This is a genomic window from Brevundimonas terrae (assembly GCF_011761985.1).
GTDB lineage: Bacteria > Pseudomonadota > Alphaproteobacteria > Caulobacterales > Caulobacteraceae > Brevundimonas > Brevundimonas terrae.
The window spans coordinates 57,672-113,990 of the sequence record NZ_JAASQT010000006.1 but is presented as its reverse complement, the minus strand read 5'-3'; the positions used below and the strand labels follow the sequence as shown (position 1 = coordinate 113,990).

Below are 56,319 nucleotides of genomic sequence, written 5' to 3'. Positions count from 1 at the left end.
GGTGAAGCTGGCGGCGGAAATCGACGAGGCCGAACTGCGGGCGCAACTGGATCATGCCCGCACCTTGCGGTTCACCAATCGCGAGTTGATCTGGTTGGGCGGCAATACGTTTTACGGTGTGAAGCAGATTTTCACGCCCGATTTTCTGGCCTGGCTTTCGACCTATCAACTGCCCGAATACGAACTGGCGAGAACCGAAGATGGCCAGTATCGCCTGACCTTTAGCGGGTCATGGGCCGATGTGACCTTGTGGGAAATCCCCGCCCTGTCGATCATTAACGAGCTTCGGGCGCGGGGCGCTCTGGCTCGTCTGGGGCGGTTCGAACTGGATATTCTCTATTCGCGCGCCAAGACCAAGCTGTGGGAAAAGATCGAGCGCCTCCGTAAGCTGGAAAACCTGTCGATCTCGGATTTCGGCACCCGCCGCCGTCACGGTTTCCTGTGGCAGGGATGGTGTGTCGAGGCGATGAAAGCGGGGCTGGGCGATGCCTTTATCGGCACGTCCAATGTGCTGTTGGCCATGAATAACGACATGGAGGCCGTCGGCACCAATGGCCACGAACTGCCGATGGTGGTGGCAGCCTTGGCGGGCGATGACGATAACGCCCTGCGCGATGCGCCCTATCGGGTGCTGGAAGAATGGCGCCAGACCTATCACGGCAATCTGCTGGTGGTGCTGCCCGATGCGTTTGGCACAGAGGCGTTTTTGGCCGATGCGCCCTCATGGCTGGCCGAGTGGAAGGGCTTTAGGCCCGACAGCGCCCCGCCCATCGAGGGCGGCGAGATCATTATGGACTGGTGGAAGTCCAAGGGCGTGGACCCCAAGGACAAGTTGCTGGTTCTGGCCGATGGTCTGGATGTCGATACGATTGAAACCGCCCATGCCCATTTCAAAGGCCGTGTGCGGACCAGCTTTGGCTGGGGCACCAATCTGACCAACGACTTCCGAGACTGTGCGCCGGTTGAAACGCCGGAACTGTCGCCGATTTCGCTGGTGTGCAAGGTCACGCAGGCGGCGGGGCGTCCGGTGGTCAAGCTGTCGGACAACCGTGCCAAGGCCACCGGCGATGCCGCCGAAATCGAACGCTATCAGCGGGTGTTTGGCGAGGCGGGCCGCGACCGTCGCGAGGTGCGCGTCTAGATTGTCATAGCGCGGGTTTTCGGAACGGCTTGGGTGTGCAGGCATTGATAGGCTGCATATCCATTTCAACCGGAGCCCGCTTATGACTGCGATCAAGGTCGGTATTATTATCGGCAGCCTCGCCAAGGCGTCCATCAACCGTAAACTGGCCGGTGCGCTGGAAAAGCTTGCCCCCGAGGGGGTGAGTTTCAGCGAGATCGCGATCGGTAATCTGCCGCTCTATTCCTATGACTATGATGCGGACTATCCGGCCGAGGGACGTGCCCTGAAGACCGCGATTGAAGCGGCAGATGCCATTTTGATCGTGACGCCGGAATATAACCGCTCCATCCCCGGCGGTCTGAAAAATGCCCTCGACTGGGCCAGCCGTCCGTGGGGCACCAACAGTTTCGCGGGCAAGCCGGTGGCGGTCATCGGCACCTCGCCGGGAGCTATCGGTACGGCGGTGGCGCAGGCGGCGCTGCGTCCTGTGCTGGGCTTTCTGAATGTGATCCAGATGAACCAGACAGAAGTCTATCTGCAGTTCAAGCCGGACCTCATTGGCGAGGATGGGGCCATTGCCAATGCGGATACCGCCAAATTCCTCGGCGATTATCTGAAGGCGTTCCACGATTTTGCGATCAAGCACAAAGGCTGAGGCCCCCACGGCCCATGGCGCATGAAAAAAGGCCCGCCTGTGAAGGCGGGCCTTTTGACATACCGGAGAACCGGATCAGTCGTTGCTGTTGCTGGCGGCCAGTGTGCGATTCCACCACAGAACCAGCAGGGTCACAACGGCACCCGACAGCAGGTAAAGACCACCCGCACCGACACCGAAGGTCGAGGACAGCCACAGCGCAGCCAGCGGCGCGAAACCGGCACCGAACAGCCAGGCAAAGTCCGAGGTCAGGGCCGAGGCGGTGTAACGGTTACGCGGGTTGAAGCTGTTGGCGATGACGCCCGAAGCCTGACCAAAGGCCAGACCCAGAAGGATAAAGCCGACGATCATATAGGTCAGCTCGCCAGCCACACCGCCGTCCAGCAGTTGCGGCGCAAAGCCCGAGAAGGCAGCGATCGCCGCAGCCGAGCCACCCACCAGCTTGCGACGGCCATAACGGTCGGCCAACCAGCCCGAGGCCACGATAGCGGCCACACCGAAACAGGCACCGATTAGTTCGATCATCAGGAAGCGGGCCGGATTTTCCTCGGTATAGAGGTAAACCCACGACAGCGGATACACCGTCACCATGTGGAACATGGCAAAGGTGGCCAGCGGTGCAAAAATACCGATCAGCATCTTGGTGTGCTCTTCGCGCACGGTCGAGATGATGGGGGTCGGCTTCAACTCGGTGGAGAGGAAGGCGGCCTGGAAGGTCGGGGTCACCACGATACGCAGGCGGGCAAACAGGGCCACCACGTTGATGGCGAAGGCCACGAAGAACGGATAGCGCCAGCCCCAGCTATAGAAGTCTTGCGGTGCCAGCTTGGCCACCAGATAGGCGAACAGGGCGCTGGCCACGATCAGGCCCAGCGGTGCGCCCAGTTGCGGCACCATGGCGTACCAGCCCTTTTTGTTGGCCGGCGCCGACACAGCCAGCAGCGACGGCATGCCGTCCCATGTGCCGCCCAGAGCCACGCCCTGACCGATACGCAGTACGATCAGCATGACCGCGGCCCAGTGACCGGCGGTCTGGAAGCTGGGCAGGAAGCCGAGGCAGACCGTCGACGCGCCCAGAAGCAGCAGGGCGATGGTCAGCTTGGTGCCGCGACCGAATTTGCGGTCAATGGCAATAAACAGGGCCGAGCCGAGCGGGCGGGCCAAAAAGGCCACCGCGAAGACGGCGAAGGACAGCAAGGTGCCGCCCAGCGGACCCGCATAGGGGAAGATCAGGGCCGGAAAAACGACGACCGAGGCGATGGCATAGACGAAAAAGTCGAAAAACTCGGAAGTTCGACCCAAAATTACGCCGACTGCAATTTCGCCTGCGTCGATTTTGCCATGCCGCGCGTTGATCTGGCTGGCGTCCCGTTCAAGGGACTCGGAAGAAGGCGCGCCCGAAGCGTTCATGACAAATGCCGTTCTCTGAGACGGGGCGTCTAAGCGCCCATACTGTTAGAATGAATGAACCGCTCCTTTGCTCCGACAAAAGGAATGAGGGGATAGGGCGGATTGTCCAATGTCGCGCATTAGGCAGTGGAGCTACGGGGCGGGTGCAATGACCGAAACTGTGCCCGATCACCCCGTTAGTCTGGCCCGGCGCGTGATGACATCACGCCGCCTTAGGCCGCTCGCCCTTGCGCCAATCATGGCGGCCCTCGCTGGCTGTGAAGCCGTCGTGCTGGCCCCTGCCGGTGACATCGCCATCCAGCAACGCGACCTTCTGGTCTTCTCGGTGCTGTTGATGCTGATCGTCATCGTGCCTGTTATGGTGCTGACCGTCTGGTTCGCGTGGAAATACCGCGCCTCGAACAAGGCCGTTGAAAAAGAACATGATCCGGACTGGGATCACTCGACCCACCTCGAACTGGTGATCTGGGCGGTTCCGCTGCTGATCATCATTTGTCTGGGCGCTGTGACCTGGACGGGGACCCACCTTCTGGACCCCTATCGTCCGCTGGACCGGATCGATGAAAATCAGGCCGTGACCGAAGACCACAAGACCCTGCAGGTCGAAGTGGTGGCGATGGACTGGAAATGGCTGTTCATCTATCCGGAATACGGCATTGCCACGGTCAATGAGCTGGTTGCGCCGGTCGATCGTCCGATCCGCTTCCACATCACCGCTACGGGCGTGATGAACTCGTTCTATATTCCGGCCATGGCGGGCCAGATCTATGCCATGCCGGGCATGGAGACCAAGCTGCACGCGGTCATCAACCGTCCGGGCGACTATGTCGGCTTCTCGGCCAACTATTCGGGCGACGGCTTCTCGAACATGCGCTTTGCCGCGCGTGGCGTGGATGATGCCGGTTTTGACCAGTGGGTCGCCAAGGTACGCGCCGCCGGTCAGGCTCTGGATCGCGACACCTATCTGGAACTGGAAAAGCCGTCCGAGAAGGTTCCGGTCACCTATTATAACAGTGTCGATGCGATGCTGTTCAACGCCGTGGTCAATATGTGCGTCACGCCGGGCAAGATGTGCATGGGCGAGATGATGGATATCGACCGCAAGGGCGGTCTGGGTCTGGCGGCTGTCAGCAATACCTGGCCGCTGGTCTATGACAAGTTCGCCCGTCGCGGCGATGCCGTGTTCGGTAGCGGCGAAAGCTATGTGATGCAGGTCTGCACCCCGCTGGAGGCCGAACGCGCCGCCATCGAGGCCAATCTGCGCCGCCAGCAAAATGCGCGGACCCTGGAGCGCGCCGACCCGTTCAATCGCCTCACCGGCGCTGCGCTTGCGGCCCCGGGCAAGGTTCCTGAAGCGGTTGCGGTCAATGCCGCACAGGCCGGTCCGCAAACCCTTCCTGCCGTGGCAGCGTCGCTGACGCCTGCCTCGCAATCCTGAGTCCCGTCATGGCTTCTGAAGCAATCGTAGAAACTACGCCCTTGTTGGGGCGTCTGAGCTGGGCAGCCATCCCTGCCGACCCGATCGTCCACGTCACCTTTGCCGTGGTTGTTCTGGGCGGTCTGGCCGTGCTGGCCCTGCTGACCAAATACAAGATGTGGGGCTATCTCTGGAAAGAGTGGTTCACGACCGTCGATCACAAGAAGATCGGCATCATGTACATGATCCTTGGTTTGATCATGTTCCTGCGCGGCTTTGCCGATGCCCTGATGATGCGCCTGCAACAGGCCATGGCCTTTGGCGGGTCCGAGGGCTATCTGAACGCACACCACTATGACCAGATCTTCACCGCCCACGGCGTGATCATGATCTTCTTTGTGGCCATGCCGATGATTACGGGCCTGATGAACTATCTGGTCCCGCTACAGATCGGCGCGCGTGACGTTTCCTTCCCGTTCCTAAACAATTTCTCGTTCTGGATGACAACGGTGGGCGGCGTCATGGTGATGGCTTCGCTGTTTGTGGGCGAATTCGCCCGCACCGGCTGGCTGGCCTATCCGCCGCTGTCGGGCATTGGTTACAGCCCCGGCGTCGGCATGGACTATTATATCTGGTCGCTGCAGATCGCCGGTGTCGGCACCACCTTGTCGGGGATCAACCTGATCGCCACCATCGTGAAGATGCGCGCGCCGGGTATGGGTATCATGAAGATGCCGGTCTTCACCTGGACCTCGCTGTGCGCCAACGTCCTGATCGTGGCATCCTTCCCGATCCTGACCGCCACGCTGGCCCTGCTGTCGGCTGACCGTTACATCGGCACCAACTTCTTCACGAACGACTTCGGCGGCAACCCGATGATGTACGTGAACCTGATCTGGATCTGGGGTCACCCCGAGGTCTACATCCTGATCCTGCCGCTGTTCGGCGTGTTCTCGGAAGTCGCCTCGACCTTCTCCAGCAAGCGCCTGTTCGGCTATACCTCGATGGTTTACGCCACCGTGTGTATCACTGTGCTGTCCTATCTGGTGTGGCTGCACCACTTCTTCACCATGGGCTCGGGCGCGTCGGTGAACTCGTTCTTCGGCATCACCACGATGATTATCTCCATCCCGACAGGGGCGAAGATATTCAACTGGTTGTTCACCATGTATCGCGGCCGCATCCGTTTCGAGCTGCCGATGATGTGGCTGATCGCCTTCATGCTGACCTTCGTTCTGGGCGGTATGACGGGTGTCATGCTGGCGGTTCCGCCGGCTGACTTCGTGCTGCACAACTCGCTGTTCCTGATCGCCCACTTCCACAACGTCATCATCGGTGGCGTGCTGTTCGGCCTGTTTGCGGCCATCAACTACTGGTGGCCCAAGGCCTTCGGCTTCAAGCTGGACCGCAAATGGGGTCTGGTCAGCTTCTGGTGCTGGGTTGTCGGCTTCTGGGTCGCCTTTGCCCCGCTCTATGTGCTGGGCTTTATGGGCGTAACCCGCCGCATGCGCGTGTTCGATGATCCGGCCTACCATATCTGGTTCGTTATCGCCGCTGTCGGTGTCGTCATCATCGCGGTCGGTATTCTGGCCATGCTGATCCAGTTCGCTGTCTCGATCATCAACCGCGACAAGCTGCGTGACGAGACGGGTGACCCGTGGGATGGCCGTACGCTGGAATGGGCGACCTCTTCGCCGCCGCCAGCCTACAATTTCGCCAAGACCCCGATCATCCACGACACGGATTCTTGGGCCGACATGAAGAAGCGTGGCTATGAGCGTCCGACCAAGGGCTTCGAAGCCATCCACATGCCGTCCAATACGGGTGCTGGCCTGATCATTTCGGTTCTGGCCGGTATCTGCGGCATGGCGCTGATCTGGTACATCTGGTGGTTGGCGGCTGCCAGCTTCGTGGCTGTCATTGCCGTGGCGATCGCCCATACATTCAACTACCGCCGCGATTACTACATCCCGGTGGAAGAGGTTGTGGCGACCGAGGATGCTCGCACCCACGCCCTTGCCCAACTGAAAGCGGAGGGCTGATCCGATGAGCGCTGCACACGCCCCCATCAACCCTGACTATGTGGATGCACAGGGTAAGCCCCTGTGGCATCCGGTCCATGAACCGCACCTTCCCGAAGGCCACAGCACCTCGCTAGGCTTCTGGATGTATCTGATGAGCGACTGCCTCATCTTTGCGATTCTGTTTGCGGTCTATGCCGTGATCGGTGGCAACTATGCCGCCGGTCCGGCACCTAAGGATCTGTTCGATCTGAACCTGATCGCTGTGAATACGGCCATGCTGCTGTTCTCGTCGATCACCTATGGCTTTGCGATGCTGGCCATGATGAAGGGCAAGATCGGACAGACCCTGAGCTGGCTGGCTGTGACCGGCCTGTTCGGTCTGGCCTTCCTCGGGATCGAGCTCTACGAGTTCGCGCACCTGATCCATCTGGACGCGACGCCGCAACGCAGCGGCTTCCTGTCGGCCTTCTTCTTCCTGGTCGGCACCCACGGTCTTCACGTCACCTTTGGCGTCATCTGGCTGGTGACGCTGATGGTACAGGTGAAGATGAAGGGTCTGATCCCGGCCAACCGCCGACGCCTGATGTGCCTGTCGATGTTCTGGCACTTCCTTGACGTGATCTGGATCGGCGTCTTCACCTTTGTCTATCTGATGGGGATGCTGCGATGAGCGGACACAACACCCACGACGCCCACCTTGATGACCACCATGATGACAGCGGTTATCATGGTTCCTATCGGGACTATCTGATCGGCTTCATCGCCTCGGTTGTGCTGACGGCTATTCCGTTTGCACTGGTGATGACGGGCGTTCTGCCGGTTCAGGCCACGGCCATCATCATTGTGGCCTTTGCGGCCATCCAGATGGTGGTCCACATGGTCTACTTCCTGCACATGAACTCCAAGTCGGAAGGCGGCTGGAACATGCTGGCCCTGATCTTCACGCTGATTATCGTGGTGATCGCGGTGGCTGGTTCGATCTGGGTCATGTGGCACCTGAACACCAATATGATGCCGGTCCACACCATGCAGGGTATGGGCTGAGGATCATGACATGACGGAAGGGCCAAACATCCCGTCCGCGCAAGTTGAAGGCGGTCATCCGAAAGGTGGCCGCCTTTGGCGCATTATGGTGGTGACGGTTTTCCTGTTCCTGTTTGCCGGCTTTATGGGGCTGGGCATCTGGCAGGTGCAGAGACTGGCGTGGAAAACCGCGCTGATCGAACGGGTGGATAACCGTATCCATGCGGCCCCCGTCGATGCGCCCGCACCCGATGTCACCATCACCCGTAATGACCACGAATACCTGCGCGTAAAGGCCACGGGCCGGTTCCGGCACGATCTGGAAACCCCCGTAAAGGCCGTCACTGATCTGGGGCCGGGCTGGTGGATCATGACGCCGCTGGAAACCGATCGAGGCTTTACGGTGCTGGTCAATCGCGGTTTTGTGCCCGCGGAAATGAAGTTACCGGAGAGCCGCCCCGCCGCGCCGGAACAGGCAGCGGTTACGGGCCTGTTGCGTCTTGACGAAGGCCATAGCGGTTTCATGCGCGACAATGATCCGGCGGCTAACAACTGGTATGCCCGCGAGGTCAAAGCCATTCTGGATGCACGCGGCGTGACGGGTGAAACCGCGTCCTATTTCATTGACGCCCAGCCAACAGCGGACACCCCCGCCGACAGCTATCCGAGAGCGGGCCTGACGGTTGTACGCTTTGCCAACAGCCATCTGGTATATGCGTTGACGTGGTTTGGCCTTGCAGGTGGCAGCCTGTTCGGCATGGTGCTTGTGCTGCGCGAGCGCCGTCGCCACCGACAGAACGTGTAAGAAGGCTGACCGTAGGAATGAGTTCAGGATCGCTGTTTGACCTGCTGACGGGGCAGGCCGACGAAAACACCCTTGCCCCCGGTGCGGCAGGGCGGCGCAATATGCTGCTGCTCATCCAGTTGCGCTGGCTGGCTGTGGTGGGGCAGGCCCTGACCATTGCCATTATCCACTGGGGGTTCGGCATCGCGCTGCCGCTGGGCTGGCTGTTGCTGGCCCCGCTGGCGCTGGTGATCCTCAATCTTATCAGCCTGCCTCTGGTGCTGCGTCGTCGCTCGGTAACGGACGGCGAGATCTTCATCTCGCTGTGCAGCGATGCGGCGGCTCTGGCGTGGCTGCTATATTTCAGCGGCGGGGCAACCAATCCGTTCTCGGCCCTGTTCGTCATGCAGATCGTGCTGGCCGCTGTTCTACTCAAGCGCCGCTATGTGTGGGCTTTTGTGTTGGGGACCAGCGCCGTTCTGGCCTTGCTGACCCTGTTCCATCGCCCGCTCCCCTTGCCCGAAGAGGCCGATGCCCGCCTCGGCCTACTGGCGCAGGGTTCGCTGATTAATTTCGTGCTGATCGCGGTGCTGCTGGCCGCGTTTGTCAGCCGCACGATCCGCAACGTGCAGGCGCGCGATGCGTGGCTGGCCGACAGCCGCCAGCAAGCCGCCGAGCACGAGCATATTGTCCGCATGGGGCTTTTGGCCTCGGGGGCGGCGCACGAATTGGGCACGCCGCTAGCCTCGCTCAGCGTCATTCTGGGCGACTGGAAGCGTGATAAAACCATCAGTGCCGATAGCGATCTTGTCGAAGATGTCGAGCAGATGCAGGCCGAGGTCGAGCGCTGTAAAACCATCGTCACCAACATCCTGATGGCAGCCGGTGCGGCGCGCGGCGAGTCGCCTGTGATCCGTCGTCTGTCCGACTTCCTGCACGAGGTGGTGGACGAATGGCGTGAACGTGTGGGCCATGATTTCAGCATCCATTTGCACGGCCCGTCGCCGCTGAACCCGTCCATCATTGCCGATCCAGCCCTGAAACAGGTGCTGAGCGCCCTGATGGACAATGCTGCCGAGGCGGGCGCGACCGAGGTGGTGCTGGACGCTGTGGCCGATCAGGAGGTGCTGATCCTGACCTGCACCGATAACGGGCCGGGTATGCCCGAGGACATTCTGAAACATCTGGGCCAGCCCTATCAGTCCACCAAGGGCAAGGCCGGATCGGGTCTCGGACTTTTTCTGCTGGTCAATGTAATGCGGACCCTCGGCGGCGAGGTTCAGGCCCAGAACCTGAAACAGGGCGGCACACAGATACGTTTACGCTTGCCGAGAGAGGCTTTGGCACCGAAATGACAGATATGGTCGAAGCTTCCCCCACGCTGCTGATAGTCGAGGATGACGAATCCTTTGCCCGCACCCTACGCCGGTCGTTCGAGCGACGCGGCTATCAGGTTCTGTCGGCGCGCTCCCCTGAAGACATGGCCTTGGTGCTGGAGCATCACCGTCCGCAATATGCGGTGGTGGATTTGAAACTGGGCACGTCCTCGGGCCTGACCTGCGTTCAGGCTCTGCACGCTTTTGATGCCGATATGGTCATTGTGGTGCTGACCGGATTTGCCAGCATCGCCACGGCGGTCGAGGCGATCAAGCTGGGCGCGCGGCACTATCTGGCCAAGCCCGCAGGCACCGACGAAATCGAGGCCGCCTTCCACAAAGGTGACGGCGATCCCGATGCACCCCTGTCGGCGCGTCCGACCTCGATCAAGACGCTGGAGTGGGAACGTATCCACGAGACGCTGGCCGAAACCGACTTCAACATCTCCGAAGCGGCGCGACGCCTCGGCATGCACAGGCGCACACTGGCCCGCAAACTGGAAAAGCGCCGCGTCACCTGATCAGGCAACCATCGGTTGACAAAGGGCGCGGCCCATCCCAAGACCAAGGTCTCACCAGGGGGGTCCCGCAAGGGGCTGAGATTCTGCTAGGCCGCAAGCCAGCGCAGTGACCCTATGAACCTGATCCAGTTCACACTGGCGTAGGGACGGTGCGGTTGCCTTTGCGCGTCACCCTTGCGGGTGGACTCCGTCTGGCCACCATTCCCCTTACCCTTCGTGCTGGGTCTCCAACGCCTTCGGGCAAGGAGCCTGTCATGTCTGCGACTCCCAAACTCACCGTCACCACGGGGCCGCTTCCGGCGTCCGAAAAAGTGTTCAAGGCGGGGGTGATCCACCCGCATATCCGCGTGCCGATGCGTGAAATCTCGGTCCACCCCACCGCCAACGAGCCGCCTGTCACGGTCTATGACGCCTCCGGTCCCTATTCTGACCCGAGCGTGGATATCTCCATCGAGCGTGGCCTGCCGCGTCTTCGTGAAGGCTGGGTTGAGGCCCGTGGCGATACCGAACTGTATAAAGGCCGCGAGGTTCAGCCCGCCGATAACGGTTTCGTCTCGCCCGCTAAAATGACGCCGGAGTTTCCGGTCAAGAACACCCCGCGCCGCGCCATCGGCGGCAAGGCCGTCAGCCAACTGGCTTATGCCCGCGCCGGTATCATCACGCCGGAAATGGAGTTCGTGGCCATCCGTGAAAACCTGGGTCGCCAGCAGGCGCACGAGGCACTGGTGCGTGATGGTGAAAGCTTTGGGGCTTCGGTGCCAGACTATGTGACGCCTGAGTTTGTGCGCGATGAAGTCGCCCGTGGCCGCGCCATTATTCCGGCCAACATCAACCACCCCGAACTGGAGCCGATGGCCATCGGCCGTAACTTCCTCGTCAAGATCAACGCCAATATCGGCAACTCGGCGGTCACCTCGACCATGGCCGAAGAGGTCGAGAAACTGGTCTGGTCCACACGCTGGGGTGCGGACACGGTGATGGACCTGTCCACGGGCCGTAACATCCACAATATCCGCGAATGGATCATCCGCAACGCGGCGGTGCCGATTGGAACGGTGCCGCTTTATCAGGCGCTGGAAAAGGTCAACGGCATTGCCGAGGACCTGACGTGGGAGGTGTTCCGCGACACCCTGATCGAACAGGCCGAACAGGGCGTGGACTATTTCACCATCCATGCGGGCGTGCGCCTGAAGCACATCCACCTGACCGCCAATCGCGTCACGGGCATTGTTTCGCGCGGCGGCTCCATCATGGCCAAGTGGTGCCTGCACCATCACCGCGAGAGCTTCCTCTATGAGCATTTCGAGGAAATCTGCGAGATCATGCGCGCCTATGATGTGTCCTTCTCGCTGGGAGACGGCCTGCGCCCCGGCTCGATTGCCGATGCCAATGACGCGGCCCAATTTGCCGAGCTGGAAACGCTGGGCGAGCTGACGCAAATCGCGTGGAAGCACGACTGTCAGGTGATGATCGAAGGGCCGGGCCATGTGCCCATGCACAAGATCAAGGAGAACATGGACAAGCAGTTGGAGGTTTGCGGCGAAGCCCCCTTCTATACGCTTGGCCCACTGACGACCGATATCGCGCCGGGCTATGACCACATCACCTCGGGGATCGGCGCGGCCATGATCGGCTGGTTTGGCACGGCCATGCTTTGCTATGTCACGCCCAAGGAACACCTCGGTCTGCCGGACCGTGACGACGTGAAGGTCGGTGTCATCACCTACAAGATCGCCGCCCACGCCGCTGACCTTGCCAAGGGGCACCCAGCGGCCAAGGTGCGCGACGATGCCTTGTCGCGTGCCCGCTTCGAGTTCCGTTGGGAGGACCAGTTCAACCTGTCGCTGGACCCTGAAACGGCGCGTTCCTATCACGACCAGACCCTGCCCAAGGAGGCGCACAAGGTGGCGCATTTCTGCTCGATGTGCGGGCCGAAATTCTGCTCGATGAAGATCAGCCACGACATCCGCGACGCCGCCAAGGCCAAGGACGGTATGGCCGAAATGTCGGCCAAATATCGTGATGGCGGTGATCTCTATGTGCCGGTGAAAGCCCCCGCCCCCACTGTGGGCTAAGGGCCTACTAGGCTATGGCGGCCCTGTCGCGTATAGGGTCGCCGTAACCTTTTGCTTTTGCCCGAGCCTGATGAAACATCCCCGTCACAGACTGTCCGTTGCCCCGATGATGGACTGGACCGACCGACACTGCCGTGCGTTTCACCGCACCCTGTCGCGCCGGACATTGCTGTACACCGAGATGGTGACGGCTCCGGCTGTGCTGCATGGCGATCAGGACTATCTGCTCGGCTTTTCGGATGTCGAGCATCCGATCTCGTTGCAACTGGGCGGCTCTGATCCCGAACAATTGGCGCAGGCCGCCAAGGTTGGCGAACGCTATGGCTATGACGAGATCAACCTGAATGTCGGTTGCCCGTCGGACCGCGTCCAGTCGGGCCGTTTCGGGGCCTGTCTGATGAAGGAGCCGGAACTGGTGGCCGAATGTATGGCCGCCATCAAGGAAGCCGTCTCGGTACCCGCCACCGTCAAATGCCGCATCGGTGTGGATGACCAAGACCCCGAGATCAGCCTGTTTGCCACGGTCGATGCCTGTGCCGCCGTGGGCATTACCGACTTTACCGTCCATGCCCGCAAGGCGTGGCTGAAGGGCCTTTCGCCCAAGGAAAACCGCGACATTCCTCCGCTGGACTATGATCTGGTCAAGCGGCTGAAAAAGGAACGTCCGCACCTGACCATCGGCATTAATGGCGGCATCGCCTCGCTGGAACAGGCGCTGGAGCTGCTGCAGCCCTATGACGGTGTGGCGCTGGATGGCGTGATGATCGGCCGTGCCGCCTATCACGAGCCATCGCTGCTGGGTCAGGCCGACCGCCTGATCTATGAGGACGACACAGCCGACACCGACATCTTCGACGCGCTGGAGGCCTATAAGCCGTATATCGCCGGTCAGTTGGAGCGCGGTATCAATCTGGCCGGTATCACCCGCCATCTGCTCGGCTCCATGCATGGTCGCCCGGGCGCGCGGGCCTTCCGCCGTATCCTGACAGTCGAGGGTGTGAAGTCGGGCGCGGGTCTGGATGTGCTGGATCGCGCCATGGATGCCGTGCGAGAGGCCGAGGCCCGCCATCAGCAGGACGCCGATCACAACGTGGACGCGGCGTGAGCGGATTGCCTGTTGCCGAACTGGTGATGATGCTGGTGGCCCTTATCGGGGCCGGAGCCATTGCCGGTTTGATCGGCGGCCTGTTCGGCGTGGGCGGCGGCACGGTTCTGGTGCCCGCCCTGTTCTATGCGTTTTCCGTGCTGGGCGTCGGCGGCGAGAGCAATCTGCACGTCGCCATCGGGACCAGTCTTCTGACCATTGTTGCGACTTCGCTGCGCTCATTGGCGACCCATCGCAAACATGGCGCTGTCGACGAGGTGGTGCTGAAAACATGGACGCCGTGGGTCGCCTTTGGCGGTCTGGTCGGGGCGTTCATCGCCGGTGGTTCGCCCATGTCGGCGCTGGCGATTGTTTACGGTGTCTGCCTTTTGTTGATCGCCGCCCAGATGGGGCTGTTGCCCGAACGGGTGACGATCCGCAAAGACCTGCCGACCGGATGGGGCAGGCGGATCACCGCCAGCATCATCGGTACGCTCAGTGCCATGATGGGCGTCGGCGGCGGCAGTTTTGGCGGCATGACCATGACCCTGTGCGGGCGTCCCATCCATCAGGCGGTGGCCACATCGTCGGGCTTTGGGCTGGCCATCGGGGCGGCGGCCTCGCTGGGCTATGTTGTGTTCGGGTTGGGCAAGACAGGCGTGCCGCCACTGACGCTCGGCTATGTCAATGTTCCGGCGGCCATCATCATGGGCTTGCTGACGGCGTGGACCGCCCCCTATGGCGCGCGTTTGGCGCACAGGCTGGATCGTAAAATGCTGCGCCGCGCCTTTGCCGTTTATTTGCTGCTGACGGCGGTGCTGGTGGTCGTGAAAGCACTGGTTTAAGGGCGTTTTGCGTAGAATTACGCAGCGCGTAGCTAAGCTTTGTAAACCCTTGCAGCGGTAAAAGCGGGCCATCGTGTTTAGGCTTGCCGAGTTCCCCCAGTGCTTCAAAATTTGTCTGTTCCCAAGAAACTGTTTTTGTCTTTTGCGGCCATCATAGCCGCCTGTGGTTCGGCAACCCTGCTGGTCTTGGTTTCCGTTTTGGCCATTCAGCGGGCAGATCACCAGGAAGCGACGACACAGGGACTGGTCGCGGCCTTGGCCGAGGTCGAATCCGCGATCCTGAACCAGCAACTCAGCTTGCGCGGTTATGTGGCTTCGCTGAATCCCGAGTTCAAACAGAGCTTTGACGAGCATGCCACGGCCTATACGGCGGCATTGACCAATCTGGCCGCTGCTGACGTCGATGCCGCCTTCCTTGAAGAGCAAAAAGGCTTTGCCCAGGCTGGTGAAGCTTTCACCACCGAAGCGCGCCAGATGATGGCCGATGCCGAAAACCCCGCGCTGAATGCCGAGGTGGTCGCCAGCGTTGCCGAAAAGGGCCGCATCAGCGCTGTTCGTCGGGTGGGCGAGCCCATGACGCAACGTCTGGACGCCATGCACACGATCAGTGTGAATGAGCGCGCCAAGGCGTTCCGTAATGTTTATATTGCTTTCGTAACGGGTGGCCTTGTGGCTCTGGCCATCGCCATGACGGCGGCGCTGTGGCTGATCGGCGCATTGTCCAAGCCGGTTGTGGCCATGACGCGCGCCATGGACCGTTTGGCGAATGGTGATCTGGACGTGGCGGTGCCTGCTATCGGTCGTGGTGACGAGATCGGGGCGATGGCCGATGCGGTCGTGACCTTCCGCGAGCAGGGCATCGCGAACAAGCGTCTGGCCGAAGAAGCGGCCACGACCCGCCGTCTGGCCGATGAGGAACGCGCCCGTAACGAGGCACAAAAAGCCAAGGCCGCCGCAGAGGATGCCGTGGCGATCGGTGCTCTGGCCGAGGGTCTGTCGGCCTTGGCCAATGGTAATCTGACGCACCGGATCACCGCAGAGTTCAGCGCGGAAGCGCAGCGCCTAAAGCATGATTTCAACCTTGCTGCCGACAAGCTGGAAACGGCTGTGGGCGTGATTATGGATCGCACTGCGGCTATCGGCGCAGCGGCCCAGCAGATCAGCGAAGCCTCGGATGATCTGTCGCGTCGCACCGAACAACAGGCCGCTTCGCTGGAAGAAACCGCAGCTGCCGTCGAGGAAATCACGGCAACCGTTGCCCGTTCGGCTGAAGGTGCCCATGAAGCGGGCTCGATGGTGCGCCTGTCGCACGATCAGGCCACCGATGGCCAAGAGGTCGTGAACCGTGCCGTCGCCGCGATGGACCAGATCGAGGCCTCGTCCAAGAAGATCGGCGATATCATCGGTGTGATCGATGAAATCGCGTTCCAGACCAACCTTCTGGCCCTGAACGCTGGTGTTGAAGCCGCGCGTGCGGGCGATGCGGGTCGCGGCTTTGCCGTGGTGGCGTCCGAGGTGCGTGCGCTGGCCCAGCGTTCGGCCGATGCGGCCAAGGAAATCAAGACGCTGATCCATACCTCCAGCCAGCAGGTGGGGCAGGGTGTCAGTCTGGTCAACCAGACCGGCTCGGCCTTGCAACGCATTGCCGACCAGATCGGCCGCCTGACCCATATTGTGGTCGAGATCGAAGCCTCGTCCAAGGAACAGGCCACAGGTCTGGCCGAGGTCAATATGGCCGTCAGCCAGATGGATCAGGTCACCCAGCAGAACGCGGCCATGGTCGAGGAATCGACCGCAGCCAGCCATTCGCTGGCGCAGGATGCTGCCGAGCTGGATCGCTTGACGCACCAGTTCGAGATCAACCAGCATCGCTTACATAATGTAGCCGCTGCGGCCTGACCGGATCGTAACCTATATAAAAAGCCCCCGTCCTTGCGGATCGGGGGCTTTTCTTATGGTTGATCTATGTCTCAGGCGGCCTGACTGACCAGAAGCGCATCCAGTGCCGGAACCAGATCGGCAATGATGTCGTCCTCGTGTTCCAGTCCGACCGAGATACGCAAAAGGCCATCGGTAATGCCTGCGGTGACGCGGGCATCCGGCGTCATGGCGGCATGGGTCATGGTGGCCGGATGCGCGATCAGGCTTTCGACCCCGCCCAGCGATTCCGCCAGCGTGAATATCTCGACATTGTTGATGATGGTGCAGACGGCATCGGTGCCACCCACCACTTCAAAGCTGAGCATGGCCCCGAAGCCGCGTTGCTGGCGGGCGGCAAGCGCATGACCGGCATGGGATTTCAGACCCGGATAGTGGACAGCCTTGACGGCGGGGTGGGCTTCCAGAATGGCGGCCAGCTTGGTGGCCGTGGCCTGCTGGCGCTCGATACGGGCAAACAGGGTCCGTAGGCCGCGCAGTGTCTGATAGGCATCGAACGGCGAGCCGGTAATGCCAAGGCAGTTGGCCCACCATGCCAGTTCCTGATGCACCTCGGCATCGGCGGCAATCACCGCGCCACCGACAACGTCCGAATGGCCGTTGATATATTTGGTGGTCGAGTGGACGACGATGTCGGCCCCCATAGCCAACGGGTTTTGCAGGGCGGGCGACAGGAAGGTGTTGTCGGCTACCACCTTGGCTCCGACCGCATGGGCGCGGCGGCTGATATCGGCAATGTCGCTGACACGAAGCAGCGGGTTGGACGGGGTTTCCACCAGTACCAGCTTGGCCCCGTCGGCAAGGGCGGCATCAAGGGCGGCACCATCGTTCTGGTCGACGAACGCCACGCGGAAATGGCCTTTGCGGGCGCGGGCGCTCAACAGGCGGTGCGTGCCTCCATAACAGTCGTGCGGGGCAATCAGCAGATCGTCGGGCGACAACAGGCTGAGGGGCAGATCCACCGCTGCCATGCCGGTGGCGGTGATAACGGCCCCTGCGCCGCCTTCCAGTTCGGCAAGGGTTTCGGCCAGCACGTCGCGGGTCGGGTTGCCCGAGCGCGAATAGTCATACTGGCGCTTCTGGTCAAAGCCCGCGAACGAGTAGTTGGAGGACAGATAGAGCGGCGGCATGACCGAGCCGTGCGCCGTGTCCGTATCGACGCCGTGGCGGGCGGCGATGGTGCGGGGATCAGCAGAGCGGGCGCGGGTCATTGTTCAACGTCCTTGAGAACCGAGGTCAGGATATCGCCCACGAACTTGTCTTCCTTCAGGAAGGCGTCGTGGCCGTAAAGGGAATCGGCTTGTACGAACCGCCAAAGGTTCGGCAGGCGCGCGGCCAGCTCCTTCATGTCCTCGATGGGACACAGGCGGTCGCTGGTGAAACCGATCAGGGTGACGGGGGCGGTGATCGCCTCCGGCTCGACGCGGTGGCGGTCGATAGAATCGGACAGGGTCAGCCAGCGTTGCGGTGTCGTGCGGTCGCGATATGCCTTGCCGCGCGACTTCAGATAGTCGCAGACCGGATAGGCCTGACCCGCATGACTGGGGGCTTCGTTGTCGAAGCGGGCATCGAATTCTTCGGGGGTGCGATATGTGGTCATGGCCAGTTCGCGGGCCAGGCCGATGGCCTGATCCACACGTCCGGTTTCCAGTCCCAGCTCCAGAATGCGGCGCTGGATACCGCGCCATGCTGTCGCTAGCGGGTGCGGGCGGTGGGCGGCGGAAACCACCACCAGTTGCTCGGCCCAGTTGGGATAGATCTCGCCAAAGGCCAGCGCGATCATGCCGCCATAGGAACAGCCGATAAAGGCGGCGACCTTCTCGACACCCAGATGGTCCAGCAACAGCGCCAGAAGGCGGGCATGGTCCTGGGTGGTGATGGTCAGAGGGGATTGGGGTTGCGGAATGCCTTCGCCAAATTCCGGAGCAAAATCAAAGGCTAAAACACGATAGCGGGTCAGATCGATCGGTGCGCGAACACCCACGGCCCCCGACCACCAGCCCAGACCCTTGGTCTCGGTGCGGTGGACATAACGGTCGGCGGAGATGCCGCCCGCCACCACAACCAGCGGGGCATTGGGCTTGCCATGCAGGCGGCCAACAACCTGTTTCTGGGTCAGTTTTCCGCCGAAATCGAGTTCGAAATCATCGGGGATGGGCACGAAAACATCATGGGCCCCTTCACGCTGTAGCAGAGCGGACGGACGACGCGCGGCACCGGTCCGACAGGACGGGTCGTTTGCAGTTTCGCCGGTAGGGATCAAAGCCAGGGTCATGGGTCTCGTCACACAATCAAAAGTTCCGGCTCATTTCCGAAACTCGTGCAGTGACAGACCTGTGGCGCGCCGCCTTATCGACGCTCCACCCATCTCTCGCGGTCCCTTTCGGAACCCCGCAGGAGTTGGCACCGTTTCGGGAGGAACCCGATGGTTGCCCCAGCGTCAAAGGGCCTAATCCCTCGGCTGGTCTTGATGAGTGAAACCAAACTGATGTTTGCAAGAGCGCGGGTCAAGTGGAAAATTTCACCTCATTTGAAAGCTTACCGATCCAGTGGCGATGAATATGATCCCTGAAAACGTCTTTTTGAAAAATTATTCGAACAGGGGGTTGACGCGGTGCAGCATCGTCGCTCACCCTAGGGACAACGTAATCAAACCTTGGACGGACGCCGTGATGCAACGCATCGACAGCACTGAACTGATCCTCGTCGCCGCAATGGCGATGGGCTTCGGCGCGTCCATGACCACCATTATCACTACCGGTACCACCACCATGCCCATCAGGGCGGGGACAGGTTGACGCGCGCCTTAACAGGCGAAAAGCAAAAAACCCGATCACCCGCCCCGGACATCCGAGGCGGGTTTTTTCATGTCCCGATCCTAGCTCCCATCCTCACCACGCACTCCCCGACCACAGGAAAATCCCATGTCTGCCTCTCTTGCCCTCGTCGCTGAAAACCAGAAACCGCAAGCCCAGTTCGATGCCGAGGTTGTGGTGTTGAAATTCGGTTCTTCGGTGCTGAAAAGCCCTGCCGATGCACCGGCTGTCGCCAGCGAAATCTACAGCCATGTGCGCCGTGGCCGTAAGGTCGTGGCGGTGGTGTCGGCCCTGGCGGGCGAGACGGACAAACTGCTGTCGGAGGCCCGCGCACTGGGGCTGGATCACGACAACGAACTGCTCCCTGCCTATGTGGTTCTGGGCGAGGAACGTGCGGCAGCTCTGGTGGCGATTGCCTGTGATCGCGTGGGTCTGGATGCTGTGGGTCTGTCGGTTCAGCAACTGGGAATTTCCGCCGAGGGGCCGTCGCAGCATGCCCGTCCTGTGGCTTTGAAAAACAACAAGTTACGTGAAGCTCTGGCGCATCACGAAGTGGTGGTGGTGCCGGGGTTCGGGGCTGTGCGTGACTGTGGTCGTGTGGCCCTGCTGGGGCGTGGTGGTTCGGACCTGTCGGCGGTGGTGCTGGCGGCAGAACTGGGTCTGGACAAGGTGCGTCTGGTGAAGGACGTGGACGGTCTTTATGACCGTGATCCGGCCTCGGCATCGGGCAATCCGCAGCGTTATCGCCGTGCCAGCTGGGAGACGGCCCGCCAGCTCGGCGGCGCTCTGGTCCAGCACGATGCCATCGATCTGGCCGAGGCGAGCAATGTCTGTATCGAGGTGGCCGCTCTGGGCCGCGCCGAGGGCACGGTCGTGGGCCATCACAATGCCCCTCCGGGACCGGTCGGTGCCGAGGCTCCGCTGAAAGTGGTGGTCGCCGGTTGCGGTGTGGTGGGCGGTGGCCTGCTCAGCCGCCTGCTGTGGGAAGACGGTTTCGAGGTGGTCGGCGTTCTGGTGCGTGATCCGTTCAAGCGCCGCGATGTCGATGCGCCGGCCGAACTGTTCAGCAATGATGTCGATGCCCTTTTGGCCAAGAAGCCCGATCTGGTGATCGAAGCCCTGTCCGAAGGCGAGGCCGGTCATGACCTGATCCGCCGCGCATTGGCACAGGGTGTGGATGTGGTCAGCGCCAATAAACAGGCGGTCGCGCTTGATCCGGCGGGTCTTCAGAAACTGGCATCGGAAAATGGTGCGCGTGTCGCATGGTCGGCCTCGGTCGGTGGCGGTTCGCCCATGATCGAGACGCTGCGTGCCGCCCGTGCCGCAGGTCCCGTGGCCGGTTTCGAGGCGGTTCTAAACGGCACGGTCAACTTCATGCTGCAACGTCTGGGCGAGGGTGCGGACTTTGCCGATGCTCTGGCCGATGCCCGCGCCGCTGGCTTTGCCGAGGAAGATCCGTCGTCCGATCTGGAAGGCCGCGATGCTGCCGCCAAGGTCAAGCTTCTGTCCTATGAAGCCTTTGGCAAGGTGCCGAACGAGGTGCCGTGCGATGCACTGTCGGCGCAAACCAAGGTCGGTGCCTCGCCGGTACGCCAGATCGGGGCCTGTTTCGACAAGGCCGGTCATCTGGATGCGTCGGTCAGCCTGAACGACGCGCTGGAAGACGCCCTGTTCCAGTCCTTGAACGGCGAGCGTAATGCGCTCAAAGTCTTTGGTGCTGACGGTCGTGTCTGGGCCTGCAAAGGCCGTGGTGCCGGACGCTGGGCCACGACGGAAAGCGTTCTGGCCGATGTCGCCGACATCGTGCGGGCACGACGCGCAGCGGTTGAACTGGTTTAAGACTTAAATGGCTGTTTTTACGCCCGTATTGGAGGTCGAGGCCAAGGCTTTTCTTAAAGCCTGGCCTCTGTCGGAAGTGGTTGAGTTCACGCCGATTGCAGAAGGTGTGCAGAACACGAACTATCGTGTTCGCACACGTGATGCGGCCTATGTCCTGACCCTTTTCGAAGGGGCGGAAGAGCAGAAGGGTTTGCCCTTCTGTCTGGGCCTGATGCAGCATCTTGGTGCCAAGGGGTTTGCCACGCCATCGCCTGTGGCCGATCTGGACGGGCGACTGTCGGGCGCGCTGAAAGGCCGTCCGGCGGCGCTGGTGGAATGGGCGGCGGGTGCATGGCGCAGAAACCCGACACTGGCCGACCAGCATCTGGCGGGTCGCACCTTGGCCGAACTTCATCTGGCCGGACAGGACTATGCGGCGCGGCGTGATAATCCGGTGGGGCCGTCGCACTGGCGTGCCCTTGCCGAGCGCAGCGCCACGCGGGCCGAGGGTTCGGATCGCAAAATGCTGGACGAGATCGAGCGTTTAATGCCCGATCTGGTGCGTCTTTTTGATCCGTCGCTTCTGCCGCAAGGGGCGATCCACGCCGACTACTTCCCCGACAATGTGCTGTTTGACGGCGACCGTATCGGCGGGGTGATCGACTTCTATTACGGATGCAACGGGGCGCTGGTTTACGATCTGGCCATTGCCCTGTCGGCATGGGGTTTCGATGCCGAAGGGCGAGCCGATCCCGAGGCGATCAAGACCTTCCGCCAAGGTTATGAATCGGTGCGTCCGTTGACGGCATCGGAAGCGAGCCTGCTGCCGCAAATGGGTATGGCAGCGGCAGTGCGCTTTACGCTGACACGCTTGCATGATCGCCTGTTCCACGATCCGGCCCATTTCGTCACGCCGAAAGATCCGGTTCCGTTCTGGCGTCGCACGGCGTGGTGGAACGCACCGGCCCTAGTCTAGGGATTGGCACTCTAGAGTAACTTACAAACCCTGCCGGTTCCCGAGGTGAACCGACAGGGTTTTTTGTCATTCAGGCGCTGAAACCGCTGACGGTTTCCAGCAGCGAGGCATAGTCGTTCTCGACCACAGTGAGCCGCTCGGGCTGATCACCGAGAGCGGCAATCACGGGCGCGGGTTCGGGCGCAACGCCCAGAACGCTTTCGACATAACCGCCGAACTTGGACGGGTGGGCCGTGGACAGGGCCACGACTGGTGCGCCGTTGCGGTCCATCTTGCGCGCGGCATGAAGGGCGACGGCGGTGTGCGGGCACACGATACGACCCCAGGCCTTATAGGCGTGGCGGATTTCTTCGGCGGTGGTGGCTTCGTCCACCGACACCGCCGAGGTTTCCTTGCGCAGCGAAGCCAAAAGGCTGTCGGGCAGGGTGACCGTGCCATTCTTGGCAAAGTCCTCGAACAGTTGGCGGGTCAGGTCGGCATCACGACCCGAGGCCTCGAACACCAGACGCTCGAAGTTCGACGGGGCCTGAACATCCATAGAGACGCTGGCGCTCTCGATGGCGGTGCGGCGGTCATAGACGCCTTCATTGATGGCGCGGGCGAGGGCATCGTTCTGGTTGACGGCGGCGGTCATACCGGCAACCGGCAGGCCCATCTTCTTGGCGGCAATACCGGCAAAGGCATCACCGAAGTTTCCGGTCGGCACTACAAAATGCGCGGCCTGACCCAGTTGGGCCGTGGCCGAAACATAATAGGGAATCTGGCCCGCCAGACGGCCCCAGTTGATCGAGTTGACCGAGGACAGGCGGCCTTTTTCGCGCAAGGATTCATCGCCCAACAGCATCTTCACCAGACGCTGGCAGTCATCGAAATCACCGCGCACAGCAAGGTTCAGCACATTATCGGCCTGAACCGTGGTCATCTGTTTGCGCTGGATCGGCGAGACGCGGTCCAGCGGGTGCAGCACGATCAGCTTGATCCGCTTGGCACCGGCAAAGGCACGCACGGCAGCGGCACCTGTATCGCCGCTGGTGGCGGTCAGCAGGGTCAGGGTTTCGCCCGATGCGGCCAGTGCCTCGTCGGACAAGGCGGCGACCAATTGCATGGCAAGGTCTTTGAACGCAGCCGTCGGGCCACGGAAAAGCTCCAGCACAAACAGGCCCGCTTCCAGCTCAACCAGAGGTGTCACCAGCGGATGGTCAAAACCCTCAACCAGACGTTTCAGGGCGCGTTCCACGGCACCGGCAGGCAGGGCGCTGCCGATATAGGGTGTCAGGACATCGCGGCCGATCTCGGCATAGGTGCGGCCTTTTTGGGTAATGTCCGCGGGCATGGTGGCCCATGCGGCGGGCATGTAGAGGCCACCATCGGGGGCAATGCCGCGCAGCAGGGCGTCGGCGAAGTTTTCATCGGCGGCGTGGCCGCGGGTCGAAACGTATCGGTCGGCGGATGCAGTCATAATGCTGCATTCCTAGACTTCGGAACGGGTCACGTCATGGAAAATGTTGCGCCGCAGAATGAAATATTCTCCATTTGGCGCAAGAAGATGCCCATTGCGGGCAAGGTGTGGATTTCGGGTCGCGAAACGTTCATGTGTGAGGGATGCGTCGTCGCTCGTTTCTTTTAAATGCTGCCGGTCTGGCGGCGGTGGTCACCGGTGGTTTGTGGCTGAAGGACAATGTCCTGTGGCGCAGGCCGCAACCGGTTTTCGACGCGCAAAGCCCGTGGATCGCGCTGGAACAACCGGCCCTGTCCCTGCCGGTTATTCGCGTTAGGGTGGCGGGGCAGCCGGTGCTGGCCCTGATCGACAGCGGCGCGCAGTATTCGGTGATCGACAAGGCGCTGGCCGAGCGACTGACCACGGCGGGCCATATCGGCAAGACCTTTGACATGCCCATGCTGGCCTATGGTGTGGGCGGTCAGGCGCAGGTCGGGCGCGGCACCACGCTGTCGCTGGAAATGGCGGGGCTTAAGGTGCCTGCCTTGCGAATAGCCATTCTGGACCTTGGCCCTCTGGCCCGCGATGCGGACGGGCCGGGTGTCGAGCTGATTATCGGTCGTGATCTTTTGCGCGAGGCGGTGGTCGAGATGGATCTGCCACGTCGTCGCGTGCGCTTTCTGGACCCGCAAATCTGGCAGGCCGAACCGGATATGCGCGCGGTCGCCACCAAACCTGTCGGTGATGCACTGGGCGTCGAGGTCAGTGTCGAGGGCGCTGTGGTGACGGCGGTTCTGGATACAGGGGCGTCATCGCTTCTGTCGCTGAGCGATGCGGTCGCCACCGAGGCCGGTATTCTGGATGGTCGCCCCGAAGAGGCCGGTCAAAGTCTGGTGCTGGGCGGTGTGGCCAAGGCCCGCTGGGTCGAGGTTGCAACCCTGACTTATGGTGACGAGATGCGCCGCAATGAGCGGGTGGCTGTGTTCGGAGATTCCCCCTTGCCCAACTACCCCGACGCCTTGTTGGGCATCGGGGCATTCAGGGGACGAAAGCTGGCGCTTGATCTGGGGCGCAAGGCCCTGTTTGTCGAAGGCCAGCTGGACCTGACGATCGGCTAGAGCCTACAGGCCCGCAAAGGTGTTGCAGGTATTGGGATCACCCGACTGATAGCCGCGTTGCAGCCACTGCATGCGCTGTTCGGACGAGCCATGGGTAAAGCTTTCGGGCGAGACGCGGCCACCGCCACGGCTTTGCAGCGCATCGTCACCGATGGCGGCGGCGGTCTTCATGCCTTCCATCAGGTCGGTGTCGGTGACGCTTACCTCGCCACCGGAAACGAGGGCGGCATTATGCGCCCAGACACCCGCATAGCAGTCGGCCTGTAGTTCAAGCGCGACCGAATAGCGGTTGCCGTCGGCGCGGCTGCGGGCGTTTTGCTGGGCGCGTTGCACCTGATCGGTGGCACCTGTCAGACGCTGGACGTGGTGGCCATATTCGTGGGCAATCACATAGGCCTTGGCGAAATCGGCACCCGAACCGCCCAGATTTTGCAGGTCACGCCAGAAGCCGAGGTCCAGATAGACCTTCTGGTCGGCGGGGCAATAGAACGGCCCCATAGCCGACTGGCCCATGCCGCACGCGGTCTGGGTGCCTTGTTCGTAAAGCACCGTCACGGGCGGGGTATAGCCCTGAAGTTTCTGCGTCCAGACGTCGTTGATATTGGCCCCGATCACATCGACGAACAGGCCCGCATCGTCGGCAGGTGTGCCGGGGCGGCCCTCGGTCTGGCCCGCATTGCCCAACTGTCCGCCAAGCTGGCCCGCAATCTGCTGGCTGGTTTGCGGATCAACGCCAAAGACGAAGTATAGAATGCCCGCGATCACCAGACCGCCGATACCGACACCGCCAGCAGCGGCCCCGCCGCCCATGCCGCGACGATCCTCGATACCGCCGCCACGACGTCCACCTTGCCACTTCATCAGCCGAGCCTTCCGGTTTGTTCAGCGATCCGGACTATTCCACATTACGACCGAAGCCAAAAGAGACGAGCTGTAAACGGACGTAAGCGTGGCCTTAATCCAGTGCCCAGACCCGCGAGCGTTTGACCTCGTTGTCTTCCAGTTCGCGCGTGGTCGGCACAGTGTATTCGGCCAAAAAGGTCAGGCCCGATTTCGGAAAGTGGTTGCGTCCCGGATCGCCGACCAGAACCCGCGTGCCATTGGCGCGCGCCGCCTTCAGCCAGCCCAACACCGCCGCAGCCATATCGCGGTCATAGAAGACATCACCGGCACAGATCAGGTCCACCTGTGGTGGCGGGCTGTCCAGCAGGTTCACATCGGTGAAGTCCAGCGACACCTTATTGGCCTTGGCATTTACGCGGACCGCGGCCTCGCAGAACGGGTCGATATCGGCGGCCAGTACGGACTTTGCGCCTGTGAGCGCGGCGGCAATGCCGACAAGGCCGGACCCTGTGGCCAGATCGACCACGCGTTTGCCGTTGGATTCCTCTGGATTGTCCAGCAGCCAGCGGGCCAGTGCCTGACCGCCCGCCCAGGCAAAGGCCCAGAAGGGCGGCGGCAGACCCATCTCGCCCAGTTCTTCCTCGGTCAACCGCCATATGGGGGTGATCTCGTCTGCTAGGTACAGCGAGATTTCCGGCGTGTGGGACACGGTTTGAAGACGGGTATTGTCGAGGATGAAAGCCTCGGGATCGTCGATGCGCGGCACTTATTCCAACTCTCGTGCGCCCTCGATGACAGCCTGATAGACCAAGGCGCGATCCGGCCCCTGTATCACATGCAGCAGCACCCATGTGGCCCCTTTTTTGGCCACGCGCACACGCATCTGGTCATTGAAAACGCCATCGGCAAAACCGGCGGGGGCGACATTTCCGTCGTTCAATATCAGCGAGCCCATGCGCGTACCGCAGGCAGTAATGCCGGCACAGCGAAACACGGTTTCATAGCCCGCATCGCGCAGGACGTTTTCGTAATGGCGGTCCACATCGGCGGCGGGGGCCAGAGGGCGGATCACATAGTCGGTGTGGGTGATGGCCCCCTGCAACTGTATGATGTTTTGGCCTTCGTCCGTGCGCGTATTGATGGCGGCAACGGGGACGACGATCTCGGCATTGTCGCGCGCCTGATAGGCACGGATGTGGGCATTTTGGAAACGCGGTAAATCCCTGAAGTCGCGCGATCCGGCAATGTCGGAAACATAGGATGCGGCCGTCGCGGCCCACAGGGGCGCGGGGGCGGCAAGACAGGCAGCAAAAACCAGAGACATACAGGACAGGCGACGGGATTTCATAAGCGTCACCTTGCCATGGATTGCCGTAATGGCAAGCCGGATCAAAGGCTTAAATATGTAATATGATCCTGACATTTTGTAAGGTTGACATTACACATCGCGGATGTCAGGTTTGCCTTACATTACAGGAGGAACAGCCATGAGTGCGACCGAGATTTTACCCGATGCCCGCTATCGTCGCGGCACCTTCATCGCCATGGCCGGTTATGTGGTGACGCTGATGGCGGCTGTCTTTCTCACCGATCGCCAAATGGTTTCGGGGCCGCTGCTGTATCTGCTCGCGGCCTTGCCGGGGGTGGCAATCATAGGCCAGCTCTGGGTGACGTTGCGCTATCTGCGTGATGCCGACGAGTTCGTGCGGGCGCTGCTGGCCAAGCGCCTGATCGTGGCCTGTCTGGCGACCTTCGGCATCATGACGGTTTGGGGATTCCTCGAAACCTTTGCCGGTGTTCCACATCTGGCCGCGTGGTGGGGATACTGCCTGATGTGGTTCCTGCTGGGTGTTTCCAGCCTGTTTATCAGGGACAGCAAATGAAGAACCGGCTGAAACTGCTGCGGACGGAGCGTGGCTGGACGCAGGAACAACTGGGCCAGCAACTGGGCGTATCGCGCCAGGCCGTGATCGCTATCGAGAGCGACAAACACGATCCGTCGCTGGATCTGGCCTACCGCATTGCCGCCCTGTTCGCGCGGCCCGTCGAAGAGGTCTTCGACAATCCGCATAGCTGAGTAATGACCCTTTGATCGCAAGGAGGCGGCCATGAAGCCCGCTCATACTATTCGACAGTTTGCGTTGCGTTTTATGGCTGTACTGGCCCTGTCTGTTGGGGCGGCGGGTTTGGTGACTCCTGCCCTTGCAAGCCCTGCCATGCAGGATGCGCCCTTTGCCTCGGACCGTCTGTCGGTCGAGGTGATAGGGCAGGGACCGGATGTGATCTTCGTGCCGGGTTATACCTCGTCGCGTGAGGTGTGGCGCGAGGCGGCCGTGCGACTTTCGACGACGCATCGTGTGCATCTGGTGCAGTTCTCGGGTTTTGCAGGTCAGCCGTGGAGCCACGCCGATGGCCCCTTCTTGGCACCCGCTCTGGACGAACTAGCCCGCTATGTCGGAACGCTGGATCGGCCTGCCCTGATCGGTCATTCCATGGGCGGTTTTGCGGGCCTGCGTCTGGCTCAGCAGCACCCCGACCTATTGTCCAAGGTCATGAGCGTGGACAGCCTGCCCTTCTTTGGCGTGTTGATGGGGCCGCAAGCGACGCCGGAAACTCTGGCTCCGATTGCCGCCCAGACCAAGGCCATGTTGTTGGCCGTATCGCCGGAAATGTTCAGCGCCCAACAGGCACAGACGGCGGTGGGCATGACGCTGACCGAAGCCAAGCGTCCTGCCATCATCGAGGACTCGATGAAGTCCGACCCCCAAGCCCGCGCCACGGCGATTGCCGAACTGATGGTGGCCGATGCCCGCCCTGATCTTGATAAGGTCAAGGTGCCGTTCTGGGCGGTCTATGCCGTGGACACTTCGGGCGGACAGGGGGCAATGGCTCCGGCGCTGTGGACGCGCGAATATGCCGCCTTGCCGGACGTGAAAATGTCGGCCGTCGAGAACAGCCGCCACTTCATTATGTATGACCAACCCGAGCGCCTGAACGCCCTGATCGATGCGTTTTTGGCGACCGACTAGCCGCGCTTATTGCGGGCGCAGGGTTTGGGTGACGTCACCCTTTGGCCCTGTGCCTGCGAACTCGCTGGCATAGGTGGGGTTGATGGCCTTACCCAGAACCTCGAATGGGATGGTCAGATAATAGGCACCCTCGACATAGGGACCGACATCATAGGCGTTGAGCAGGAAGGTGATGCCCGACGCCTTGCCCGCCGTATCGGACGGGGCCAGCAGGATGGCGACCTTGGATGCATCCGGACAGGTCCACATGCCGGTCTTGGTCAGGCTGACCGAGCCTTGGCGGCCCTTCTTGGCTTCGTTCACAGCATCGCAAAGGATGCGATCCAGCGCGGCCTTGTCGGCATCGGTGGCGAACAGGTCGGCGGCGGCCAGTGGCTTGTTCGTGGTGCGGTCCCACAACAGGCCGGTGGCGACGGTGTTGGGGTGCGCCCCGCCCGAATAGTCAAAATCCGAACGCAGCATGCTGAACAGACGGCCCGTCTCGACAGGCTGGCTGTAGAGGATGGTCTTTTCATAGGGCGGCAGATCAGAGCTGCCGAACTCGCTGCGGTCCGATTGCGCGCCCTCGGAATAATCTTTCAGCTTGCCGACTTCGGTATCGTAAAGCTGTTTGTAGAGGTCCGGATAACCCTTGATGGCTTCGGGCAGGGTCAGGCTGACCTTGGCGTAGGGGGTGGTAGATTCATAGCTCAGCGGTCCGTCAACGGCGGCAATCGCGGCGGGCTTTTCAGCATCCTTGCCCTTGTCGCGATCGCAGGCGGCCACACTCAGGGCCACGACGCTGCCCAGCAGCAGATAACGGAAAGTGCGCGATATTTTCATGTGGTCATCCACCCGAAATGAAATCAGAAACTGATCTGGCTTAACGCTATAGCGGCCAGAAGGATCAATCCGGCCTCGCGATTGGATTTGAAGAGTTTGAGGGCCAGCACCGGATTTTCAGGCCGCAGTTTCGCAATCTGCCAGACAAAATGCAGACCATAGAAACCGAGGAAAACCCAGAACAGCGGCCCTGCCTTGGCCAGCCAACCGGATATACCGGCCAGCACAAAGGCCAGCGCATAGAAAACGGCGACACCCTCGCGCACCTTGGAGCCCAGACGGCGCGCCGAGGATTTCACCCCTGCCATCACATCGTCCTCGATATCCTGAAGCGCATAGATGGTGTCATAGCCCAGCGTCCAGAACAGGCCTCCGGCATAAAGCACCAGAGCTGCAGGGCTGACAAAACCGGTCATGGCCAGCGGCGCGGCCACACTGGCCCCCGCAAAGCCCAGCACAGCGCCCCAGTTAAAGGTCAGGCCCAGCCACGCCTGCGGCCACCATGTGATGCGCTTCATAAACGGATAGGCCGCGACCAAAAACAGGCTGAGGAAGCCCAGCAGAACCGCCATCAGGTTCATGGTCAGAAGGATGGACAGGCTGACCAGACAGATGCCGATCACAAAGGCGGCGGCCTGTTTGGGGCTGATCTGGCCGGACGGAATGGGGCGGCTGGCCGTGCGGGCAACCTGTGCGTCGAAGTCGCGGTCCACGATGTCGTTTACGGCACAGCCCGCGCCGCGCATCAGGGCGGCGCCGAGCGCAAAGCCGAACACCAGCCACGCTTCGTACCAGCCAAAGCCGCGTCCGGTTTCCAAAAGCGCCAGCATGATGCCCTGCCAACCGGGCAGCAGCAAAAGCCATGTACCGATCGGGCGGTCGAACCGTCCCAGCTTCAGCCAAGGCTTCAGCTTTTGCGGGGCGTATCGGTCAACCCAGTTGTCATGGGTGGCATCGGGCAGGGGGGCAGTGGTCATGCCCTGTCTTTAACCACTCCCGCCCGATGCGACCAGATGTTCAAACCTGTGCAGTTTCGCCGCTGATCTGGCGCAGGGCATTTTCAAACACCGAAGCGGGTTGTCCTCCGGAGATCAGATACTGGTCGTTGATGACCACTGCCGGAACCGAGGTGATGCCGCGCGACTGCCACAACTGTTCGCTGGCGCGTACCTCAGTGACATAACGGCTGGAGGCCAGAACCTCGGCGGCTTCGGCGCGGTCAAAGCCGACACTTTGCGCAACCTCGGTCAGGATACCGGCATCGGAAATGTTGCGACCAAGGGTGAAGTGGGCCGTGAACAGCGCCATTTTCAGCGCCAGTTGGCGCTCGGGCGCGGTTTCGTGCGCCCAGTGCAGCAGGCGGTGGGCGTCAAACGTGTTCCACATGCGCGAATGCTCGGACATCTGCATGTCAAAGCCGACCTCTGCGGCCCGCTCGCGGATCATGGCGCGGTTGGCGGCCGACTGTTCGGGCGTCGAGCCGTATTTGCGCTGGATATGCTCGCCGAGGTTTTCGCCCTCAATGGCGATCTGCGGGTTCAGTTCGAAGGGCTGACAGGTGATGTCGGCGGAAATCCCTTCGGCCTTCAGCTTGTCCAAGGCCTGGTTAAGACCGCCCAGCCCGATCACGCACCACGGGCACATAACGTCGGATACAAAGTCGATCTTCAGGGGGGCTTTGTCGGTCATGGCGTGCGCTTCTGAAACAGATGATGTTGCAAACCATATGGACGCCCGCCTTGCCTGCGCAAGGGTCTGTGACGACAAAAAATCGTGCCACGCGCGGTTATGTAGAAAGGGGGAGGGGGCGGCCCGGTTTCTCAGTCGGGGGGCGTGTCGACCGGGCCGCCAGGAACCGACCGGATTGGGGGGTGGGGGAAAATCCGGTGGGTTCTATCTTGTAAACTGGCGTTCTTTGTTAAGGTTCCTTGGGGATGCATTGAAATATGTGTTTTTACTTAAACCTGTTCAGAGGCTCCAAAAACCTGCCCCGACATGGCTTGCCTTGTGTCGCACCAGAGGCCAGTGAAGGGGTGTGAAAACGACCCTGATAATTGATTGCGACCCGGGGGTGGATGACGCCACCGGACTATTGATGGCCTTTGCGGCCTCGAATATCGACCTGCTGGCGATTACCACGGTGGGTGGCAATGTCCCCGCCGAACGAACGGCGCGTAATGCCTGTATTCTGCGCCAGATCGCCGAACGCGAGGATGTGCCGGTCTTTGCCGGTGCGGCGCGTCCGCTGGTGCGCGAACCGGCGGGAGCGGGCGAGTTCCATGGCGAGGAAGGGCTGGGGGATATGGCCCCGTTCGTGCCCGCCAAGGGTGCCGAAGATGAGCACGCCGTCGATGCCATTATCCGTCTGGTGATGTCGCGCCCGAACGGCACGGTGGATCTGGTGGCGATGGGGCCGATGACCAATCTGGCGCTGGCCCTGCGTCGCGAGCCGCTATTGGCCGAGCGCCTGAAACAGGTCGTGGCCATGGGCGGTGCCCGCAGCGAGGGCGGCAATATTACCGCCAGCGCCGAGTTCAATATCTGGGCCGACCCCGATGCCGCGCACGAGGTGATGCAAAGCCCTGTGCCGGTGGTGATGATCGGGCTGGACGCGACCCATCAGGTGCGCGCCACCGAAGAACGTATCCGCACCATCGAGGCCATAGGCAATGCGTCGTCGAAGGCGGTCGCGGGGATGTTGCGTTTCTCGCAACGTGTCGAGCGGACCATTGTCGGCTGGGATGCGGCACCGCTGCATGACCCCTGCACGGTGGCCTATGTGATGGCCCCCGAACTGTTCCGCTTGCGCCCTGCCGAAATCCGTATCGAGGCGCAAAGCGATCTGACACGTGGCCATACGGCGGTGGAGATGCGCGGCGATGTATTGGAAGCCCGCCACCTGTGGGCTGTGAAAGCCGATGCCGAGGGCATATTCGATCTGATCGGCGAAACCCTTGCGAACGCGGGAGTAAAGGCATGAGGATCACGGTCGTAGGCTCGATCAATCTCGACTATGTGGCCACCTGTGCCAGCCTGCCGCGTGCGGGCGAGACGGTGACGGGCGCGACACTGGCCCGTCATCCGGGTGGCAAGGGTGCCAACCAAGCCTTGGCGGCGCGCAAGCTGGGGGCCGATGTCTGCATGATCGGTCGCGTGGGCGATGACGAGATGGCCCTGCCTGCAACGGCCCTGCTGGAAGCCTATGGCGTAGAGCTGGGCGGGGTGGTCACCGATGCCGATGCCCCGACCGGTGTGGCCCTTATCTCGGTCGATGCCCATGGCGAGAACCAGATCACCGTGGCCGCCGGTGCCAACCACAATGTCATGCCCGAACAGCTTCCGGCGCGGATCGAGACGCCGCTGATCGTGCAGTTGGAGCTGCCCATCGAAACCGTCGAGGCGGCGGTGGGACGGGCGACCGAGTTTGTCTGCGTGAATCTGGCCCCTGCGGCGCCGGTATCAGATGCCATGCTGCGCCGCGCCGATCTGATCGTGGTCAACGAGACCGAGGCGGCGTTTTACGGCGATGCGCTGCATCATGGCGGCGGGCGCGTTGTCGTGACCAAGGGCGCACGCGGAGCGGCCATGTATCTGCGCGGTGTCGAAATGGCGTGGGCGACCCCGCCACAGATCAGCGCGGTGGATGCGGTTGGCGCGGGCGATGCCTTTGTCGGGGCCATCACTGTGGCCCTACTGGAAGGGATGGAGCCGCAGGACGCACTGGAGTTTGCCTGTGCGGCGGGTGCTGTGGCCTGCACGCGGGCAGGGGCGCAGTCGTCGCTGGCGAGCCGTGACGAGGTCGAGGCCTTGCTGGACGCTTAAAGATGCACAATCTGGCGCACGGCCATGCCGTCTGCCAGTGCATCAAACGCCCCGTTGATCTGGTCCAGTGTCAGTGTACCTGACATCAACCGGTCAACGGGCAGGCGTCCGTCTTTGAACAGGCCGATAAAGCGCGGAATATCACGGCTGGGAACACAGGTACCGATATAGGCCCCTTTGAGCGTGCGTTCCTCGGCGACCAGACTGACAATATTGACCGCAAGGACCGCATCGGGTGGCGGCAGACCAGCTGTGACCGTGGTGCCGCCACGCCGCGTCATCTTCCATGCGGCATCAAGTGCGCGCGCCGAACCGGCCATCTCGAAGGCAAAATCGGCCCCGCCGCGTGTCAGGGCGCGAACCTGATCCACGGCATCGGGATCGGCGGCATTGACCGTGTGAACTGCGCCAAGCGTCGCCGCCAGTGCCAGCTTGTCAGGGTTGAGATCAACGGCCACCACAGGGCTGGCCCCCGCTGCCAATGCTCCCAGAACGGCCGCTAGTCCCACACCGCCAAGGCCGATAACCACAGCGGACTGACCTGCCCTGAGCTGCGCCGTGTTCACGACGGCCCCGACGCCTGTCAGCACCGCACAGCCAAACAGGGCGGCGTGCTCGAACGACAAGTCCTTGTCGATCTTCACCAGTGAGCGGCGCGAGACAACGGCATGGGTGGCAAAGGCCGAACAGCCGAGATGGTGGTTCAGTTGTGGTCCGTCCTCGCACACAAAGGCGCGTCGGCCCGACAAGAGCCGCCCCTCGAGATTGGCCGCCGCGCCTGCCTCGCACAGGGCGGGGCGTCCCTCGGCACAGGGACCACAGTGTCCGCAGGACGGCATGAACACCATCACCACATGGTCGCCAACCGTCAGATCATCGATGTCGGGACCAACCGCCTCGACAATGCCCGCCGCCTCGTGACCCAGAGCCATGGGCAGGGGGCGGGGACGGTCGCCATTGATGACCGACAGGTCCGAATGGCACAGGCCCGCGGCCTTGATGCGCACACGGACCTCGCCCGCCCCGGGATCATCCAGTGTGACCTCGCGGATTTTCAGCGGCTGGCTGTCGGCATAGGGCGTGGCATGGCCCGTCTGTTCCAGAATGGCGGCGCGGGCAGTAACGGGCATGTAGCAAGCTCCGGCTAATTTCTTGGCAAGGTCAGCATTACAGGTCTCCTCCACTGTGGCGCGAAGACCCGCGTTCAACCAAGTAAAAATCGACCGCTCGATCGCGTCCCCTGAGAGCGCCCGACCCATGCCTTTCGTTGGTGGGGCAAGCGCGGCGTGTTACGAGAAGAAATGACCCGTTCGAGACCCTACCGACCAGAGGATATGGCTGGCTGTCTGGCCCTGTTCGACAGCAACACGCCGCGCTTTTTCGACGTGAGCGAGCGCGAGAGCTTTGTCGGCTTTTTGCAGGATCAGGCGCTGCGCTGGCCCTATCAGGTGATCGAGCGAGAGGGGCAGGTTGTCGGCTGCGGCGGCCATGCGGTCGAGGCGGACGGGGTCAGCGTCGCCCTGTGCTGGGGCATGGTCGATAATGACCTGCATGGTCACGGGTTGGGTCGGATGCTGACCGAGGCGCGGATCGCGGCGGCGCAGGCGACGCCGGAGATACGCCGTATCATCTTGAACACCAGCCAGCATACGCAGGGCTTCTATGCGCGGTTTGGTTTTAAGCCGGAGAAGATCACGCCCGATGGCTTTGCGCCCGGCATAGATCGCTGGGATATGGTGCTGGCGCTGGGTTGAGAGATAGTCGAGCAAGGGGGGAATCGGGCCTATGCCATCACATCAGCGTGCCACACGGGCCGATTACAGCCGCTTTGTCACCCTGACGACGCGCTGGGCCGATAATGACGTTTATGGCCACATCAACAATGTCGCCTATTACGGCTTTATCGACACGGCGGTGAACCAACTTCTGATCGAGGCGGGGTTGTTGGAGCTCGGGGCGTCTGACCAGATCGGGATCGTGGCCGAATCAGGCTGTCGCTATCACGCACCCGCCCACTATCCGGATGTGATCCATGCAGGCGTGCGGGTCGGCAAGCTGGGAAACAGCAGTGTGCGCTATGAGGTCGGCCTGTTCCGAAATACGGAAACCGAAGCCGTGGCCGAAGGATTTTTTGTGCATGTGATGGTCGGGCGCGAGGATCGCAGGCCACAACCGTTCAGACCCGATTTGCGGGTCTTTCTGGAAAGCCTGATCCGGTAAATCCAGCCGGATCAGGTTTCGCAAATATCGGGCGCGGACCCTAGTAGTCGCGGCGCGGACGCAGCAGGGCCATGACGCCGACAGTGGTCAGAACGCCGAGCGCAAAGGCACCGATGACCGAGCCGGTGGCTGTGGCGGTCGAAACGGTCACAGGGCGTCGGGCATAACGCTCCACGATCTCGGTGGCATTCGGATCGCGCAGGCCTTCGTCGTAGGCGTCGTCCAGATAGGTGTCGTCAACAGCGACCATGATTGTCCTCCAAGCTCTCTAACGCACAATCCGTACCGTATTGGGCAGTTCCCTGAGGTGACAGGGATTGCGCCATCCGGTAAAGGGCGCGCCTTAGCATACTCAACATTTGGGGAGCGACACCATGGCCGGCCACTCAAAATTCAAAAATATCATGCACCGCAAGGGTCGCGCGGATAAGCTGCGCGCCAAGCTGTTCTCGCGTCTGTCGCGCGAAATCACGGTTGCGGCCAAGTCGGGCATGCCCGATCCGTCGATGAACCCGCGCCTGCGTCTGGCTGTGAACAACGCCAAGGCCGAGTCGATGCCGAAAGAAAACATCGAACGCGCCATCAAGAAGGCTGCGGGCGGTGAAGTCGATGCGATGGAAGAAATCCGCTATGAGGGCCGTGGCCCCGGCGGTGTCCAGATCGTTGTCGATGTTCTGACCGACAACCGTAACCGTGCGGCCTCGAACATCCGTACGGCCTTCTCCAAGAATGGCGGCGCACTGGGCGAAGCCGGTTCGGTCACCTTCATGTGGGACCGTGTCGGCCAGATCACCTATCCGGCCGAGGCAGGCACCGAAGATGCGGTGATGGAAGCGGCGATCGAAGCGGGCGCCAGCGACGTCGAGAGCGATCTGGTCAAGCCGGACATCTACGAGGATGCACCGGGCCACACCATCTGGACCGCCTTTGAAGATCTGAACGATGTGGCCGAGGCCATGTCCAAGGTTCTGGGCGATCCGAAGTCGACGGCTATTGTCTGGAAGCCACAGTCCGAGATCGAACTGACCGGCGAGAGCGTCGGAACGCTGTTTAAGCTGCTGGATGCACTGGACGCCGAGGACGATGTCCAGCAAGTGTATTCAAACGAAGACATCTCGGATGAAGACGCGGCCAAGTACGCGGGCTGAGTTCGAGTTGGGGCTGGAAAAGGGCGGCGCTGTTGTGGCGACGCCCTTTTTCTATGCCCGCAATCCTAGTTGCACTCGGTCCAGCCGCTATCATCGGCCCGCAAGCTTGCCAGCGTCATGGTCTTGCCGTCCAGCGGCGTGCTGGCCGAATAGGACGACAGTGCGGTCCCCGACGGGCCGATGCGGCTATAGGTCACCAGATCGAACGGTTCGCTATCGGTGCCGGTGACATGCCATGCCTGACCCGTCTCGCCGGCAGAAGAGCTGTTGCAAGCAATCTGCTTTAGCTGTGCGCCTTCCAGCAGCAGGGCATAGGCGACATTGACCGGAACCTCGCCCGCCGGACCTGACCAGTTAAAGGCCAGATGATGCTGGTTGTTGCGGCGGGTAATCACAGCGTCGAACGGCTCCACACGGCCACTGGCCAGCGTCGAGCCGCCGGCCTGTTCGTTGGTCCAGTTGATCTGTGGCAGGCGGGCCTTCACCTGTTCCAGCGAGGTGGCCGAGACGGCACCGTCACGGGCATGGGCCTGTATCAGGATGCGCGCGGCCTCCAGAGCCTGCAGGGCCTTTGGATAGGCCACGCCGCAGCTATCCGAAGTGGCGGGTTCGCCGCTTTCGGTCGAGACAGCGTTTTTCCGGCAGCGGGCGATGAAGGCATCGTGCCGATCATTTTGCAGGGTCATGACTTGAGCCGCCGTGGCATCGGGCGTGGTGCCTGTCGGCTCTTCGGACGTTTTGGACGAGGTTTCAGGAGAACATGCCGCCAGCACCATTGCGGCTACCGTTGCGAAAACCAGGCGCGGTGCGAAATGGCGGGATGGCATGGGCGGCTCCTTGATAGGCGGGGGACGTAACGTGAAGGATTATCGCTGCAAAGAATGAAGAAACTCAGGTGCAAAAAGCGATAGCCTGCTCCAACCAGATGGCCAGCCCCTGACGCTGCCACAAGGCCAGACCGGCCAGTGACAGCACAATAGCCCCGCCAAACAACAGGGCAGGGACCAGACGTTCTGGTTTCTGGCCTTTAGGGTCGGGGTCTTTGGGGTGTTCGCTCATGGTGTTTGCGGGGCGGTCTGGGGTGGGCTTTGACGGATAGGCAGGTTGGCCACAGCCGCCGTAAAGGCCAATCCGATACTGATATACCAGACCATATTATACGATCCGGTGACATCGAATACGAGCCCGCCCAGCCATGCGCCGAGGAAGGCCCCGATCTGGTGGCCGAAGAAGACAATCCCCGTCAGGGCGGTCAGGTTTCTAAGGCCATACATCTGGGCCACCAGTCCGTTGGTCAGCGGCACGGTGCCGAGCCACAGGAAGCCGAAACTGGCCGCAAAGGCGAGGGCGCTGAAGCTGGACAGCGGGGTCAGAAGGAAGATGATAATGGCCACGCCGCGCAGGGCATAGAGAATGGCCAGCAGGTGCTTCTTGGAGTGTTTGCCACCCCATGCGCCCCACATCCACGACCCCAGAATGTTGAACAGGCCGATCAGGGCCAGACCTGTCGCGCCGATCGAACTGGGCAGGCCCTGATCGGTGATATAGGTCGGGAAGTGGATACCCACGAAGGTGACGTGGAAACCGCAGACGAAATAGCCGCTGCACAACAGCCACCAGCTCTTGTCGGCAAAGGCCTGTTTCAGCGCCAGATTGAGCGGCAGGCCTGTGTGCGGAGCCGCAGCGGCTGCCCCGCGCTTGCTCATCAGGCCAAAGGCCAGCGGCGCGATCAGGACCAGCATGGCCGCCAGCATATAAAGGCTGTTGCGCCAGCCTGCTGCATCGATCAGGGCCTGCGCCATGGGCACGACAAAGAACTGGCCCAGCGATCCGCCCGCCGTGATGATGCCAAAAGCCAGCGTGCGCTTTTCCGGCGCGACGATCTTGCCGACGGCCCCCATGGTGACGACAAAAGTCACGCCCGACATGGCCATACCGACCAGCGCGCCAAACCCGATGCCCAGACCCCATACGCCCGAGGCTGTTGCCGTCAGAGCCATGCCCGCCACATAGACCACGGCCCCGATCATCAGCACGCGCACGGGACCATGCTTGTCGGCATAGGCCCCGACGAAGGGCTGGACGGCCCCGAACAACAGGTTCTGCAAGGCCAGCACCAGCCCGAAGGTCTGGCGGTCGATGCCCAGCTCCAGTGTCATCGGCGTCAGGTAAAGACCGAAGGACTGGCGCACCCCCATGGCGAGGGTCACGATGGCGGCGCTGGCCGCGATCATAATCCAGACTCGACGGGACAGGTGGACAGGGGGAGACGCGGACATGCACTGGTCTTTCTGCGGTGATACCGCAACGGGAACTGTTCCTGTAAGAACACAGACCGTGGTTCGTCGCAATCTATGGTTCGATGATGGTTCGCATGATGGCGCCGTGAAAAGGCTGCTCCGGTCATTGTCTGCTAACCTTCTTTGGGGCATGACGTGAACGGATGGCGAACGAAACGATCAGAATCGTCGGGATAGACCCCGGCCTGCGCAAGACCGGATGGGGTGTAATCGCCTCCGAAGGGTCACGCCTGCGCTGGATCGCGCACGGGGTGATTGCACCATCGGATACCCTGCCGTTCTCGGAACGCTTGCTGTTTCTGATGAAGGGCATTCAGGCCGTGTGCCACGACTATCAGGCCGACGAGGCTGCGGTCGAAGAAGTGTTCGTCAACGTCAATCCGGCCTCGACCCTGAAACTGGGACAGGCGCGCGGTGCTGTTATTCTGGGCGCGGCGTCGTCCGGCCTCAGTGTCGGCGAATATTCGGCCAACCTGATTAAAAAGGCGGTGGTGGGCGCAGGTCACGCCGACAAGTCCCAAGTCGCCTTTATGGTGGCGCGGTTGCTGCCCCAGTCGAATGGCGTAAAGGCCGATGCCGCCGATGCGCTGGCCGTGGCCATTACCCATGCCCAGCTTCGCAAACGGGCGCTGCTGGAAACATTGAACAAAGGTGCTGCGTGATCGGTCGTCTTAGAGGTGTGCTGGCCGAGGTCGATCTGGACCACTGTGTCATCGACTGTGCGGGTGTGGGCTATATGGCCACCTGCGGTTCGCGCACCCTGTCGCGTCTTCCGGCCATCGGTAGCGAGGCCATTCTTTACGTCCATTCCCAGTGGTCGGCAGAGCAGGGGCCGCGCCTTTACGGTTTCCTCGACCGCGACGAGCGCAAGGCGTTCAATGTGCTGGTGACCATTCAGGGGGTGGGGCCCAAAGCGGCGCTGTCGGTGCTGGATGTCCTGCCGCCCGCCGAGCTGGCCGCAGCGGTGGCCCGCGAGGACAAGGCCGCCGTGGCGCGTGCCAATGGGGTGGGCCCGAAACTGGCCCTGCGCATCGTCACCGAGCTGAAGGGCAAGCCTCTGACCGAAGGGACGTTCAGCCCTGTGGCAGTTGGCGTCCATTCCGAGGCGGTCGTTTCTGCGCCTGTGCCTTCTATTGCGGGTGAGGCCGTGGCGGCGCTGTTGGGGCTTGGTATTGCCGAGATGAATGCCCGCCGCGCCGTTGAACAGGCACTGTCCGATAAGGGCGAGGAGGCCGGTCTGTCAGCCATTATCCGCGCGGCCCTTCAGGAACTGGGCAAATGACGGACCATCAGGATTTGAACCGCCTGTTGTCCGCAGAGGCTGCGGCGGGCGAGGCCTTTGACCGCGCCCTTCGTCCGCAGACCTTTTCGGAGTTCGTCGGTCAGCCCAAGGTCAAAGACAATCTGTCGATCTTTATCGAGGCGGCCCGCAAGCGGCAGGAGGCTCTGGACCATGTGCTGTTGTTCGGCCCTCCGGGGCTGGGCAAGACGACGCTGGCCCAGATCGTGGCGCGTGAACTGGGCGTCGGTTTTCGGGCCACCTCGGGTCCTATTTTGGCCAAGGCCGGTGATCTGGCCGCCATCCTGACCAATCTCGAACCGCGCGATGTGCTGTTCATCGACGAAATCCACCGCATGTCGCCGCAGGTCGAGGAAATCCTTTATCCGGCCATGGAAGACCATGTGCTGGACCTGATTATCGGCGAAGGCCCGTCGGCCCGCAGCGTGCGGATCGACCTTGCGCCCTTTACGCTGGTGGGGGCCACGACGCGGGCAGGGCTTTTGGCCACGCCCCTGCGCGACCGTTTCGGTATTCCGCTGCGGCTGGAATTCTATACGCCCGAAGAACTGACCATGGTGGTGCGCGGCACGGCCCGTAAAATGGGCGCTGAAATCGACGCCGAGGGGGCTTATGAAATCGCCGCCCGCTCGCGGGGGACGCCGCGTATTGCGGGGCGTCTGCTGCGCCGCGTGCGCGATTTTGCCGATGCGCTGGGCGAGCCGGTCATCAACCGTCTGGTGGCCGCGCAATCTCTGGCCCGTCTGGAAGTGGACGAGGCTGGTCTGGACAGCAATGACCGCCGCTTCCTGAAAGCCCTGATCGAAAACTATGGCGGTGGTCCCGTCGGCATGGACACCCTTGCCGCCGCCATTGCCGAGGCCCGCGATGCCGTCGAGGACGTGATCGAGCCCTATCTGCTGCAACAGGGCTTTATCCAGCGCACCCCGCGTGGCCGCATGGCCTGCGCCCGTGCCTATGAACACCTCGGCCTGTCCGCTCCGCCACCCGTGCCCACTGCCGCGCCCGACCTGTTCGGCAAATAACTTCTCCTCCCCTACAAAGCGGGGGAGGCTTCAAACGCGCGCCCAACCGGACTAGCCTTGTCCGGCTTTCTCCCCAAGCCGAGGCGATGACATGGCCGATACACCCACAGCGGGCCGTTTTGACGATAAGGACCACCTGCTGCCGATCCGCGTCTATTACGAGGACACGGATTTTACCGGTGTGGTCTATCACGCCAACTATGTGCGCTATTTCGAGCGGGGGCGTTCGGACTTCCTGCGGGCGGCGGGGATCGGCCATACCGATTTGCTGGAAAGCGAAGACCCGCTGGCCTTTGTCGTCAGTGAACTGAACATCAAATATGTGCGCCCTGCCAAGATCGACGACGCCCTGATTGTTCGCACCCGTTACGAGGTGGTGAAGGGCGTGCGGATGATCATCAAACAGACCATCGAGCGCGATGGCGAGGTGATCTGTCGCGCCGATGTTGTCGCCGCCTGTATCCACATGGATGGACGCCCGCGCAGGCCGTCGAAGCTGTTAATGCACAAGGTCGAGCCGTGGCTGTCGGGACCGGCTGAAAACTGAAATCCGTCAAAAAACGATCCGATAACGCTTATGTCAGCCCGAGACGGGGTGACGGGGGCAATCAGGACCGTTAGACGCCGGTTCTTGCCTTGAATTCGCCATCGGATGGCGCTCTCAAGGACGTGAATATTCAAAACGATCAAGGATCATTGAATGGCTGCCCCTGTCGACGCCTCGTTGTTGAACCCTATCGAGCTGTTCCTCGCTGCCGACTGGGTGGTGAAGGCCGTGATGATCGGCCTGGCTGTGGCGTCGATCTGGTCGTGGACGGTCATTATCGACAAGGCCGTGCGTTTCAGCCGCATGTTCCGTCGCGCCAATGAATTCGAGCAACTGCTGGAAAGCGGTCGCTCTCTGGAAGAGGCTGCCGCTGCTGCAGGCCCCAATCCGGTCGAGCCGCTGCCGCGCATGCTGCAACTGACCCTGCATGACTGGAAAGAAGCCCGCCAGCGCGGACAGATGACCGATGCACAAGGTCAGGCCCTGCTCAACCGCGTGGACCGCGCGATGGATTCGGTGATCTCGCGCGAAAGCCAGAAGATCGAAAACGGTCTGGGCGTGTTGTCGGTGGTGGCGACCGCTTCGCCGTTCATCGGCCTGTTCGGCACGGTGTGGGGCATCATGAATGCCTTTGACCGCATCGCAGCGGCCGGTAACACCAACCTGACCACGGTTGCGCCCGCCATTGCAGAGGCTCTGTTTGCCACTGCCATTGGTCTGGCTGCGGCCATTCCGGCCTATATGGCGTTTAACGCTTTCTCCGTGACGGCGGGCAAGTTCACAGGTCGTCTGGAAGCATTTGCCGACGATCTTCAGGCCGCTCTGGCACGACGTCTGGCCGGTCCTTCTGCACCGCCGCCGCCTCCGCCGCCTTCGGACAATCTGAACCTGCGCCGGGGTAACTAAGCATGGGCATGGGTGCAGGTGGCGCATCGGGGGGCGGTCGTGGCCGTCGCCGTGCGCGCAAACGTCCCCTCAGTGAGATCAACGTCACACCGCTGGTCGATGTGATGTTGGTGCTGCTGATTATCTTCATGATTTCGGCCCCGTTGATTACGGTGGGCGTTCCGGTGGAACTGCCCAAGACCGAGGCCAGTGCGGTCGAGGTCAAGGAAAAGCCGGTGGCTGTTTCCATCAAGGCAGACGGTAGCATCTATGTGGGCGAGGCCGAGGTCAGCTGGGAGCAACTGCCCCTGCGCGTGGCGGAAGAAGGCGGCGAGAACGCCACGGAAAAATCTGTATTCATCCGTGCCGATGGCCGCGCCCCCTATCAGGCTGTGGCGCGTGTAATGGCGCGTCTGTCGTCGTCGGGTTTCAGCAAGCTGAACCTGATTACCGACACCGCCGAGGCGGCAGGAGCCTAAGGCCGTATGCGTAAACCGTCCCCCGCTCTGGCTGGTTCGGTCGCGTTACACGTCGGTGTGGCGTTGTTCGCCCTTGTCACCCTGACAGGGCGCAAGGCCGAACCTGTGCCCATGGTCAATTCGGTGCCGGTCACCATTGTCTCGGACATGATTGTCGAGGCTGGCCCTGCCGATAATCCGCAACCGGAAGACAGCCCCGAAGACGGATCTTCTGCGCCGCTGATCTCGCCGCCAGAGCCGGAACCCGAGCCGACCCCCGCGCCGCCGACACCGACGCCGCCTGCGCCCAAGCCGCCGACCCCGACGCCTCCTGCTCCGCGCCCGACGCCAACACCGACACCGACACCGCGTCCGACCCCGACCCCGACACCGCCCAAGAAGGCCGAGCCGCCGCCGCGTCCCAATCCTGCGCCCGCGCGCCCGAACCCGACACCGCCACGCACCAATCCTGCGCCCGCGCGACCGAACCCGGCACCGGCGCGTGACGAAGGCGTCAATCTGGCCGATCTGGTCAATGGCCCGCGTCGCGTTACCGGCAATACTGGACGCCCCGCCGCAGGCCAGCAGGGCCGTGGTACGGCTTCGCAGGCGATTGGCCGTCCGGCTCTTCAGGCTCTGGGCGCACAGGTTCGGCCACAGTTGAACTGTGATCTGGTCGATGCGGGCGATGTTGTGCGCGTCATTGTGCGTCTGGATACGCGCGGACGTCTGGTGCGCGCGCCACAGGTGCAAGGCCGCAGTACACCGGCCTCGGCACGGGTGGTCAGCGCCATCAACGCGGCTGTACCGTTCGACATGCCCGCAGGTTACGAGGAACAGGACCTGCCTTTCGCGTTTAATACATCTGACTTCTGCTGATGCCGTCGTTTACGAACGGGCATCAAAATACGGATAAACAGGGGGCGGGTGACCGTTCCTGACAGACTTGGAGATCAAAGGTGCGCAACAAAACTTGGCTAGGCTTGGCGGTTCTTGCGGCAATGGCACCGGCTGTGGCGACAGCGCAGGTTTCCAACCGGAACCAGACCGAAGACATCATCATCAGTCAGGCTGACCTGACGCCGCTGCAGATTGCCGTGGTGCCGTTTACAGGTGCCAACGGGCCGCAGATTTCCGATGTCATCAGTGGCAACCTGAAACGCTCGGGTTTCTTCTCGCCGCTCAATCCGGCCAGTTTTGTCGAAACCGGCCTGACGCTGGCCAACTCGCCCAACTATCCGCAATGGACCTCGATCGGCGCACAGGCTGTGCTGTATGGTGGCGTGACCCAGCGGGCCGATGGCCGCGTGGATGTGGGTTTCCGTCTGTATGACCCGTACCGCCAGTGCCAGCTGGTCAGCTATCAGTTCACTGCCACCGCCGAGCAATGGCGCCGTATGGCCCATAAGATTTCGGATGTGGTCTATCAGCGTCTGACGGGCGAGCAGGGCTATTTCGACAGCCGTGTTCTGTTCGTGGCCGAGAGCGGCAGCCAGACCAACCGTCGCAGTCGTCTGACCATTGTGGATCAGGATGGCTACAATCCCGTCTTCCTGACGCAGGGCGACGAGGTGATCATGTCGCCGCGCTTCTCGACCCATAATCCCGACGAAGTCACCTATGTGGCGCTCGGCAAGGATTACAGCCGTATCTATCTGTACAATCTGGCCACCGGTCGCCGCGAGAGCCTCGGTGATTTCGACGGTCAGGTTCTGGCCCCGCGCTTCTCGCATGACGGCTCCAAGATGGCCTTCTCCATCATCCGTAACGGCAATACCGACGTCTATGTCATCAATCTGCGCACGCGCCAGTTGTCGCGCCTGACCAGTGACCCCGGCATCGACACTTCGCCGTCCTTCAGCCCCGATGGCTCGCAGATCGTGTTCACCTCCGACCGTTCGGGTTCGGCGCGCCTGTACACCATGCGCGTGGATGGCTCGGGCCAGCGTCCGATCAGCCGCAGCGGTGGCCTCTATACCGCGCCCGCATGGTCGCCGCGTGGTGATCTGATCGCCTTCACCAAGCAGTCGGGTGGCCGTTTCCATACGGGTGTGATGAACACCGACGGCACCGGCGAACGCATCCTGTCGTCCTCCTATCTGGAAGAGGGCGCATCATGGGCACCGAACGGTCGCTATGTGATGTTTGCCCGCCAAAGTCCGGGTGGTGATACCCGTCTGTGGACGGTGGATCTGTCGGGTCGTGTGGTCGCGCAGGCCGGTTATACCGAGCGCGGTTCCAGTCCGGCATGGTCGGGTCTTCTGGATGCGCCTCCGGCCAATCTGGGTGTCAATCAAGGACCGGATTCGTGTGCAACCTCATAGGTTTGTAACGATCAGGATCAATAGCTTCACTCCTGCGTTATCGTGAGGGTCTACCGCTGGTACGCAGGCGTGAGGCGATGTAGCTAAAATCCACTTTTTAAAGCTCAGCTTGGATCGCGCATGGCGATCCTTTCTTTCGGAGTCGATCATGACCAAGGTTTCGATCATCAAGGTGGCGACCATCGGCGCAATCGCTGCTGCCATGGCTGCCTGTACACCAAAACCGCCGGTAGAAACGGCGACCCCGACCCCGCCGCCGGCGGTGACCAATCCGAGCTATCCGACCGCGCCGACAGGTCCGGTTGACGGCAGCAACACCGGCCCGATGGCGGGTTCGGAACAGGATTTTGTCATCAATGTCGGTGACCGCATCTATTTCGACCTCGATTCGTATGAAGTGAATGCTGAGGCCGGTATGCGTCTGGGCGCTCAGGCCCAGTGGCTGCAGCGCTATCCGTCGGTCACCATCCGTATCGAAGGCAATGCCGACGAACGTGGCACCAGCGAGTACAACCTGGCTCTGGGCGCGCGTCGTGCAGAATCGGTTCGCAACTTCCTGATCTCGCGCGGCATTCCGGCCAACCGCATCGACACCATCTCGTTCGGCAAGGAGCGTCCGATCGCAGAAGGTTCGAACGAATCGGCATGGGCGCAAAACCGTAACGCCCGCACCGCGATTGCCTCGGGCGCACCGCGCTAAGCGGCCCCAAGGCTCTACAAAGTATCAGGGTGTCGTCTGTTAAGGGCGGCACCCTTTTCTTTTGGCTTTTCAAGACGGGCGCGCTGTTTCAAACAGGGGCGGATTTTCGGGGGGAGTTCGAATGACCAAGGGCGCAGCGGCAACAGCACAGCCTGACAGCCATGACGGTGACGCGCACAGGGTTTGCCCCGATTGCGGGTCTGCCGCGCTGGGCAGGTTCTGTGTCGATTGCGGTCAGGAAATTCACGTCCACCGCACCCTGTTCCATCTGGCGCATGAACTTCTGCACGGGGTCATGCATTTCGATGGCCGCTTCTGGCGAACCCTGCCGCTGCTGGTCGTTAATCCGGGCAAGCTGACGCGCGAATGGATCATGGGAAAGCGCACACGCTATGTGTCGCCGCTGGCCATGTTCTTGTGCACCTTGTTCGTCATGTTCATGGCGCTGAGTTTTGCGCCGCCGCCCAGCAATGTGGTGGTGAACCTGCCGGACCAGATTGCGATCGAGAAGGCCAGGCTGGCAGAGGCTGAAAACGCTGTTGCCGAGGCGCAGGCCACGATTGATGCGGCCACGGACGGTGCAGAGGCTGGAATAGCGGCCGGACAGATGGCAGCCGCCCAACAGCGTGTGCTTCGCGGCGAGGAACGCCTCGCCTATCTGGAAACCGAAGCGCGCGAGGGCCGCAAGGATGGCCTGAAACCCGGTAGCTGGCAGGCGCAACTGGCGGACCTGAAATTCGATGATGCCGACAAGCCGCACAGTCTGAGCGGGACGGTTTCCAAGAAGCTCAAAAACCCCGATCTGGCGGTCTATAAGCTTCAGCAAACGACCTATAAATTCGCCTTCCTGCTGGTGCCTCTATCCATTCCTTTCATGGCGCTGATCTTTTTGTGGCGTCGCCAGTACACCCTGTATGATCACGGGGTGTTTGTCCTTTATTCGCTGACCTTTATGGCCCTGTTGCTGATGGTCGGTATGATATTGGGCAGTGTGTTTTCAAGCGCAGCCAGCGTGGTTGCGGGCCTGTGTATGGCGCTGGCCCCTGTCCATATCTTTGCCCAATTGAAGGGCACATATAGTCTGGGTGTCTGGGGCGCATTGTGGCGAACCATGGTGCTGGGCGTGTTCTGCACCATGGTGATAAGCTTCTTTATCATCGCCATCATCTATCTAGGCCTTGGACACTGATAGAGTGGGGACACTCATGGTTGACTTGCAGGCTCGCGCAAACGGTGGAACGAACAACGACATGAACAACAAGCCTTTTCGCCTCAAACGCTCTGCGGTCGCGACCGCTGTCGGCCTGTGCCTGATTGGCGGAGGTTTCGCCATGGCCCAGCAACAACCGCTGGAACCGGTACAGTGGGACAAGCGCCGTCTGGACCAGTTGGACCGCAATGTGCGCCGTCTTGAACGCGCCCTGACCCAGCGCAATGCCGCCGGTCAGCCTGTGCTGGTCGAGCCGGACCCCGAGGTGGTCGTCCTGCAAGGTCAGGTCGAGATTTTCGAGCGCCGTCTGGGCGATCTGGAAGCGACCTTCCGCCGTGTGAACGCCGAGAGCGAGCGCCTGACCTTTGATCTGGACGAGGCCAATCGCAATAATCGCGAACTGTCCTCGCGTGTGGGCACGCTGGAAAACCGTCTGAAGCAGATGGAAGAAGAAGCCGAACTGAACGCGCCGATTGAGGCCAATTCGCCAACCGGCAATGCGGCGGGTGATCTTCAGGCCGCCATGCGTCTCAGCGGTGACGATGCCCGTCGCGGTATGCGCGCACTGGAAACGGTGACGGTGACATGGCCCGACACGCCGCAAGCGCGTGAAGCCTTCAGCCGTCTGGGCGATATGTATGTGGCCTCGCGCGATAATGCGGGCGCTGTCAGCTTCTACGCACAGGCACTGAACGGTTGGCCGCGCACGCCTTGGGCGGCAGAAACCACGCTGAAACTGGCCGAAGCGCTGCGGGTGACCGACCGCAAGACGCAGGCCTGTGCCACCCTGACCGACTTTACCCGCCGCTATGGCGAGGCGGCGACGGCCCAGCAGAAAACCCGCGCGACCCAGATGCGTAGCCGCGCGGAGTGCAGCTGATCTCAGCATCCGAAACGGACGGGCTGAAGGCGCGGGTGTTCCGTCAGCTTTCGGCCTGTCTGGATCACGGGAGTCCTGCGCCTGTCGCCGTCGGCCTGTCGGGCGGTGGTGACAGCCACGCGCTGCTGGCGCTGGTGTGCGACTGGGCCAAGGGGGCAGGGCGTCCTGTTCTGGCCCTGACGGTCGATCACCACCTCAATCCACAAAGTACCGACTGGACGGCCAAGGCCGGTGAAATGGCCCGCGCCTTGGGGGCGGACTGGCAGGCTCTTCACTGGAACGAGGCCAAGGGCGGCAGTGGCATTCAGGCCCGCGCCCGACAGGCCCGCCATGCCCTATTGGCCGACGCAGCCCGCGAGGCAGGGGCAAGTATCCTGATCCTTGGTCATACCGCAGATGATGCGGCCGAAAATGACTGGATGCGGGCGCAAGGAACCTCTGTCGGGCGGTTGCGCGTCTGGTCGCCCTCACCCGTCTGGCCGCAGGGACGGGGCGTCAGCCTGCTGCGGCCTCTGCTGTTTGAACGGCGTCAGGCCTTACGTGATTATCTGCAACATCGCGGATTGGACTGGATTGATGATCCGGCCAATCAGGACGCGCGATATAGCCGCATACGCGCTAGAGCGGCCCTCAACGGGGAACTGCCCGCGATTACGCCGCAGGTTTGGAAACCTTTCGCTTGGCAGGCCGGACCGGAAGCCCATGCGGGCGTGTTGCGGTTTTCGCGGCGGGCCATGCTGGAAGCCCCCGACCGCATACTGGCCATGGCGCTGTTGTGCGTCTCGGGCGGGGATGTGCCGCCAAGGGGCGAGAAGCTGGACCAGTTGAAGGCGCGTCTGGTCGAAACCGGCGATGGCGTGGCGGTCTTGTCCGGTACGCGTATCGAAATGCAGGGCGATGAACTGACCCTGATGCGCGAGGCCGGAGAGCAGATGCGTGGCGGTCTGGAGCCACAAATCTTGCAGCCAAATACGCCTGTGGTTTGGGACGGACGTTTCACTGTGCGTGTGAACGCGCCGGACTGGCAGATTTTACCGGCAAAAGGACGATTAAATCGTCTCCATGAAAAACATCGCCGAGGGCTGTCCATCCTGCCGCCTGCGGCACGCGCCAGCTTGCCGGCTTTGTATAATTCCAAGCTAGATCAATATGTTCCGGCTTGGTCTGAGGCCGAAATCTGTTGTTTGGTCGCACCGCGATTTCGCGTGAACAGTCTTGTCGGTGCGGACGAAACGCCGCAGGAGGTCGCACTGATTGACCTGTGGCATGGCGAAACCGTTCCGACTGCCCTATTTTCCTAAGTGAATGACTGCTGTCCGGCATGGCCCTGTGGCTGTGTCGGGGAACCGAGGACCGCATGAACCTGCGAAATATTGCCATCGGCGCCGGGATCCTACTGATCATGGCCGTGGTGTACTCAACCATGACCCAGAACGGGGGGCTGGCTTCCAAGGCCACCGCACCTGGCGCTGCGGGTCGTCCGGCCGAGATCAACTATTCCCAGCTGATCACCGCCATTGAAGCCCAAGAGATCAAAGAGGTCACTGTACGCGGCGAAGCCCTCAGTGGTGTCTATAAGAACGACAGCAAGTTTACGACTGTGCTGCCTTTCCCCAATCCCGAGCTGATCGACAAGATGAATGCCGCGGGCATTGCTGTGGACGGCAAGTCTACCAAGGCACCGTGGTGGTCGGGCGTTCTGGGCCTGTTGCTGCCGGTCGTGCTGATTATTGCCTTCTGGCTGTTCATCATGAACCGCATGCAAGGTGGCTCCAAGGGCGCGATGGGCTTTGGCAAATCCAAGGCCAAGCTGCTGACCGAGCATAAGGGTCGCAAGACCTTTGCCGATGTTGCGGGCGTGGACGAAGCCAAGGAAGAACTGCAAGAAGTCGTCGACTTCCTGAAGGATCCGTCGAAATTCCAGCGTCTGGGCGGCAAGATCCCCAAGGGTGCGCTGCTGGTGGGCCCTCCGGGTACCGGTAAGACCCTGCTGGCCCGTGCTGTGGCCGGTGAGGCGGGCGTGCCCTTCTTCTCGATCTCGGGTTCGGACTTTGTGGAAATGTTCGTCGGTGTGGGTGCGTCGCGCGTCCGCGACATGTTCGAACAGGCCAAGAAGAATGCCCCGTGCATCATCTTCATCGACGAAATCGACGCCGTGGGCCGTCACCGTGGCGCAGGCCTCGGCGGTGGCAATGACGAGCGCGAGCAGACGCTGAACCAGCTTCTGGTCGAGATGGACGGCTTTGAAGCTTCTGAAAACATCATCCTGATCGCCGCGACCAACCGTCCGGACGTTCTGGACCCGGCTCTGCTGCGCCCCGGTCGTTTCGACCGTCAGGTCACGGTGCCGAACCCCGACGTGATCGGCCGTGAACATATCCTGCGCGTCCACATGAAGGATGTGCCGCTGTCGGCCGATGTGAATGTGAAGACCATCGCACGCGGCACGCCGGGCTTCTCGGGTGCCGACCTTGCCAACCTCGTTAACGAAGCGGCCCTGACCGCGGCCCGCAAGGACCGCAAGATGGTCACGCAGCGCGACTTCGAGGACGCCAAGGACAAGGTGATGATGGGCTCGGAACGCAAGTCCATGGCCATGAACGAGGAAGAAAAGCGTCTGACCGCCTATCACGAGGCCGGTCACGCCATCGTAGCCCTGAACGTCAAGATGACGGACCCTGTCCACAAGGCGACCATTGTCCCGCGCGGTCGTGCGCTGGGCATGGTGATGCAGCTTCCCGAAGGCGATCGCTATTCGATGAAGTACCAGCAGATGGTGGACCGTATCGCCATTCTGGCCGGTGGCCGTGTGGCCGAAGAGCTGATCTTCGGTAAGGAAAGCATCACCTCGGGCGCGTCGTCGGACATCGAGCAGGCGACCAAGTTGGCCCGTGCCATGGTCACGCGCTGGGGCTATTCGGACAAGCTGGGCACGGTGGCCTATGGCGAGAACCAGGAAGAAGTCTTCCTCGGCCACTCGGTATCACGCACCCAGAACATCTCGGAAAAAACCGCCCAGATCATCGACGAGGAAGTGCGTCGTCTGGTCACCGGCGGTTGGGACGAGGCACGCCGTATTCTGACGGAGAAGGCGGCGGACCACGAGGCCCTGTCGCAAGCCCTGCTGGAATACGAAACCCTGTCGGGTGAAGAGATCAACCAGCTTCTCAAGGACGGCACTCCGCCGAACCGCGAGGATGTAGGCGAGCCGATCTCGGGTCCGTCTTCATCGGTGCCGATCACGCCCGAAGAAAGTGCCACGCCCTCCAAGGATGTGACGCCGGAAGAACAGGTTGCCGCCGATATCGCCGCAGCTACCGGTGTTCCTGTCTCGGACCCGCAAGAGAACAAGCCCTCGGCCTGACAGGTCTAGGGTAAAATAAAAGGGGCGGCACCCTCAGGTGCCGCCCCTTCTTTTTGTCCGAAGACGATGGATCAGTCGCGATAGTTCAGCGCCGGAGCGCGGTCACCCAGCAGGGCGCGATACTGGAAGTTCGGGCCACGACGACGCTCGAACTCTGCGGTCGCTTCGGCGATGACGTCCGGCGACTGGAACAGTTCGGCGGTGGTCAGGGCCAGGGTCTTGGTGGCAAGGTGCGCCCCTTTCAGACCGATGGTCGAACCGGCGGCCACCACGTTCTGCCAGCTATGACCGGCCGAGCCGGGCACGAAGGTGGCGGTGGACAGGCCCACGGTCGGCGTTACCCACGATACGTCCGATACATCGGTCGAGCCGCCGAAATCGCCGCCGATGACGGCATCTTCGATTTGGCCGACACTGGCCAGATCGGGCTGTGTGGTCAGGGTTTTCTGGATTTCGGTCGCCAGAGCGATTTCCTCGGCCGTCCATTCGATGCCGCCGACCGAGCGCAGATTGCGGTCCATGACGTGCATCAGGGTTTCGTTCGGCAACATTGAATAGACACCGCCAATGGCCTCGAACTCGACGCGGGTGCCGGTGCCCAGCGCTGCGCCGTCAGCCGCCAGTTTCACGCGTTCGAGGACGTCACGGACAATCTCGGGATTGTTGTGGCGCACATAGTAATAGGCCTCGGCATAGGCGGGCACCACGTTCGGAGCCTTGCCGCCATCGGTGATGGCATAGTGGATGCGGGTGCGATCCGGCACATGCTCGCGCATCAGGTTGACCATGGCGTTCATGGCCTCGATGCCGTCCAGCGCCGAACGTCCCTTATCGGGTGCTGCCGCTGCGTGGGACGAGGTGCCATAGAAGCGGAACTTGCCCGAGACATTGGACATGGTGTCGCCCTGACGGGCGGTGTTCGCATTGCCGGGGTGCCAGTGCAGGCTGATGTCCACATCGTCGAACAGGCCGTCACGGACCATATAGACCTTGCCCGAACCGCCTTCTTCGGCGGGCGTGCCATAGACGCGCAGCTCGCCCTTGATGTTGTTGGCCTGCATCCATGCCTTCACGGCAATGGCGGAATGGACCGAGGCCGCACCGAACAGGTTGTGACCGCAGCCGTGACCGGCAAGGCCACCGGCATTTTCCTGAACAGGGTTCATTGTCTGCGACAGACCGGGCAGGGCATCATATTCGGCCAGAACGGCGATGACAGGACCGTCGCCGTTCTTGAAGCTGGCCATAAACGCGGTCGGCTCGTTGGCGATACCGGTTTCGACGTTGAAGCCTGCATCGCGCAACTGCTGCGCCAGCAGGGCTGCGCTCTGGTGTTCCTGATAGCCCAGCTCGGCGAACTTCCACAGTTCGAGCGCGGCGTGGTCGATGGCGGCCTGATTGCTCTCGACGGTCGAGATGATGGCGCTCTGGTGCTCGGGGCTGAGCGGACCGGCAGCAGCGGGCGAGGAAAGGGTGAGGGCCGCGATGCCGAAAGCGGCAGCGGTGATAGCCCGCATGGAGGACTGGCGAAGTGAGGCCTTGATCATGGTCTGCTCCGTTACTCTGGATAGGGATACTGGCAAGCGATAGAAAATTGGCAAGAAAAAGGGGCGGAAAGCGATGATCGCCTTCCGCCCCGTCGTCTCAAGTCAGCTTAGAAGGCCTTGCGGACGCTGGCGTACCAATAGCGGCCATAGGGCTGGTACACCGTGCCGACATAACCATCGGCGGACAGCGGCGGCTGCTCGTCGGTGATGTTGCGGACGCCGACACGGACCGCGGTGTCGGACAGCATGCCGCCGAACTTGTCGGCACCGAACTCGTATTCGGCATACAGGTTGGCGGTGATGGTGGAGTCCACCGTCCAGTAGTCGCCCGCCGAGTTGGTCAGGCTGTCATCATACAGGTCCGAGATGTACTGGGTGAAGGCACCGACAGTCCAGGCGTCCTTGCTCCAGGTGGCCGACAGCGACCACTTCCATTCCGGACGACCCAGATCGGCGATCATGTCGCCCATCGAGCCGGAAACCCAGATGTTCGGGTCCAATTCGCCCGAACCGATGGCGTCCGCCAGCATCTGCGTATCCGGTGCCATCTCCAGATAGTATTTCAGCAGGTGCGAGACATTCAGATTGGCACTGAAATCACCATACTGGGTGCCGCGCAGACGCCACATTACGCCCAGGTCCAAGCCTTCAACGGTTTGCGGTTGCTGGTTGGTATAGGCGTCGGTGATGTAGAGAATCTCGCCGACAGCCTCCAGACCGGTACCGGCAAAGATGCGGTCGTCGGCGGTGGTGGTCTCTCCACGCACGACGTTCGGGTTGTACGAGCCGTTCTTGCGCAGCAGATAGTCCAGAGTCACCGCGTTTTGGCCACGGAACAGGCCAACCATGCCGGTCTGTTCGACCTGCCACCAGTCGGCGGTGATGGTGAAGTCACCCAGTTCTGCCGGTATGAAGCGCGGCTGGATAACCAAGCCGACCGAGAAGGTTTCCGACTCTTCCGGTTGCAGGTCCGGATTACCGGAACGGCGCTCTTGCGTCGATTTATAGGCGTGGTTTTGATTAAAATCGTTACGCCAGTTGGAGCCTACCCTGTCCAGCATGGACGAACCGCAATCACGCAGGCCATTGGTCAGAGCACCCTGGCGGTTCAGAGCCTCGCAGTAGGTCCAGTCCGTGTTCGGGTTTGAACGGTTAATAACGGTGGCGTTGATCTGTTCGAGGTTCGGGGCGCGGAAGCCTTGAGCCCACGAGGCACGGATACGGAAGCCGTCAACAATATCCCATGCACCGGCAATCTTCGGCTTCGCGACCGAGCCAAAGTCCGAATATTCCTCGAAGCGGCCAGCCAGCTGGACTTCGAGGTTGTGGACCAGAGGAATACCCATGTCCGGCGAGATCAGCGGAGCGGCGATTTCCAGATAGGCCGAGAAGACGTCACGCTCGCCATAGGTGTCCGGATTTTCCGACTGGTTGATCAGGTCCGAAGACGTGACGCCGGCCAGATTGGTATAACGGATGGTGCCGTCAACGCGGTCGTCGCGGTCATCAAGCTGGGTTTCGGTGCGCAGTTCGATACCGGCAGCGATACCGACGGGACCGGCCGGAAGCTGATAGATGTCAGGACGCGAGATCTTGAAGTCCCACAGGCCCAGTTCGGTCTTGGTACGACGTACCATGTCCACGCGGATGGCATCGATTGCAGCCTGATCCGACGGGGTGCCGTCACCGACCTGCACATTGCCGATCGTGCCGCCGTTGAAGAAGTTGTAGGCGTCCGGCGTGGTCTTGGCGGCCCATTCCTGAAGCTTGGTCGCCGAGATGTTGTCCGAAACGTCCTTGGCGCTGGCTTCCGACCACATCAGGGCCGATTCCCAGTTCCAGCCATTCCACTCACCGCGCAGACCGCCCAGCAAACGGAATTGTTTGTTCGTCACCTCGACGCTGATCGGACCAACGTCCGAGAAGCGGTAGCCGGTCAGGGTGATGTCGGGATCACCGGCAATCGGGTTGTAGTGGTTCGAACCCGGGATGATGAAGCTGACGCCCGCAGCGGTTGCGATCGGCTCTTGGTAGGCCTGCGACTTGGCATGATAGAAGCCGATTTCACCAAAGGCTTCGACGGCGTCATTGATTTCGTAGCGACCGGTGGTGAACAGGTTGAAGCGGTCTACTTCCGGCATGACCGACAGACCCATGCGTGCCGTGTCGGCCGTCAGATCCACTGGCAGGCTTGCGTTCTTGGTAAGGCAGACGCCGCCTTGGGTCGGCGTGACGCAGTTTGTGTGACCCTCGGGGACAACCGCAAAAGCTTGGCCTCGGGTGCCGTCCGCATTTCGAACGGTGAAGCGACCCCACGGGGCCAATTGTGAGGTGCCAAGTAGACTGCTGTCACCTTCGAAACCGGTGCCGGCGAACAGGCCGCGCTTGTCATTGCTGGACGTATAGTCCTGATCCAGCGTGTTCAGCTCGCTGCGGTGGTCATAGTTGAAGAACAGGGACAGGTTGGCGCGACCGTCCAGCAGGTCCTTGCCGCCATACACCGACAGGTTGGTTTCGCGCATGCCGGTGCCCTCGGCACCGCCGTGCTGGGCCGACATCGTCCAGCTGTTCATGTCATCGCGCAGGACGGTGTTGACCACACCGGCCACAGCATCGGCACCATAGATGGCGGCCGCGCCATCACGCAGCACTTCAAGGCGCTTCAGGCCCGAAACCGGAATGGCGTTGGTGTTGTAGGTCAGAACCGGAACAAGGTGTTCGTTGGCCTGCGAGGTCGGGTGGCCGACGACGCGGCGACCGTTCAGCAGGACCAGAGTATTGCCGATGCCGAGGCTGCGCAGGTTGACCGAACCGGTATCGCCACGCGCCGAGTTCGAGGTGTTCGGCTGATAGGCCGAGTTAAATGTCACATCGCCCATCTGCGGGATGGAGCGGAACAGGTCATCGCCCGAAACCGGAGCGGCGGCGATGATGTCTTCTTCGGACAGAACCGTGACCGGCAGGGCGGCTGTGACCTTGGCACCGCGAATTTGCGAACCGACGACGACGATCTCGTCAACCATGGTCGGCTCTTCTTGCTGTGCCGACTGGGCAGTGGCCGAGGTCGCGGCGACAACGCCGAGCAGGGCGCTGGAGGCCAGCATGGCTGCGCGCAGAGAGTGGCGGCCCGAACGGGTGGCCGGTTTGCGTTGAGACATCTTGAAGAGTTCCCCTCTTGTATTTTTCTTATCTGGCGACCGGCTGTCCGAAGCGCCCCCAGCCTATGCGGAAACAAAAACCGGAAGGGTCGTATTGCCAGAAGCTGTACTGCGCGCAGTTGTTGCAGCACCAAGACAACTAGGCAACCACATAGAGGCGTAATATTGTTTGAATAGCGGCGATACTTGAGATCGATTTCTAAAAAATGCTTGTTCTAAAGGATTTTTTGGAATGGTATCGCTTTGATGGCCTCGACATTTTCGAGGCTCCGTTGCGCAATAGTGACGGTTTATAT

55 protein-coding genes and 2 riboswitches (1 of these 57 cut by a window edge) are annotated in these 56,319 nt (G+C 61.7%); of the genes, 38 read left to right on the top strand and 17 right to left on the bottom strand.

Annotation, left to right across the window (positions count from 1 at the left end):
- Positions 1-1,141, top strand: partial view of a nicotinate phosphoribosyltransferase gene (gene pncB / locus FHS64_RS12560; protein ID WP_167178820.1) — the 3' portion only. It extends 170 nt beyond the left edge of the window; only the last 1,141 of its 1,311 coding nucleotides appear in the window; its start codon lies off the left edge, out of view; its stop codon occupies positions 1,139-1,141.
- 82 nt (positions 1,142-1,223) lie between these two features.
- The gene (locus FHS64_RS12555; RefSeq protein ID WP_167178818.1) at positions 1,224-1,778 is read left to right on the top strand and encodes an NADPH-dependent FMN reductase; all 555 of its coding nucleotides are present in this window, start codon (positions 1,224-1,226) and stop codon (positions 1,776-1,778) included.
- A 75-nt stretch (positions 1,779-1,853) separates the two neighbouring features.
- Here the strand turns inward: FHS64_RS12555 and FHS64_RS12550 are convergent, their stop codons facing one another.
- Positions 1,854-3,188, bottom strand: a complete 1,335-nt coding sequence (locus FHS64_RS12550; RefSeq protein WP_167178816.1) for an MFS transporter — start codon at positions 3,186-3,188, stop codon at positions 1,854-1,856.
- Between the two features lie 148 nt (positions 3,189-3,336).
- On the opposite strand from FHS64_RS12550, the gene cyoA reads away from it, so the two are divergent.
- The 11 genes from cyoA (at position 3,337) to FHS64_RS12495 (ending at position 16,236) form a co-directional block, all read left to right on the top strand.
- Complete coding sequence (gene cyoA, locus FHS64_RS12545; RefSeq protein WP_243862965.1) at positions 3,337-4,626, top strand: ubiquinol oxidase subunit II; 1,290 nt, start codon at positions 3,337-3,339, stop codon at positions 4,624-4,626.
- An 8-nt stretch (positions 4,627-4,634) separates the two neighbouring features.
- Positions 4,635-6,647 carry a cytochrome o ubiquinol oxidase subunit I gene (cyoB, locus tag FHS64_RS12540; RefSeq protein WP_167178814.1) on the top strand — a complete coding sequence of 671 codons (2,013 nt, stop codon included), beginning with the start codon at positions 4,635-4,637 and terminating at the stop codon, positions 6,645-6,647.
- Between the two features lie 4 nt (positions 6,648-6,651).
- Entirely contained in the window at positions 6,652-7,299 is a 648-nt protein-coding gene (cyoC, locus tag FHS64_RS12535; protein ID WP_167178812.1) for a cytochrome o ubiquinol oxidase subunit III, read from the top strand.
- A complete protein-coding gene (gene cyoD, locus FHS64_RS12530; RefSeq protein ID WP_167178810.1) occupies positions 7,296-7,673 on the top strand; it encodes a cytochrome o ubiquinol oxidase subunit IV in 378 nt (125 codons plus the stop codon). Before cyoC ends, cyoD begins: the two co-directional genes overlap by 4 nt.
- A 10-nt stretch (positions 7,674-7,683) precedes the next feature.
- Positions 7,684-8,457, top strand: coding sequence for an SURF1 family protein (locus FHS64_RS12525; RefSeq protein ID WP_167178808.1), 774 nt, complete (start codon positions 7,684-7,686; stop codon positions 8,455-8,457).
- Between the two features lie 17 nt (positions 8,458-8,474).
- A complete protein-coding gene (locus FHS64_RS12520; protein WP_167178806.1) occupies positions 8,475-9,791 on the top strand; it encodes an ATP-binding protein in 1,317 nt (438 codons plus the stop codon).
- A 5-nt stretch (positions 9,792-9,796) separates the two neighbouring features.
- Complete coding sequence (locus FHS64_RS12515) at positions 9,797-10,333, top strand: response regulator transcription factor (RefSeq protein ID WP_167178890.1); 537 nt, start codon at positions 9,797-9,799, stop codon at positions 10,331-10,333.
- Between the two features lie 46 nt (positions 10,334-10,379).
- A riboswitch (TPP riboswitch) is annotated at positions 10,380-10,498 on the top strand.
- 89 nt (positions 10,499-10,587) lie between these two features.
- The gene (thiC, locus tag FHS64_RS12510) at positions 10,588-12,408 is read left to right on the top strand and encodes a phosphomethylpyrimidine synthase ThiC (RefSeq protein ID WP_167178804.1); all 1,821 of its coding nucleotides are present in this window, start codon (positions 10,588-10,590) and stop codon (positions 12,406-12,408) included.
- Between the two features lie 70 nt (positions 12,409-12,478).
- Positions 12,479-13,513 (top strand): tRNA dihydrouridine(20/20a) synthase DusA, encoded by a 1,035-nt coding sequence (dusA, locus tag FHS64_RS12505; RefSeq protein ID WP_167178802.1) that lies wholly within the window; start codon positions 12,479-12,481, stop codon positions 13,511-13,513.
- Complete coding sequence (locus FHS64_RS12500) at positions 13,510-14,337, top strand: TSUP family transporter (protein WP_167178800.1); 828 nt, start codon at positions 13,510-13,512, stop codon at positions 14,335-14,337. Before dusA ends, FHS64_RS12500 begins: the two co-directional genes overlap by 4 nt.
- Before the next feature lie 135 nt (positions 14,338-14,472).
- On the top strand, positions 14,473-16,236 hold the full coding sequence (locus FHS64_RS12495; RefSeq protein WP_243862964.1) for a methyl-accepting chemotaxis protein: 1,764 nt from the start codon (positions 14,473-14,475) through the stop codon (positions 16,234-16,236).
- 71 nt (positions 16,237-16,307) lie between these two features.
- Here the strand turns inward: FHS64_RS12495 and metB are convergent, their stop codons facing one another.
- Both metB and metX read right to left on the bottom strand, forming a co-directional pair.
- Complete coding sequence (metB, locus tag FHS64_RS12490; protein WP_167178795.1) at positions 16,308-17,486, bottom strand: cystathionine gamma-synthase; 1,179 nt, start codon at positions 17,484-17,486, stop codon at positions 16,308-16,310.
- Complete coding sequence (gene metX, locus FHS64_RS12485; protein WP_167178793.1) at positions 17,483-18,550, bottom strand: homoserine O-succinyltransferase MetX; 1,068 nt, start codon at positions 18,548-18,550, stop codon at positions 17,483-17,485. The genes metB and metX overlap by 4 nt, the downstream gene beginning before the upstream one ends.
- A gap of 86 nt (positions 18,551-18,636) precedes the next feature.
- A riboswitch (SAM riboswitch) is annotated at positions 18,637-18,752 on the bottom strand.
- Between the two features lie 84 nt (positions 18,753-18,836).
- Between metX and FHS64_RS12480 the strand changes: the two genes are divergently transcribed.
- From FHS64_RS12480 to FHS64_RS12470, 3 genes are all read left to right on the top strand, one after another.
- Complete coding sequence (locus FHS64_RS12480; protein WP_167178791.1) at positions 18,837-19,073, top strand: hypothetical protein; 237 nt, start codon at positions 18,837-18,839, stop codon at positions 19,071-19,073.
- Between the two features lie 126 nt (positions 19,074-19,199).
- Positions 19,200-20,930, top strand: a complete 1,731-nt coding sequence (locus FHS64_RS12475; RefSeq protein ID WP_167178789.1) for an amino acid kinase family protein — start codon at positions 19,200-19,202, stop codon at positions 20,928-20,930.
- Positions 20,931-20,937: 7 nt separating this feature from the next.
- Entirely contained in the window at positions 20,938-21,885 is a 948-nt protein-coding gene (locus FHS64_RS12470; RefSeq protein WP_167178787.1) for a homoserine kinase, read from the top strand.
- Positions 21,886-21,955: 70 nt separating this feature from the next.
- Here the strand turns inward: FHS64_RS12470 and thrC are convergent, their stop codons facing one another.
- Positions 21,956-23,344, bottom strand: a complete 1,389-nt coding sequence (gene thrC, locus FHS64_RS12465; RefSeq protein WP_167178785.1) for a threonine synthase — start codon at positions 23,342-23,344, stop codon at positions 21,956-21,958.
- A 143-nt stretch (positions 23,345-23,487) separates the two neighbouring features.
- Here thrC and FHS64_RS12460 point away from each other — a divergent pair, with 143 nt between their 5' ends.
- A complete protein-coding gene (locus tag FHS64_RS12460) occupies positions 23,488-24,441 on the top strand; it encodes a pepsin/retropepsin-like aspartic protease family protein (RefSeq protein WP_167178783.1) in 954 nt (317 codons plus the stop codon).
- A gap of 3 nt (positions 24,442-24,444) precedes the next feature.
- Here the strand turns inward: FHS64_RS12460 and ypfJ are convergent, their stop codons facing one another.
- The 3 genes from ypfJ to FHS64_RS12445 form a co-directional block, all read right to left on the bottom strand.
- Positions 24,445-25,302: a KPN_02809 family neutral zinc metallopeptidase gene (gene ypfJ / locus FHS64_RS12455; RefSeq protein ID WP_167178782.1), complete on the bottom strand. Its 858-nt coding sequence runs from the start codon at positions 25,300-25,302 to the stop codon at positions 24,445-24,447.
- Positions 25,303-25,396: 94 nt separating this feature from the next.
- Complete coding sequence (locus FHS64_RS12450; protein ID WP_167178780.1) at positions 25,397-26,050, bottom strand: 50S ribosomal protein L11 methyltransferase; 654 nt, start codon at positions 26,048-26,050, stop codon at positions 25,397-25,399.
- Complete coding sequence (locus FHS64_RS12445) at positions 26,051-26,632, bottom strand: DUF4892 domain-containing protein (protein WP_167178777.1); 582 nt, start codon at positions 26,630-26,632, stop codon at positions 26,051-26,053.
- A gap of 139 nt (positions 26,633-26,771) precedes the next feature.
- Here FHS64_RS12445 and FHS64_RS12440 point away from each other — a divergent pair, with 139 nt between their 5' ends.
- The 3 genes from FHS64_RS12440 to FHS64_RS12430 are packed head-to-tail and all read left to right on the top strand — an operon-like array spanning position 26,772 to position 28,313.
- Positions 26,772-27,167 (top strand): hypothetical protein, encoded by a 396-nt coding sequence (locus tag FHS64_RS12440; protein ID WP_167178775.1) that lies wholly within the window; start codon positions 26,772-26,774, stop codon positions 27,165-27,167.
- The gene (locus tag FHS64_RS12435) at positions 27,164-27,361 is read left to right on the top strand and encodes a helix-turn-helix transcriptional regulator (RefSeq protein WP_167178773.1); all 198 of its coding nucleotides are present in this window, start codon (positions 27,164-27,166) and stop codon (positions 27,359-27,361) included. Before FHS64_RS12440 ends, FHS64_RS12435 begins: the two co-directional genes overlap by 4 nt.
- 31 nt (positions 27,362-27,392) lie before the next feature.
- Positions 27,393-28,313: an alpha/beta fold hydrolase gene (locus FHS64_RS12430; RefSeq protein ID WP_167178771.1), complete on the top strand. Its 921-nt coding sequence runs from the start codon at positions 27,393-27,395 to the stop codon at positions 28,311-28,313.
- 6 nt (positions 28,314-28,319) lie between these two features.
- On the opposite strand, the gene FHS64_RS12425 is transcribed toward FHS64_RS12430, so the two are convergent.
- From FHS64_RS12425 to FHS64_RS12415, 3 genes are read right to left on the bottom strand one after another with little or no spacing between them, the layout of a single operon-like run.
- Positions 28,320-29,135: a DUF3298 and DUF4163 domain-containing protein gene (locus FHS64_RS12425; protein ID WP_167178769.1), complete on the bottom strand. Its 816-nt coding sequence runs from the start codon at positions 29,133-29,135 to the stop codon at positions 28,320-28,322.
- A 23-nt stretch (positions 29,136-29,158) separates the two neighbouring features.
- The gene (ubiA, locus tag FHS64_RS12420) at positions 29,159-30,112 is read right to left on the bottom strand and encodes a 4-hydroxybenzoate octaprenyltransferase (RefSeq protein ID WP_167178767.1); all 954 of its coding nucleotides are present in this window, start codon (positions 30,110-30,112) and stop codon (positions 29,159-29,161) included.
- A gap of 40 nt (positions 30,113-30,152) precedes the next feature.
- Complete coding sequence (locus FHS64_RS12415; RefSeq protein WP_208380963.1) at positions 30,153-30,824, bottom strand: DsbA family oxidoreductase; 672 nt, start codon at positions 30,822-30,824, stop codon at positions 30,153-30,155.
- A 346-nt stretch (positions 30,825-31,170) separates the two neighbouring features.
- On the opposite strand from FHS64_RS12415, the gene FHS64_RS12410 reads away from it, so the two are divergent.
- Both FHS64_RS12410 and FHS64_RS12405 read left to right on the top strand, forming a co-directional pair.
- Positions 31,171-32,115: a nucleoside hydrolase gene (locus FHS64_RS12410; protein WP_167178765.1), complete on the top strand. Its 945-nt coding sequence runs from the start codon at positions 31,171-31,173 to the stop codon at positions 32,113-32,115.
- Positions 32,112-32,957, top strand: a complete 846-nt coding sequence (locus tag FHS64_RS12405) for a ribokinase (RefSeq protein WP_167178763.1) — start codon at positions 32,112-32,114, stop codon at positions 32,955-32,957. The genes FHS64_RS12410 and FHS64_RS12405 overlap by 4 nt, the downstream gene beginning before the upstream one ends.
- Here the strand turns inward: FHS64_RS12405 and FHS64_RS12400 are convergent.
- The gene (locus tag FHS64_RS12400; RefSeq protein ID WP_167178761.1) at positions 32,954-34,087 is read right to left on the bottom strand and encodes a zinc-dependent alcohol dehydrogenase family protein; all 1,134 of its coding nucleotides are present in this window, start codon (positions 34,085-34,087) and stop codon (positions 32,954-32,956) included. The genes FHS64_RS12405 and FHS64_RS12400 overlap by 4 nt on opposite strands.
- A 171-nt stretch (positions 34,088-34,258) precedes the next feature.
- Between FHS64_RS12400 and FHS64_RS12395 the strand changes: the two genes are divergently transcribed.
- Positions 34,259-34,711 (top strand): GNAT family N-acetyltransferase, encoded by a 453-nt coding sequence (locus FHS64_RS12395; RefSeq protein ID WP_167178759.1) that lies wholly within the window; start codon positions 34,259-34,261, stop codon positions 34,709-34,711.
- A gap of 31 nt (positions 34,712-34,742) precedes the next feature.
- Positions 34,743-35,177, top strand: coding sequence for an acyl-CoA thioesterase (locus FHS64_RS12390; RefSeq protein WP_167178757.1), 435 nt, complete (start codon positions 34,743-34,745; stop codon positions 35,175-35,177).
- Positions 35,178-35,217: 40 nt separating this feature from the next.
- On the opposite strand, the gene FHS64_RS12385 is transcribed toward FHS64_RS12390, so the two are convergent.
- Positions 35,218-35,427, bottom strand: a complete 210-nt coding sequence (locus FHS64_RS12385; protein ID WP_167178755.1) for a hypothetical protein — start codon at positions 35,425-35,427, stop codon at positions 35,218-35,220.
- 124 nt (positions 35,428-35,551) lie between these two features.
- Here FHS64_RS12385 and FHS64_RS12380 point away from each other — a divergent pair, with 124 nt between their 5' ends.
- The gene (locus tag FHS64_RS12380; RefSeq protein ID WP_167178753.1) at positions 35,552-36,325 is read left to right on the top strand and encodes a YebC/PmpR family DNA-binding transcriptional regulator; all 774 of its coding nucleotides are present in this window, start codon (positions 35,552-35,554) and stop codon (positions 36,323-36,325) included.
- A 65-nt stretch (positions 36,326-36,390) separates the two neighbouring features.
- On the opposite strand, the gene FHS64_RS12375 is transcribed toward FHS64_RS12380, so the two are convergent.
- The 3 genes from FHS64_RS12375 to FHS64_RS12365 form a co-directional block, all read right to left on the bottom strand.
- On the bottom strand, positions 36,391-37,152 hold the full coding sequence (locus FHS64_RS12375; RefSeq protein ID WP_167178751.1) for a hypothetical protein: 762 nt from the start codon (positions 37,150-37,152) through the stop codon (positions 36,391-36,393).
- A gap of 64 nt (positions 37,153-37,216) precedes the next feature.
- Entirely contained in the window at positions 37,217-37,384 is a 168-nt protein-coding gene (locus FHS64_RS12370; protein WP_167178749.1) for a hypothetical protein, read from the bottom strand.
- On the bottom strand, positions 37,381-38,604 hold the full coding sequence (locus FHS64_RS12365) for an MFS transporter (protein WP_167178747.1): 1,224 nt from the start codon (positions 38,602-38,604) through the stop codon (positions 37,381-37,383). Before FHS64_RS12365 ends, FHS64_RS12370 begins: the two co-directional genes overlap by 4 nt.
- Before the next feature lie 164 nt (positions 38,605-38,768).
- Here FHS64_RS12365 and ruvC point away from each other — a divergent pair, with 164 nt between their 5' ends.
- The 13 genes from ruvC to ftsH all read left to right on the top strand — a co-directional run bounded on the left by ruvC (position 38,769) and on the right by ftsH (position 51,318).
- A complete protein-coding gene (gene ruvC, locus FHS64_RS12360) occupies positions 38,769-39,287 on the top strand; it encodes a crossover junction endodeoxyribonuclease RuvC (RefSeq protein WP_167178745.1) in 519 nt (172 codons plus the stop codon).
- Entirely contained in the window at positions 39,284-39,907 is a 624-nt protein-coding gene (gene ruvA / locus FHS64_RS12355; RefSeq protein ID WP_167178743.1) for a Holliday junction branch migration protein RuvA, read from the top strand. The genes ruvC and ruvA overlap by 4 nt, the downstream gene beginning before the upstream one ends.
- Positions 39,904-40,950 (top strand): Holliday junction branch migration DNA helicase RuvB, encoded by a 1,047-nt coding sequence (gene ruvB, locus FHS64_RS12350; RefSeq protein WP_167178741.1) that lies wholly within the window; start codon positions 39,904-39,906, stop codon positions 40,948-40,950. The genes ruvA and ruvB overlap by 4 nt, the downstream gene beginning before the upstream one ends.
- A 91-nt stretch (positions 40,951-41,041) precedes the next feature.
- The gene (gene ybgC / locus FHS64_RS12345; RefSeq protein ID WP_167178739.1) at positions 41,042-41,497 is read left to right on the top strand and encodes a tol-pal system-associated acyl-CoA thioesterase; all 456 of its coding nucleotides are present in this window, start codon (positions 41,042-41,044) and stop codon (positions 41,495-41,497) included.
- A gap of 153 nt (positions 41,498-41,650) precedes the next feature.
- Positions 41,651-42,403: a protein TolQ gene (gene tolQ / locus FHS64_RS12340; protein ID WP_167178737.1), complete on the top strand. Its 753-nt coding sequence runs from the start codon at positions 41,651-41,653 to the stop codon at positions 42,401-42,403.
- A gap of 2 nt (positions 42,404-42,405) precedes the next feature.
- On the top strand, positions 42,406-42,861 hold the full coding sequence (locus tag FHS64_RS12335; protein ID WP_167178735.1) for an ExbD/TolR family protein: 456 nt from the start codon (positions 42,406-42,408) through the stop codon (positions 42,859-42,861).
- A gap of 6 nt (positions 42,862-42,867) precedes the next feature.
- Entirely contained in the window at positions 42,868-43,719 is an 852-nt protein-coding gene (locus FHS64_RS14200) for a hypothetical protein (RefSeq protein WP_208380961.1), read from the top strand.
- A 122-nt stretch (positions 43,720-43,841) separates the two neighbouring features.
- Positions 43,842-45,164, top strand: coding sequence for a Tol-Pal system beta propeller repeat protein TolB (gene tolB / locus FHS64_RS12325; protein ID WP_167178886.1), 1,323 nt, complete (start codon positions 43,842-43,844; stop codon positions 45,162-45,164).
- A gap of 148 nt (positions 45,165-45,312) precedes the next feature.
- Positions 45,313-45,864 carry a peptidoglycan-associated lipoprotein Pal gene (gene pal, locus FHS64_RS12320; RefSeq protein WP_167178733.1) on the top strand — a complete coding sequence of 184 codons (552 nt, stop codon included), beginning with the start codon at positions 45,313-45,315 and terminating at the stop codon, positions 45,862-45,864.
- A 121-nt stretch (positions 45,865-45,985) separates the two neighbouring features.
- Entirely contained in the window at positions 45,986-47,053 is a 1,068-nt protein-coding gene (locus FHS64_RS12315) for a DUF3667 domain-containing protein (RefSeq protein ID WP_167178731.1), read from the top strand.
- Between the two features lie 61 nt (positions 47,054-47,114).
- A complete protein-coding gene (locus FHS64_RS12310; RefSeq protein WP_167178729.1) occupies positions 47,115-47,954 on the top strand; it encodes a tol-pal system YbgF family protein in 840 nt (279 codons plus the stop codon).
- Positions 47,945-49,255: a tRNA lysidine(34) synthetase TilS gene (gene tilS / locus FHS64_RS12305; RefSeq protein ID WP_167178727.1), complete on the top strand. Its 1,311-nt coding sequence runs from the start codon at positions 47,945-47,947 to the stop codon at positions 49,253-49,255. The genes FHS64_RS12310 and tilS overlap by 10 nt, the downstream gene beginning before the upstream one ends.
- A 56-nt stretch (positions 49,256-49,311) precedes the next feature.
- Complete coding sequence (gene ftsH, locus FHS64_RS12300; protein WP_167178725.1) at positions 49,312-51,318, top strand: ATP-dependent zinc metalloprotease FtsH; 2,007 nt, start codon at positions 49,312-49,314, stop codon at positions 51,316-51,318.
- A gap of 71 nt (positions 51,319-51,389) precedes the next feature.
- Here ftsH and FHS64_RS12295 read toward each other — a convergent pair whose 3' ends face one another.
- Positions 51,390-52,865, bottom strand: a complete 1,476-nt coding sequence (locus FHS64_RS12295; RefSeq protein ID WP_243862963.1) for an amidohydrolase — start codon at positions 52,863-52,865, stop codon at positions 51,390-51,392.
- A 107-nt stretch (positions 52,866-52,972) separates the two neighbouring features.
- Positions 52,973-56,023 carry a TonB-dependent receptor plug domain-containing protein gene (locus tag FHS64_RS12290; protein ID WP_208380959.1) on the bottom strand — a complete coding sequence of 1,017 codons (3,051 nt, stop codon included), beginning with the start codon at positions 56,021-56,023 and terminating at the stop codon, positions 52,973-52,975.
- Positions 56,024-56,319: the final 296 nt, after the last annotated feature.

What these genes read in the sequence shown, in the direction of transcription:
- FHS64_RS12515 (WP_167178890.1), top strand. Translation starts at nt 9,797, where the DNA reads ATGGTCGAAGCTTCCCCCACGCTGCTGATAGTCGAGGATGACGAATCC.
- FHS64_RS12335 (WP_167178735.1), top strand. Translation starts at nt 42,406, where the DNA reads ATGGGCATGGGTGCAGGTGGCGCATCGGGGGGCGGTCGTGGCCGTCGC.
- FHS64_RS12290 (WP_208380959.1), bottom strand. Translation starts at nt 56,023, where the DNA reads ATGTCTCAACGCAAACCGGCCACCCGTTCGGGCCGCCACTCTCTGCGC.
- FHS64_RS12375 (WP_167178751.1), bottom strand. Translation starts at nt 37,152, where the DNA reads ATGCCATCCCGCCATTTCGCACCGCGCCTGGTTTTCGCAACGGTAGCC.
- cyoC (WP_167178812.1), top strand. Translation starts at nt 6,652, where the DNA reads ATGAGCGCTGCACACGCCCCCATCAACCCTGACTATGTGGATGCACAG.
- FHS64_RS12470 (WP_167178787.1), top strand. Translation starts at nt 20,938, where the DNA reads ATGGCTGTTTTTACGCCCGTATTGGAGGTCGAGGCCAAGGCTTTTCTT.
- FHS64_RS12390 (WP_167178757.1), top strand. Translation starts at nt 34,743, where the DNA reads ATGCCATCACATCAGCGTGCCACACGGGCCGATTACAGCCGCTTTGTC.
- FHS64_RS12385 (WP_167178755.1), bottom strand. Translation starts at nt 35,427, where the DNA reads ATGGTCGCTGTTGACGACACCTATCTGGACGACGCCTACGACGAAGGC.
- FHS64_RS12520 (WP_167178806.1), top strand. Translation starts at nt 8,475, where the DNA reads ATGAGTTCAGGATCGCTGTTTGACCTGCTGACGGGGCAGGCCGACGAA.
- ubiA (WP_167178767.1), bottom strand. Translation starts at nt 30,112, where the DNA reads ATGACCACTGCCCCCCTGCCCGATGCCACCCATGACAACTGGGTTGAC.
- FHS64_RS12480 (WP_167178791.1), top strand. Translation starts at nt 18,837, where the DNA reads ATGATCCCTGAAAACGTCTTTTTGAAAAATTATTCGAACAGGGGGTTG.
- FHS64_RS12370 (WP_167178749.1), bottom strand. Translation starts at nt 37,384, where the DNA reads ATGAGCGAACACCCCAAAGACCCCGACCCTAAAGGCCAGAAACCAGAA.
- FHS64_RS12365 (WP_167178747.1), bottom strand. Translation starts at nt 38,604, where the DNA reads ATGTCCGCGTCTCCCCCTGTCCACCTGTCCCGTCGAGTCTGGATTATG.
- cyoA (WP_243862965.1), top strand. Translation starts at nt 3,337, where the DNA reads ATGACCGAAACTGTGCCCGATCACCCCGTTAGTCTGGCCCGGCGCGTG.
- FHS64_RS14200 (WP_208380961.1), top strand. Translation starts at nt 42,868, where the DNA reads ATGCGTAAACCGTCCCCCGCTCTGGCTGGTTCGGTCGCGTTACACGTC.
- FHS64_RS12405 (WP_167178763.1), top strand. Translation starts at nt 32,112, where the DNA reads ATGAGGATCACGGTCGTAGGCTCGATCAATCTCGACTATGTGGCCACC.
- FHS64_RS12430 (WP_167178771.1), top strand. Translation starts at nt 27,393, where the DNA reads ATGAAGCCCGCTCATACTATTCGACAGTTTGCGTTGCGTTTTATGGCT.
- FHS64_RS12440 (WP_167178775.1), top strand. Translation starts at nt 26,772, where the DNA reads ATGAGTGCGACCGAGATTTTACCCGATGCCCGCTATCGTCGCGGCACC.
- tolQ (WP_167178737.1), top strand. Translation starts at nt 41,651, where the DNA reads ATGGCTGCCCCTGTCGACGCCTCGTTGTTGAACCCTATCGAGCTGTTC.
- FHS64_RS12525 (WP_167178808.1), top strand. Translation starts at nt 7,684, where the DNA reads ATGACGGAAGGGCCAAACATCCCGTCCGCGCAAGTTGAAGGCGGTCAT.
- FHS64_RS12550 (WP_167178816.1), bottom strand. Translation starts at nt 3,188, where the DNA reads ATGAACGCTTCGGGCGCGCCTTCTTCCGAGTCCCTTGAACGGGACGCC.
- FHS64_RS12310 (WP_167178729.1), top strand. Translation starts at nt 47,115, where the DNA reads ATGAACAACAAGCCTTTTCGCCTCAAACGCTCTGCGGTCGCGACCGCT.
- dusA (WP_167178802.1), top strand. Translation starts at nt 12,479, where the DNA reads ATGAAACATCCCCGTCACAGACTGTCCGTTGCCCCGATGATGGACTGG.
- FHS64_RS12315 (WP_167178731.1), top strand. Translation starts at nt 45,986, where the DNA reads ATGACCAAGGGCGCAGCGGCAACAGCACAGCCTGACAGCCATGACGGT.
- cyoB (WP_167178814.1), top strand. Translation starts at nt 4,635, where the DNA reads ATGGCTTCTGAAGCAATCGTAGAAACTACGCCCTTGTTGGGGCGTCTG.
- cyoD (WP_167178810.1), top strand. Translation starts at nt 7,296, where the DNA reads ATGAGCGGACACAACACCCACGACGCCCACCTTGATGACCACCATGAT.
- FHS64_RS12400 (WP_167178761.1), bottom strand. Translation starts at nt 34,087, where the DNA reads ATGCCCGTTACTGCCCGCGCCGCCATTCTGGAACAGACGGGCCATGCC.
- FHS64_RS12435 (WP_167178773.1), top strand. Translation starts at nt 27,164, where the DNA reads ATGAAGAACCGGCTGAAACTGCTGCGGACGGAGCGTGGCTGGACGCAG.
- ruvB (WP_167178741.1), top strand. Translation starts at nt 39,904, where the DNA reads ATGACGGACCATCAGGATTTGAACCGCCTGTTGTCCGCAGAGGCTGCG.
- FHS64_RS12555 (WP_167178818.1), top strand. Translation starts at nt 1,224, where the DNA reads ATGACTGCGATCAAGGTCGGTATTATTATCGGCAGCCTCGCCAAGGCG.
- metB (WP_167178795.1), bottom strand. Translation starts at nt 17,486, where the DNA reads ATGACCCGCGCCCGCTCTGCTGATCCCCGCACCATCGCCGCCCGCCAC.
- FHS64_RS12415 (WP_208380963.1), bottom strand. Translation starts at nt 30,824, where the DNA reads ATGACCGACAAAGCCCCCCTGAAGATCGACTTTGTATCCGACGTTATG.
- metX (WP_167178793.1), bottom strand. Translation starts at nt 18,550, where the DNA reads ATGACCCTGGCTTTGATCCCTACCGGCGAAACTGCAAACGACCCGTCC.
- tolB (WP_167178886.1), top strand. Translation starts at nt 43,842, where the DNA reads ATGGCACCGGCTGTGGCGACAGCGCAGGTTTCCAACCGGAACCAGACC.
- pal (WP_167178733.1), top strand. Translation starts at nt 45,313, where the DNA reads ATGACCAAGGTTTCGATCATCAAGGTGGCGACCATCGGCGCAATCGCT.
- FHS64_RS12395 (WP_167178759.1), top strand. Translation starts at nt 34,259, where the DNA reads ATGACCCGTTCGAGACCCTACCGACCAGAGGATATGGCTGGCTGTCTG.
- thiC (WP_167178804.1), top strand. Translation starts at nt 10,588, where the DNA reads ATGTCTGCGACTCCCAAACTCACCGTCACCACGGGGCCGCTTCCGGCG.
- thrC (WP_167178785.1), bottom strand. Translation starts at nt 23,344, where the DNA reads ATGACTGCATCCGCCGACCGATACGTTTCGACCCGCGGCCACGCCGCC.
- ftsH (WP_167178725.1), top strand. Translation starts at nt 49,312, where the DNA reads ATGAACCTGCGAAATATTGCCATCGGCGCCGGGATCCTACTGATCATG.
- ypfJ (WP_167178782.1), bottom strand. Translation starts at nt 25,302, where the DNA reads ATGAAGTGGCAAGGTGGACGTCGTGGCGGCGGTATCGAGGATCGTCGC.
- ruvC (WP_167178745.1), top strand. Translation starts at nt 38,769, where the DNA reads ATGGCGAACGAAACGATCAGAATCGTCGGGATAGACCCCGGCCTGCGC.
- FHS64_RS12425 (WP_167178769.1), bottom strand. Translation starts at nt 29,135, where the DNA reads ATGAAAATATCGCGCACTTTCCGTTATCTGCTGCTGGGCAGCGTCGTG.
- FHS64_RS12295 (WP_243862963.1), bottom strand. Translation starts at nt 52,865, where the DNA reads ATGATCAAGGCCTCACTTCGCCAGTCCTCCATGCGGGCTATCACCGCT.
- FHS64_RS12475 (WP_167178789.1), top strand. Translation starts at nt 19,200, where the DNA reads ATGTCTGCCTCTCTTGCCCTCGTCGCTGAAAACCAGAAACCGCAAGCC.
- ybgC (WP_167178739.1), top strand. Translation starts at nt 41,042, where the DNA reads ATGGCCGATACACCCACAGCGGGCCGTTTTGACGATAAGGACCACCTG.
- FHS64_RS12380 (WP_167178753.1), top strand. Translation starts at nt 35,552, where the DNA reads ATGGCCGGCCACTCAAAATTCAAAAATATCATGCACCGCAAGGGTCGC.
- FHS64_RS12460 (WP_167178783.1), top strand. Translation starts at nt 23,488, where the DNA reads ATGCGTCGTCGCTCGTTTCTTTTAAATGCTGCCGGTCTGGCGGCGGTG.
- FHS64_RS12445 (WP_167178777.1), bottom strand. Translation starts at nt 26,632, where the DNA reads ATGAAATCCCGTCGCCTGTCCTGTATGTCTCTGGTTTTTGCTGCCTGT.